Origin of the sequence: Nocardiopsis endophytica (genome assembly GCF_027706725.1) — a bacterium.
Classification (GTDB): domain Bacteria; phylum Actinomycetota; class Actinomycetes; order Streptosporangiales; family Streptosporangiaceae; genus Nocardiopsis_A; species Nocardiopsis_A endophytica.
Genome location: NZ_JAQFWQ010000003.1, coordinates 54,306 through 110,973, shown reverse-complemented (window position 1 = coordinate 110,973; position 56,668 = coordinate 54,306). Strand labels below are relative to the sequence as shown.

The following is a 56,668-nucleotide window of genomic DNA, read 5'->3' as shown; positions in this document are numbered from 1 at the left end:
GGGCAGGCGGTCGAGCACCATCGTGTCGGCGCCCTCGAACGCCCCCGGGTCCCGGTTGGCGGCGGCCATCGCGCACATCACCGTCGTCCCGGCGGGAACGGTCTCGCCGCCGATCTCGGCGTCCTCGGTGATGAAGCGGGGCAGGCCGATGCCGGAGTTGGCGTCGAAGCGCAGCGCCTCCTCCACGGCGGTGCGCACCAGGCCGCGCTCCTCCAGCAGCCGCTCCCACCGGCTCCGGTCGGACAGCAGCATCGCGACCATCTTGCCGATCATGTTGGCGGTGGTCTCGTGCCCGGCGACGAGCAGGCCCATCCCGGTGGCGACCAGCTCCATGTCGGTCAGCCGAGCGCCGTCCCCGTCCGGGCCCGTGATGAGCGCGCTGAGCAGGTCGTCGCCCGGGTCGGTGCGCCGGCGCCCGATGTGCGCGGACATGTAGGCGAAGAACTCCTTCTGGGCGGCGGAGATCTCCTCCTCGGTGTAGCGCGTGAGGTTGAGCAGGGTGTCCGACCAGTAGGAGAACCGGTCCCGGTCGGACTCGGGGACGCCGAGCAGGTCGCAGATCACCCAGACCGGCAGCGGGAAGCCCAGGTGGGCCTTGAGGTCGGCGGGCGCGCCCTCCGCCACCATGCCGTCGATGAGCCGTTCGGCCATCTCCCGGATGCCGGGGCGCAGCGCGTTCATGCGCTTGGCGGTGAACCACTTGCCGACCTCGCGGCGCCAGCGCTGGTGGCCCTCGCCGCTGTCGGGCACGGCCGAGGCCATGTCGCTGTTGAACACCCCGCCCGACTCGTTGGCGGCGATGCGGGCGGCGCCCTCGCCGGTGAGGCGGCGGGTGAAGCGCGGATCGGCGAGCACGCTCCTGACGTCCTCGTACCGGGTGACCAGCGCGGCCCCGTCCCCGGAGGGCAGGGTGACCCGGGCGACCGGGCACTCCGAGCGCAGCCGTTCCCACTCGGACGGCGGCTCCAGCGCCGAAGGGGCGGGGATCGGGTAGGCGAGCACCTGCTCGGCGTCTTTCTCCATGGCCTTCCTCACGTTCCGTGGGGGCGGGGTACGCGCCCAGTGAACCGCCGGGGCTACAGTAAGTCAAGCGACTGCTTTAAAAGTTCGCCGCACTCCGAGTACTCCGACCGCCGCCGTCACGGAAGGCCCCTCCATGTCCCAGGCCGCGCAGGCCGACGGCGCGACGTCCGCCCCCGCCGAGGCGCCCGCCGCGTCGAGACCGACCGCCGTCATCGCCGTCCTGGCGTTCGCCGGCGTCACGGTCTCGCTGATGCAGACCCTGATCGTGCCGATCGTGCCCCGGCTGCCGGAGTACCTGCACACCACCCCGGCCCAGGCCGCCTGGGCGGTCACCGCCACCCTGCTCGCCGCCGCCGTCGCCACCCCGGTGGCCGGGAGGCTGGGCGACATGTACGGCAAGCGGCGGGTGTTGCTCGGCAGCATCGGGCTGATGGTCGCCGGATCGGTGGTGGCGGCGCTCAGCGGCTCCCTCGCGCCGATGATCGTCGCCCGCACGCTCCAGGGCGCCTCGGCCGGGGTGATCCCGCTGGGCATCAGCATCATGCGGGACACGGTCCCGGCGCACCGGCTGGGCGCGGCGACCGCCGCGATGAGCGCGTCGCTGGGCGTGGGCGGCGCCCTCGGACTGCCGTCGGCGGCGCTGCTGGTGCAGAACGCCGACTGGCACGCGCTGTTCTGGACCGCCGCCGGGGTCGGCGTCCTCGGCGCCGTCCTGGTGGTCGCCGCGGTCCCGGAGTCGCCGGTGCGCAGCGGCGGCCGCTTCGACCCGGTTGGGGCGCTGGGGCTGTCGGCGGGTCTGCTGTGCCTGCTGCTGGGCGTGTCCAAGGGCGCCGACTGGGGGTGGACGAGCGGGACGGTGCTCGGGCTGTTCGCCGCCGCCGCGGTGGTGCTGGCGCTGTGGGGCGCCTGGGAGCTGCGCACGGCGCACCCGCTGGTGGACCTGCGCACGACGGTGCGCCCGCAGGTGCTGGCGACCAACGCGGCCTCGGTGGTGTTCGGCTTCGCGATGTTCGCGATGTCGCTGGTCCTGCCGCAGGTGCTGCAGCTCCCGGCGGCCACCGGCCACGGGCTGGGGCGCGACCTGCTGACGGTCGGCCTGGTGATGGCGCCGTCCGGGCTGGTGATGATGGCGATGGCGCCGGTGTCCTCGCGCATCTCGCGGGCGGCCGGGCCCAAGGTGACGCTGATGGCCGGTGCGGTCGTGGTGGCCCTGGGGTACGGGCTGGGGACCGTGCTGATGGGGTCGCTCTGGGAGCTGGTGGCCGTGTCGAGCGTGATCGGCTGCGGTATCGGGCTGGCCTACGGGGCGATGCCGGCCCTGATCATGGCGGCGGTCCCGGTGTCCCAGACGGCGGCGGCGAACAGCCTGAACACCCTGATGCGGTCGGTGGGGACGTCGGTGTCGAGCGCGGTGGCCGGTGTGGTGCTGGCGCACATGACGGTGGACTTCGCGGGCACGGCGGTGCCGTCCCAGGGGGCGTTCCAGACGGTGATGGCGATGGGCGCCGGGGCCGCGGTGGTGGCACTGCTGGTGGCCGCCCTCATCCCGGGGGCGCGTCCACGGCCGTGAGAACAGGGGAGGGGCCGACGGCCCCTCCCCCTCAAAGGCGGATCATCGTGAACTCTCCGGAAGGGGAGCCCGACCCGCGTCATCCGTCAGTCGAACAGCTCCTGGGCCGAGGAGACGGTGAAGGCGCGGTCGGCCCAGTGGTCGAGGGTGTCCAGGTCGGTGCAGGCCGTGATGCGCTCACGTGTGGTGGTGTCGGTCTCGATCCTGCGGGACCGCAGGATTTTGAGGATCATCCGTGCGGTGGCGTCGGCGCGTCCCTGCTCGACGTAGCGTTCGGTGAACGGTGACGTGAAGCCGTAGGTCTTCGCAGACACGATGTCCTCCAGTCGGTTGACGCGGTTGCTCTGCAGCGTCACTTTCGTGAAGTGGGGCAGTCGTTCGCCCGCCTCCTGCTTGACGAGTTCCACCACCAGATCCGGGTCGTTCTGGAAGAGCTCGGTGAGGAACTCGTGCTCGATCTTCGGCATGCCGCGAAAACTACCGAGGGGCACTGACAAACTACGTTGGGTGTCCATTTGGTCGGTCTCTGCCGGTCATGGGGTATTCGGGGTGCATGTCCGCAGGGTCCAAAAGCCGGGGAGGATACGACAGCTCCGGCCCCCGATGCGCCCCTCCCTGCTGTGAATACCGCCTCAAGGTGACCGTGTGACCTCCGGGTTCGGTCGCGGGTAGTGTCTCGCCGCGGGAGTTTCGTGCCGTAGTGCGAAACTCCTTCTCTTTGCTCCGGGCCGTTCGGCCCGCGTCCCGTCCCCTTGACCGATGTCCGGCCGACCGCCGCTGGCGGTCACACCGAGCTGCCCGAAAGTGAGCGGCTTATGACCACACTCAGGACGGCGTGGCGGCGGGCCACGCTCCCGCGCCTGTCGGTGCTGCGCACCGAGGCCCTGTCCGGGCTCGTCGTGGCCTTGGCCCTGATCCCGAACGCCGTCTCGTTCTCGATCATCGCCGGTGTCGATCCCAGCGTCGGCCTGTACGCGGCCACCATCCTCGCCGTCGCGCTGGCCTTCCTCGGCGGGCGCCCGGCGATGATCTCCACCGCCACCCCGGCGATGGCCCTGGTGGTGGCGCCCCTCGGGCGCGAGTACGGGGTCGACCACCTGCTCGCGGCCACCGTGCTGGCCGGGGCCTTCCAGGTGGCCCTCGGGCTGGCGGGCGCGGCCCGGCTCATGCGCTTCGTCCCCTCCAGCGTGGTCACCGGCTTCGTCAACGCGCTCGGGGTCATGATCTTCGCGGCGCAGATCCCCTACTTCGCCGGCGACGGGTGGACCGTCTACGCCATGATCGCCGCGGGGCTCGCCGTCATCGTGCTGCTGCCCCGCCTCACCCGGGCGGTGCCCGCGCCGCTCGCGGCGATCATCCTGCTCACCGCGGCCGCCTGGGCGGGCGGCCTGAACGTGCCGACCGTCGGCGACATGGGGCGCCTGCCGGACGGCCTGCCGGTGCCCTTCCTGCCGGACGTCCCCCTCAGCTGGGAGACGCTGCGCGTCATCGCCCCCACGGCGCTCACCCTGGCCCTCGTCGGCCTGATCGAGTCGCTGATCACCGCCAAGCTCGTGGACGACTACACCGAGACCGGCTCGGACAAGGCCCGCGAGGCCCGCGGCCAGGGCTGGGCCAACATCCTGTCCGGCCTCTTCGGCGGCATGCCCGGGTGCGCCACCGTCGGCCCGACCGTGATGAACGTGCGCTCCGGCGCCCGCACGCGGCTGTCCCTGCTGTTCGCCGGGGTGTTCCTGATCGCCCTGGTGACGGTGTTCGACGGCCTGGTCGCAGGTATCCCGATGGCGGCCCTGGTGGCGGTGATGGCCTACGTGGCCGCCACCACGGTGGACTGGCGCAGCCTGCACCCGCGCACCGTGCGGCGGCTCCCGTGGAGCGAGACCCTGGTCATGGCGGTCACCGCCGGGATCATCCTGGCCACCCACAACCTGGCGCTGGGCGTGGGCACCGGGGTCCTGGCCTCCATGGCGCTGTTCGCCCGGAACGCCGCCGTGGTCGCCGAGGTCACCAGCGTCCTCGACCCCGAGGGGGGCACCCGCGTGTACTCGGTGCACGGCGAGCTGTTCTTCGGCTCCCGCGAGCAGGTGCTGCACCGGTTCGACTTCGCCGAGCCCGGGGTCCGCGCGGTCACCATTGACCTGTCGGGCGCCCACGTATGGGACGCCTCCGCCGTCGCCGCCCTGGACCAGGCGGTGGAGCGGTTCCGCAAGAACGGAGTGGAGGCCGCGCTCACCGGCCTCAACGCCCCGAGCGCGGCCCTGCACAGCAATGTGAGCGGCCTGATGGTCGAGGCCAGGTAAGGCGGCACCGGGGCGGGCCCGGGGCGCCGTGTCTCAGGCGAACAGCTCCTCCGACGACGACACCCTCAGCGCCAGGTCGCCCCAGGCGTCCAGGGTGTCCACGTCGGTGCAGGACACGATGCGCTCGCGGGCCCGCTCCTCCACGGTGATCCCCCGGTGCCGGAGGATCTTCAGCAGCAGCCACGCGGACGCCTCCGCGCGGCCGCTCTCCAAGCCGCGCCCGGCCGGTGCCGGTGCGGCACCCTCGACGGTCGAAACCACGATCTGCCTCCCATCGGTGTCGGCCCGGCGCCGGTTCCGAGACCGACGCGGTACCGGCGCTCGTCGGCGCCGACAAGGTCGATGACCGCCTTGCCCACCAGCCCGTCCTCAACGGCGCGGCTCAGGCTGCTCGGGGACCCCCGCGAGCCTGCCCCAGCCGTTCTCCTCGGCCAGCTCCGCCATCTTCGGGTCGGCGCCGACCGCCACCGGGTGGCCGACGAGCCCCAGCAGCCCGGCGTCGGAGACATGGTCGCCGTAGGCGTGGCACTCGGCGGGCTCCGCCCCCGCCTGCTCCATCAGGCGGCGGGCCGCGTTCTCCTTGCCGTCCCCGATCATCGACCGCAGGACCCCGCCGGTGTACACGCCGTCCTCGGCCTCCAGCAGGGTGCCCACGGCGGTGTCGGCTCCGGCGTGCTCGGCGATCGGGTCGAGGCAGGCCGAGAACGACCCCGACAGCAGCACGGCGGTGCGCCCTTCGGCGACGTGCTCCCGCAGCGTGGCGAGCACGTCCCCGTGGAAGAGGCCGCCGCGTTCCATGTGGCCGCGGAACCAGTCGCGGCCGATCTCGGCCACCTGCTCCACCTTGTATCCGGCGAACCGCCGGTAGAAGAGCCGGTTGCCCTCCTTGCGCGGCAGGCCGGGCCGGATCAGCCCGCGCGCCTCCGCGCGCAGGCGCTCCTGCTCCTCAGGCGGGTGCCCGACCGCCTCCAGGAAGAAGTCGTAGTAGTCGAACATGCTCTTGATGGAGATCAGGGTCTCGTCGACGTCGTAGAAGGCGAAGGCCGTGCGCTGTGTCGTCATGGGTACTCCGGTCGGGTCGGCCGTGATGAGGGGAGGCGGGGCCGGCCGAGGACGGTTCGGCCGGCCGGGTCAGCCGAGGACGAGGGCGATCTCGGCGACGGTGTCGCCCTGCTGGACGGCCCGCATGCGGAAGCCGTCCGCCCCGTCCCCGCCGTCGGGCCGCGCGGACAGGTGCACGGCGTCGTCGAGCTCGGCGAACTTCTCGAAGGAGCCGTCCAGCCACAGCACCCGGCCGGGCCCGGCGGCGTCCGCGCCGCCGGACAGCAGCAGGGCGCACTGCCGGGCCGCCTCGCTGAACACCATGGCGGGCACGTGGTCGTAGGGGTGGTCGTACATGCTGCGGTTGCGGAAGGTGCGCGGGCTCAGCGCGGCCGAGACCGAGACGCCGTCGCCGTCGCCGTCGTCGAAGGCGACGCCGTCCAGCACCGCGTTGCCCGGGTCGAGCCGGCGCACGTCGGCCGGGTCCACCGGCGTCTCCGCCGGGTCGGCCCCCAGGGTGAAGGCGGTGGGCACCTCGGCGCCGCGCTGCATCCGGCGCAGCCTCAGGTACTGGTCGGTCGGGGTGCAGCCGACGTCCATGGTCAGCCGCCCCAGCGGGCGCCCGTCCAGCTCCAGCTCCATGGCGAAGTCGATCGAGCGCAGCCGCCCGGCGCGGTGCCGCCGCCCGGTCACCCGCCCGTCGATGCGCAGTCGGCCGGGGCGCTCGCCGCAGGCCAGCGCGTCGCCGTCGGAGACCGCCAGCGACCAGGCGGTGACCATGAACGTGGTCTCCCGCGGCACGTCCTCGTGCAGGTGGGCGGCGTAGGTGACGGACTGGCGGCAGGCCTCCAGCACCAGCAGCGCGTCGTGGAAGCCGGACCCGCCGGTGTGGTCGCGGTAGTAGGAGTGGGACAGGGGCAGCTGGGCGGCCGCGGCGAAGCGGCCCTCGCCCACGGCCCGCGAGTCGGTCAGGAACACCTCCGACAGCGACCAGCGGTGGACCAGGCTGCGCGGCACCGTGTGCTCGTCGCTCAGGTCCGCGGTGGCGGGTGCGGCGGTCAGTGTGGGCACGGGTCCTCCTGGTGGGTGGGTTCCGCGGGTGGGTCGGGGCCGTCGTACGGCCGGGGCCGTCGGGTCAGTCGCGGGCGCGGGAGGTGTCCGGCCCGGGGCCGTCCGGGAGGGGGCGGCGGGCGAGCAGGCACCCCACCGACCCGTCCGGACCGACGGCGGTGATCAGGGCCAGGCGCCCGGAGGCCGGGTCGGGCCCCTCCTCGCGCCACCGGGCCAGCACCGCGGCGAGCGCCAGTGCCGCACCGGCGGCGTTGGTGTCGCCGAGCCTCTCGGCGGCGTCCAGCTCCTGGGGGAGGCGCCCGCCGAACACGGCGTGCAGTGCCTTCCGCTCGACGGGGGCCTGCGCGGCGCGCGCCGTGCCGCCGGGGGCGACCAGCGCCACGTCCCCCGGCTCCGCCCCGGCCCGGGCCAGCGCGTTCCCGACGCAGGCGGCCAGGCGGCGGGCGGGCGCGTCCGACCCCTGCGCGGGGTCGGCGAACCCGATGGAGCAGGCGAGGATCCGTCCCAGCGGCTCACCGGCCCCCTCGGCCTCCGTGTGCGGCGCGCCGGGGGCATCCAGGGCGAACACCGCCGCCCCCTCGCCGAGGGCGGCCCCCGGCGCCAGCTCCCCGTGGCGCATCCACGCCGCCTGCGGGGACAGCTCCTCGGCCGCGCCCGCGAGCAGCCGGTCGGCGCGCCCGTTCAGCAGCGCGGTGCGCGCGTAGCGCAGGGCGTGCAGCGCGGCCAGCGGGCCGCCCGAGACGGTCGCGTTCAGCCCGGTCAGCCGGTTCCGGATGGCCGCCCGCCCGGCCGCCGAGTTCATCAGCGTCCCGGGGAAGTCCGACGGCGACACCAGGTAGGGCCGCTCCTGGGTGAACGTGTCGTGCAGGAACCCGAGCACGGTCTCGGCGCTGCCGACCGAGGCGCCCAGGACGATGCCGGTCCGGTCGGCCGGGGCGGTCCGCCCCGCGTCCTCCAGCGCGAGCGCGCAGGCGGACATGGCCAGCCGGTCCGTCCGGGTGAGCTTGCCGAGCCCCTTGCGGCCGAGGATCCCGGCGGGGTCGTAGGCCGCCGGATGCACGCGCACCGGCGGGTACTCCGCGGTGCCCGCGCCCTCGGCGGCCCCGTTCCCGACCGCGAAGCCGGGGCCGCCCGGAGCGGCGAGGGGCGCCAGGCCGAGCCCCACGGGCGAGACGGCCCCGCAGGCGACGATGTCCACGGGGCGCCGTGCCGCCTGTCCGGCCTCCGGGGCCCGGACCGGGGATCTCGATGCGGTCGGGTTCATGGGCGGACCTCTCCGAACAGGGTGATCGCGTTGTTGCCGCCGAAGGCGAATCCGTGGTTCTCCACCACCCGCGGGCGCCCCGGACGGGCCTGCGGCACCGGGTCCGCGCCGGGCCCCAGTTCGGGGTCGACGTCCCGCACCGTGGCGGTGGGCGGAAGGAACCCCTCGTGCAGGGCGGCGCAGGAGGCGACGGCGCCGAACGCGGCGGCGGCGCCCATGGTGTGCCCCAGCATCGACTTGATGGAGCTCATCGGCGGCGGCCGGTCGCCGAAGACGGCGCGCACCGCGGCCGTCTCGGTGGAGTCGTTGGCCCGCGTCCCGGTGCCGTGGGCGCAGATGTAGCCCACGTCCCCGGGCCGGACCCCCGCGTCAGCGTGGGCCAGGCGGACGCACTCGGCGATGGAGTCGGCGTCGGGGTTGGTCATGTGCACGGCGTCGCAGGTCATGCCGTACCCCAGGACCTCCGCGTACACCCGGGCCCCGCGGGCGAGCGCGTCCTCCAGCGGCTCCAGCAGCAGCGCCGCCCCGCCCTCGGCGGTCACGATGCCGTCCCGGCGGGCGTCGAAGGGGCGCGGTACGTCCTCGGCCAGCGCGCCCAGGCGGTGGAACCCGGCGTGCGTGGCGCGGTTGGAGGCGTCGGCGCCGCCGCACACCGCCGCGTCGGCCTCGCCGCTGCGGACCAGGTCGTACCCGTGCGCGATGGCGTAGTTCCCGGCGGCGCAGGCGGTGCCGAACACCACGGCCTCCCCGCCCAGCCCCAGCTCGGCGGAGGCCGCCGCGGCGATGCCGCCCGCATCGGCGCGTGCCGCGTGCCCGGATCCCAGGGCCGGGGCACCGCCCTCGAGGGCGCGCGCCGCCAGGTCCTCCATGATCTGCGACTCGCCGTTGGTGGTGCCGAAGCAGCTCGCCGCGTCGCGCAGCGCGGGCGCCTCGGGCGCCAGGCCTGCGTCGGCCGCGGCCATCGCCGCCGCGGCGGCGGCGAACCGGCCGCTGCGGCCCCACTCCTCGGGTGTGATGCGCTTGAGGTGCTCGTGCGGCCGGAAGTCGGCGACCTCACCGGCGAGTGTGCGCTCGAACCCCTCGGGGTCGAACTGCCGGATCGGGCCGATGCCGGAGCGCCCTTCGCGGAGGGCGGCGGTGAACGCCCGGGCGCCCATGCCCAGGCTGCTCACCGCCCCCATGCCGGTCACGGCGACCCGGCGGCCGCCCCGCTCACGCACCGGCCGGCTCCGCGGTCGCGTACCGAGCCACCAGCGCGTAGGCGGCCGGCAGGTCGTCCAGCTCGGTCAGGTCCTCCTGCGGGATCTTGATCCCCAGGTCGCGCTCGAAGCGCGAGAAGATCTCGATGACCAGGATCGAGTCGGCCTCGAAGTCCTCGGCGAAGCTGCTCTCCTCGGTGAGCTCGTCCGCCTCGACCTCCAGGACCTCGGCGACGATCGCGTGAACACGGCCGCGCAGGTCCTCGGAAAGCCCGGTGCCACTCATCTGTCTCCTCCAGAGTGCGGGGAATCGGTGAGATGGGGGCGGAACGCCGTATCCCGCGCACATGCCATTCCGTGCACGGTGGATGACGCTGCGGAATCCGTTCGTCCCCCCGTTTTTCCGCAACGCCTCCATCGAATCCGCACGGGGCCTCGGCGGCAAGATGAACAAAAGTGGCAGGCGGGTGCTCCCCGAGGGGTGGGGCGCAATTCCCGACTACTACTTCCGGCGATTCCCGTGCTCCTTTTCATGGCGTTTTGATCGGGCTTTCATCGGCCGCGCCCAGCATGGTCGCCACGACCCGTGCACACCGTGCCGCGCCGCGGACCACGCCGCGGACCGGGACGCCAGGGAGAGGAGATGTGCCGATGACGCCGAGCCCCGCCGTCGGGATCGAGGCCGCCGCCGTGCTGCTGCCCGAGCACCGGGACCGGGCGGAGGCCGCCGTCGAGGCCGGCCGCATGACGCCCCGCCAGGCCCACGAGGTGGGCCACCGGGAACTGCCCGCCTCCCGCGACCTGAGCGCGCCCGACATGGCCGCGGCCGCCGCCGACGAGGCGCTTCGCCGCGCGCGGGTGGACGGCAAGGAGCTGGACACCGTCTGCCACGCGTGGATGTATTACCAGGGCCACGACCTGTGGTCCCCCGCCCACTACATCGCCCACCGGGTCGGCGCGCACCGCGCGGTGCCGTTCGGCGTGCAGCAGGTGTGCAACGGCGGCGCCGCGGCGATCGACCTGGTGGGCGCGCGCCTGGCCGCGCGCGCCGGGGAGCGGGACCGAGAGGCGGGCGCCGGTGCCGCCGTGTGGGGCCTGTCCACCACCGGGGACCGGTTCTCCGGCCCCGGGTTCGACCGCTGGGCCAGCGACTACGGAGTCGGCTACGGCGACGGCGGCACCGCGCTGGTGCTGCGCAGCCCGGTGGGGCCGCAGACGCCGCTGGCCGTGCTGGCTATGGCCACGGTCGCCGCGCCCGAGCTTGAGGCCATGCACCGCGGGTCCGACGCCTTCGCCGAGGCCGCCCGGGACCTGCGGCCCAGAGTGGACATGCGGGCCACCAAACGCGACTACCTGCGCCGCCACGGCGGCGAGGGGTTCGCCCGGGTCAACGAGGAGAGCATCGTCGGGGTCACCGAGGAGGCCCTGCAGCGGGCGGGGCTGGAGGCCGCGGACGGGCGGATCCGCCGCGCGCTGCTGCCCCGCTTCGGCCGCAAGACGTTGGAGGGGTCCTGGATCCCGCTGCTGCGCGAGCGCCTGCGCGCCGACCTGGTCGATGTCGGGGCCGACACCGGCCACCTGGGCGCCGGGGACACGCCGGCGGGCGTCGCGGACCTGCTGGAGGGGGACCGGCTCGAACCCGGCGAGGTCGCCCTCGTGTACAGCGCGGGCGCCGGGTTCACCTGGTCGTGCCTGGTGCTCCAGGCGCCGCAGCGCTGAGCGGGGCGGCCGGGGGCGCCGCCCCCCGGACCGCCCCGTGCGCCGCCCCGCCGGGCGGCGCCGAAACCGCCGCGCGGGAGGACCGCGCGGCACCGAGCCGACCCCGGGGAAGCGGTCCCCGGGAGCAGACAGGAGGCAGTGGGATGGCGCGTTCGGTGTTCATCACCGGAGGGGGACGGGGGATCGGCCTGGCCGTCGCCCGGGCCATGGCCGCCGACGGGGACCGGGTGGCCGTCGGGGTGCGCAACGGCGCGGCCCCCGACGGGCTGCTCGGCGTGGCCTGCGAGGTCACCGACCAGGCGTCGGTCGACGCGGCCTTCGCCGAGGTCGCCGAGCGGCAGGGCCCGGTCGAGGTGCTCGTCGCCAATGCCGGGATCACCAGGGACCGGCTGCTGCCGGCCATGGACGACGCCTCCATGGAGGAGGTGCTGCGGACCAACCTGACGGGGGTGATGCGCACCGCCCGGGCGGCGGCGGGCGGCATGATCGCCGCGCGCCGGGGGCGCGTCGTCCTGCTCTCCTCGGCCCTGGGCTTCCTGGGGTCCCCGGGCCAGACCAACTACGCGGCCACCAAGACGGGCCTTCTGGGGTTCGCCCGCTCGCTCGCCTGGGAGCTGGGGTCGCGCGGCGTCACCGTGAACCTCGTCGCCCCCGGGATCATCGACACGGACATGACCCGGGGGCTGAGCGAGCGGCGGATGCGCGAGACCATGCGGATGACCCCGCTCGGCCGCACCGGCACCCCCGAGGAGGTGGCGGCGGCCGTGCGCTTCCTCGCCAGCGAGGAGGCCGGCTACATCACCGGGGCGGTGCTGCCGGTCGGCGGCGGGATCGGGATGGGCGTGTGAGCGGACCGGGCGGCCGCCACGGGCGAGCTGATCAGCCCCCGTTCGACCGCCTTGTTGGCGGCCTCCACCCGGGACCGCGCCTGCAGTTTGTCGAAGATGTTGCGCATGTGGCGCTTGACGGTCGCCTCCACGATCTCCAGGCGCCGGGCGATCTGCTGGTTGCTCATCCCGCGTGCGGCCAGCTCGATCACCTGGCGCTCGCGGGCGGACAGCACCTCGTCGCCGCCGTCGGCCGCGTGCGGTGCGGCCAGGCTCTCGGCCGAGAGCGACAGGGTGACGTGGCTGCCGGGGGCGCAGGCGTCCCGGACCGCCGCCGTGAGCGCCTGGTGGGTGACGGTCTTGTGCAGGAAGCCGCGGATGCCCAGGGGCAGCAGCGACTGCACCAGGGCGGGGCTGTCGTGCATCGACAGGATGAGCACCCGCGCGGTGGGGACGCGCTCGCGGAGGCGGCGCACGACGGCGGCCGGTTGCCCGTTGCCCGGCATCTCCAGGTCCATCAGGACGATGTGCGGGACGGTCTCCTCGGCCATGCGGATCATCTCCGAGGCGTCGGCGGCCCCGGCCACGACCTCGAAGTCCTCCTCGGACCGGAGGAGTTCGGCGAGCGCGTTGCGCAGAAGTGTGTGGTCGTCGGCTATGAGGATCCTTATCCGATTCATCTTCCTGCCCCCTGACTACTTCGACAGACGATCGGTCGGCCGTGCCGTGGCGGGCACGCCGGGATGGGGATACGGGGGAGCGGACGGCCCGCGGGGCCGGCGAGGGGGAGCACGGGGCGCGCCGGGGACGGTCGGCTGGGCCCCGTCCGGCCGGACTCAGGGGCCGGAGGGCAGGCGGGGGGAGACCCGGTCTCCGAGGACGGGCTCCGGAGCGTGACCGGGGTCCCGCATTCGGTGAGGGGTGGCCGGGGAATGTCGTTCCGGGTTAAAATAACGGACGGGGTTCGGGGTTTCACTCACGGTGGGAGAGAGCCGCTGAAGTGTGATTCCTCGTTCCTCTCGAGTGCGGACGATGCATTCACATGATCTTTAGCGGGGCGGATGCCCGTTGTCCTGCAATGGCACCGCCGAAAGCCTAGCACGGTGGCTAATCGGGCCGATGTGAACTGCGCCACTGCGCCCGCCCCGGTGCAGGTGCGCAAAGGTGCGACTTAAGTTGCAGGTGCGCTGATACTTGTGTCGACGGCGCGAAGGGGAATGCGCGCCGACCCCCTATATTCCATCCGGACGCCGCGAATGGAAATGCGAAATCCCTTCGCGAAGCAGAATCCGGGTGACCTCGGGGGGAACGGACCATGGACACACCGCGCTTCCGTACACTCGGCGGGCTCGCCGTCCGGGAGGGCGGCGCCGAGCACGCGCCGCGCGGCCCCAAGCTCGGCGCGCTCCTCGCGCTGCTGGTGCTGCGCCCCGGACGCACCGTCGGCATGGACGCCCTCGTCGACGAGCTGTGGGGGGACCACCCGCCGCGCGGTGCCGTGGCGACCGTGCGCACGCACGTCTACCACCTGCGGCGGGCACTGCGGGAGGACCTGGGGGAGGGGGCGGACCGCTTCCTGGTCACCCGCCCGCCGGGGTACGCGGCCGACATCGTCCCCGAGGAGGTCGACGCGACCCGGTTCACCCGCGCGGCCGAGCGCGCACGGCTGCTGCTCGCCGAGGGGCGCGCCGACCGGGCGTACACGGAGGCCGGGGCCGGGCTGGAGCTCTGGCGGGGGCGCCCGCTGGCCGACGTGCGCACCGGGAGGGCGCTGAGCGGCGTCGCCCAGCGCCTGGAGGAGGTGCGCCTGCAGCTGCTCACCGTCCGCATCGAGGCGCGGATGCTGCAGGGCAGGTACACCGAACTCCTCCCGGAACTGCGCGACCTGGTCGCGGCGCACCCGTTGAACGAGCCGTTCCACGCCTTCCTGATCGAGGCGCTGCACAGGAGCGGGCGCCGGGGGGACGCACTGGGGGCGTTCCACCGGCTGTCCTCGGTCCTGGACGAGGAGCTGGGCCTCGAGCCGTCAGAGCGGGCCAGGCGGCTGCGGCAGGTCATCCTCACGGACCCGGTGCCGGGCCGAGCGGGCACGGTGGATCCGGCCGGAGCCGTCGGCACAGCGGAAACGGTAGGCGCGGTGGGAGCAGCGGGCGCAAGGTGAGGCGGTCCCACCGGCGGCGGGTGTCCGGCCGGCGGGGTACCTCCTCATCCGTCGGCGCCCGCCGCCGGTGGCTGCGCATGCCACCAGGCGCGGGCGGGCCCCCCCCGCGGGCGCCGCTCCCCCCCCCGCGCCTGGTGGCCGTCGGCCGGGGCCCGAACCCGGGTCCAGGGTGGCGGGAGGGCCCGAATCCTCCGAGACTCAGTACCGGCCGCCCTCCGCCTGCGGAACTCCGTCCAGCAGCTCCAGATCCTCCCTGCTCAGCCGCACCTCGGCCGCGCCCGCGTTCTCCTTCAGGTAATCCAGGCGCTTGGTGCCCGGGATCGGCACGATGTGGTCGCCCTGGGCGAGCACCCAGGCGACGGCCACCTGCGCCGGGGTCGCCCCGTGCCGGTCGGCCACCTGCCGGACGGTGTCCACGATCCGCAGGTTCGCCTCCCGCACGGAGGCCTGGAAGCGCGGGTTGACCGACCGGAAGTCCCCGGCCTCGAAGGTGGTGTCCGCGGTGACGGCGCCGGTGAGGAACCCCCGGCCCAGCGGCGCGAACGGCACGAACGCCGCCCCGTTGCGGGCGCACCAGGCCACCACGTCCCCGGAGGGCCCCTCCAGGCCGCCCCCGCCCCGGCCCCCGTATCCGCCGGGGGAGGCGGCGGCGTCACCGCGCGCGGCGGTCCACCACAGGGAGAACTCGGACTGCACGGCGGCCACCGGGTGCACCCGGTGCGCCCGCTCCGCCTCCTCCACCGACACCTCGGACAGCCCCAGGTGCCGGATCCTGCCCTCCCCCACCATCTCGGCCAGCGCGCCCCAGGTCTCCTCCAGCGGGACGGCCGGATCCACCCGGTGCAGGTAGTACAGGTCGATCACGTCGGTGCCGAGCCGGCGCAGGCTCGCCTCCACCGCACGGCGCATGTGCGCGGGCGAGGCGTCCCGGTGCATGGTCTTGGTGGGCAGGTCGTCGACGACCAGGCCGCCCTTGGTGGCCAGGAACGCCTCGTCGCGGCGCCCGGCCAGCGCCTTGCCGACGATGCCCTCGTTGTGGCCGTCGCCGTAGACGTCGGCGGTGTCGACCATGCCCACGCCCAGGTCAAGGGCGGTGCGCACCACCTCCGCGGCGCGGTCGTCGTCGCGCTGGGACTCGGCGTAGGCCCAGCTCATGCCCATGCAGCCGAGTCCGACGGCCCCCAGGGGCCCAATCGTCGTACCGTGCGCGCGCTGCTCCATCCGGTCTCCTCCGTGGGTCGCGTGGGTGTCAGGCGCCGACCGGGTCCGGTCGGCGCAGGGCGGACCGCAGCAGGCCCTCCAGCTCGGCGGCCCGGTCGGCGCCGAGCACGTCGATGACGTGGCCGTCGGGGCGCACCAGCGCCACCGCGGGGCGTGGGCCCAGCGCCTCGGCGAGCCCGGTCTCGCGGCCCGGGGCGGCCTCGGCGACCGCGAACGCGGGACCGGCCATGCGGCGGACGCGCCGGGCGACCGGGGCCCAGCGCGGGTCGGGGCGGCGCCCCGGCCACAGCACGGCGGTGGGCCTGCGCGCGTCGACCTGCAGCCACTCGCGCCCGTCCGCGGCGACGGTGCGGGCGCCGTCGCCGCCGTCCAGCGGCGCGGGCAGCACGGGCAGCCGGTCGCCGGGGCGTACGCGCCGGGTCGGGCGGGCGGTGGTGCGCAGCGGGTCGGGCGTGCCCTCCCCGGGGCGGTAGGTCGTCCCGGTCTGGGCGACCAGCGGGGACAGTGAGCGCTGCAGCAGCCCGGTGGCGTCGGCGGCGCGCAGGGCGGCGTCGCGCACGGCGATCCGGCGCGGGTCGCGCAGCAGCCCCCAGTGCGTCTGCAGCGCCGTGGTGCGGGCCACCGCGTGCGCGGCCCGGCGCCGCTCGGCGTCGTACCCGGCCAGCGCCTCCTCGGGAAGGCGGCCCTCCAGGACACCGCCCAGGCGCCAGCCGATGTTGACCGCGTCCTGCAGGCCGGTGTTCATGCCCTGGGCGCCCGCCGGGCTCATGATGTGCGCGGCGTCGCCGATGAGCAGGCAGCGCCCCAGGCGGAAGGTGCCCGCGGTGCGGGCGTGCACCCGGAACGTGGTGCTGAAGCGCAGCTCGCCCAGGCGGTTCCGGCCGGGGCCGCGCTCGTCCATGAGGCGCTGGAAGAACTCGCGCGAGGGCGGGGTGTCGTCCACGGCGTGCGGGACGCTGACCGCCACCCGGGTGACGTCGTGCCCGAGTGGGCCCAGCGCCAGGCTGCCCTCGGGGGTGTAGCAGTAGCTGACCACGTCCATCGGCGCGTCGCCGGTGACCTCGGCGTCGGTCACCGAGAAGCTGACGTCGAACTGCGCCCCCTCGTAGGGCACGCCCAGGAGCTTGCGCAGCGTGCTGTGGGCGCCGTCGGCGCCGATCAGCCAGGAGGCCTCGACCTCCTCGGTGCCGCCCTCCGGACCCTCCAGCACGACCCGGACGGCTGGGCCCCCGGGGGCGCCGACCGAGGTGAGGCGCACGCCCCGCTCGATCTTGCCGCCCAGCTCGGCCAGCCGTGCCTCCAGCAGGCGCTCGGTCTCGCTCTGGGCGATGGCGACGGCGAACGGGTAGGGGGTGTCGGGCAGCCGGTCCATCCACGCGGTGGCCTGGCGGCGCCCGCTGGAGAAGTAGGCCACCCCGGCGATGCGGTGGCCGTGGTCCACGATGCGGTCGGTCAGCCCGGTGCGGCGCATCAGTTCCAGCAGCCGGGGCCACACGATGGTGGCGCGGGAGTGGGCCGAGTGCTCGCGGGAGGCGTCGACCAGCCGCACCGCGGCGCCCTGCTGCAGCAGCTCGCACGCGGCCAGCATGCCGACCGGGCCGGCGCCGACGATGATCACCTGCTCGTCCATGGCTCGCACCTCTCTTCCGTCGCGGGGACGGGTCGCCTTGGCGGGGTGGGGCGGAGGCGGGGCCGGGGTCGCGGGCGGCCGGGCCTCCCGGCGCCGATCGGCGCCGTTGGCACGCTAACGACCGGTCGGCCCGCGGAGCGGCCTTCCGCTACGGAAGAGGGGCGGCACTGCTCCTAAAGCGCCAATGCCCGCCCGTCACCCTCCACCGCCCTCAACCGTCGCGGCTCCGCCGCGCAGTACCCGCTCGTCACCCTCCACCGCCCTCAGCCGTCGCGGCCCCGCCGCGCAGTACCCGCCCGGCTCACTCCTCCTGCAGGGCGCGGATCCCGCGGTCGAGCAGCTCGCGCAGGAGGGCCACCTCGTCCTCGGTGTAGACGTCGGACAGGCGCGCCTCCACGGCCAGCGCGCGGGCGTCGGCCTCGTCGAGCAGTTCCTTGCCCTTGGGGGTGAGCGTGGCGAGCAGGACTTGGGCGTGGACTTCGGCGGGGGCGCGCGTGACGAGCCCCTTGGACTCCATGGTGGACAGCAGCGAGGCCATCGACTGGGGGGTGACGCAGCACACCCTGGCGAGCTGCGAGCCGGAGAGCGACGCGAAGGACAGCGCGTGCAGCGCGGCGTACTGCGGCACCGTCAGCCCCAGCGGGCGCAGGGCCTTGTTCTTGGCCGCCATCAGGGACTGCTCGGCCCTCTTGACGTAGGTGCCGAGCCGCTCCAAGAGGGCGTCGTTGATGCGCTGTTCCGCGTTCATGGGGCCTGCCTCCCGTCGATCCTGCACCGTCAAAGTATCAGGATTGACAGTCAACCCCTAGTCCTGACTTGACACAGAAGGCTGATTCCTGTTCCGTACTTGATTGAGTATCAGGGTTCTGATGCTCCATCGCGTCCGTAACCACAGGAGAGAGTTTCATGTCGGCCGACTCCCCGGCGCCCCCCGACCGGCGCGCCAAGCCCGCACTCACGCTGGTGCTGATCTGTGCGGCCATCGTCCTCGTCCCGGTCACCGCCACCGGGTCGTCGGTGGCCGTGCCCGGCATCAGCCAGGACCTGAGCATCGGCCTGGCGGCCGCGCAGTGGGTCGTGAACGGCTTCTTCCTGACCTTCGGCGGCTTCATGGCCATCACCGGCTCGCTCGCCGACCTCACCGGGCGGCGGCGGATGTTCGCCGGCGGCGTCGCCCTGTTCTGCGCCTCGATGGTGCTCGCCTCCTTCGCCCCGAACATCGGCCTGCTCATCGCCGCGCGCGCGGCGGCCGGGCTGGGCGCGGCGGCCGCCACCACCGGCGGCAGCGCCGTGCTGGCCCAGACCTTCTCCGGGGTCGCCCGCACCAAGGCCTTCGGCGTCTTCGGCACCGCGATCGGCCTGGGGCTGGCCTTCGGCCCGCTGGTGGCCGGGTTCCTCGTCACCTCGCTGGGCGGATGGCGCACCTTCTACCTGGTGGCGGCGCTGGTGCTGCTGCCGATCCTGCTGATGGCCCCGCTGCTGAAGGAGTCCCGCGAGACCACCTCCGGCGGGATCGACTGGGGCGGGGCCGTCACCTTCACCGCGGGCCTGATCCTGTTCGTCTTCGGCCTGGTCGAGGGGCCCGAGCGCGGCTGGACCGACCCGGTGGTCATCGGCGCCCTGGCCGCGTTCGCCGTGCTCATGGTGGTGTTCACCGCCGTGGAGCGGCGCCGGGACGAGCCGATGTTCGACGTCTCGCTCTTCGCTCGGCCCCGGTTCCTGGCCATCTGCGCCATGCCGGTCCTGCTGGCCTTCGGGTTCGTGGCGCTGCTCATCGTGCTGCCGCCCTACTTCATGGCCGTCGACGGGGTCAGCGCCCAGTACGCGGGCCTGCTCCTGGTGCTGCTGACCGGCCCCACGCTGGTGGTGCCGCCGGTGGTGAACTCGCTGGCGGGCAAGGTGTCCCAGCGGCTGCTGCTGGTGGTGACCATGGTGCTGGTCGCGGTCGGGAGCGCCTGGCTGACCGTCATCGGCCCCGGGACGAGCGTGTTCGTCCTGGCCGGTCCGCTGATCTGCATCGGCACCGGCTTCGGCATCTCCCTGGCCATCCTGGACGGGGCGGCGGTCAACTCCGTCGAGCCCGGCCGGGCGGGCATGGCCGCGGGCATCTTCAACACCATGCGGCTGGCCGGGGAGACCATCTCGATCGCCGTGCTCAGCGCGATCCTCGCCGGGGTCACCCGCAGCCGGCTCGCCGAGGCGGTCGACGGGGAGACCGCGGCGGCGGCCACCGCCCGCCTGCTCCAGGGCGACATGGACGGGGCGACCGGCGCGGCCTCGGGGGCGCAGGCCTCCGGCTTCCTGGAGGTCGCCCAGGCCGGGTACACCGACGCCATGCACACGGCGCTGTGGACCATCGCGGTCCTGTCGGTGCTCGGCGCCCTGGCCGTCGGCCTGATGATGAGCGAGCGCGCGCCCGAGGCCCAGGCCGAGGGGGAGCCCGAGGGCGACGGCGCCGAGAAGCCGTCCCCGGTCGGCTGACCCCGCACCGTACGCACCCCTGCCCACGGGGGCACCGCAGCCCCCGCCCTCCGCTCCGCCGGGCCTCCCTGCCCCGGGCCCGGCGGAGCGCCGGGCAGGGGTGTTTCGCGGTGCCCGGACCCGCCCCCCGCAGGCGCCGCGGCGAAATTCCATGGCCGGGTCCGGACTCCCGGAAAATCCTTTCCCGTCGGTCCTCACCGATATGATCAGGTAATCATGTCAAGCGTGTCTTGAATGTCGAGATGCAGGGCGAATTGCGGGTCGGGATTCCGTTGTGACGCTCATGACCAGCGGCTTCCGTATGACCGGCTCCCCCTTGCCCCAGCACCGCCGGTGTCCCGCCCGCGTTCCGGGAACACAGCGACCCCGTTCCGGAAAAACGGGGAAGGCGGCCCGATCCGGCCGCATCGAAAAATGTGTGTCCCACGACACGGTGAGAGGTCGTGCAATTCCGCGCCTCCGCTCCACCGCCCTCGGCCGATACATCGAAGGACGAATCGTGCACCGTGCCACCACAGTCACCGCCGAGCCTGCGACGGCGCGCCCGCCGGAGCCCGCGTCCGCCGCACCGGGGCCGCACCGGACGCCCGGGGCCGCCGACGGCACACCCACCGCACCCGGGGAGGCGCCCGCCCCGGCCCACATGATCGGATCCCTGCTGTCCGGCTCCGCGACCAAGGGGGAGGAGGCCGCCCCGGGCGGGGGCGGTCCCGAGCCGCCCGTCGGGCTGCACCCCGGCGAGGCCGACGCCGTCCTGCGCCGCTTCGAGCTGGCCCTGCCCCTGTCCCCGGGCACCGACGACCCCGCGGCGCCGTCGCGGGACGACCTCATCGACTACGCGCGGCGCATCCTGGCGGGAGCCGGGTCCGCCGACGCGCGTCGGCCCGCACAGGCGCGAGTGCGGGGCGGCGCCGCGGCGCACGCGGTGGCCCTCCTCCAGGAGTGCGCCCTGCAGCAGGTCCTCGGACAGGGCACGGTCGGCGACACCGGGCCCGGCCTGCGGCGCGCGGTCGAGGTCGTGCGGCTGATCGGCGACTCGGTCCGCAGGGACGCCGAACGGCCCGCCGCCGCTGAGCGGGCGCCGGGGAGGCGCAAGGAGCGCACCCTGGCCCGGGAGCTCCACGACGAGCTGGGCAGTTCGCTCACCACGGCGCTGCGGCGCATCGAGGTGAGCGAGCGGACGGCCGACCCCCGCCACATCTCCGCGGCGCGGCAGGCGGTGTGCCACGCCCTCGACCACACCCGCTACCTCATCAAGGGGCTGCGGCTGCAGACCCCCTTCTCCTCCCTGGACGAGGCGCTGGAGTCGTTCCTGGCCCGCATGGCGCCCGACGGGGTCGCCGTGGACGTCCGGTTCACGGGCGGGGAGGAGTCGGCGCCGCTGTCGTTGCGGCGCGAGCTGTTCATGGTGGTGCGGGAGAGCCTGCGCAACGCCTTCGCCCACTCGGGCGCGGGGCGGGTGACGGTGTGCGTCCGGACCAACCCGTGGTGGATCTCGGCGAGCGTGGCCGACGACGGGATCGGGTTCGACACCGGGGCGGCGCACTCCGAGCGCTGTTCCTACGGCCTGGCGTCGATGAAGGAGCGGGTGGAGGAGATGGGCGGATGGCTGACCGTCGACTCCGCCCCGACGATGGGCACCGTGGTCCACGTGCGGCTGCCCGTGCGCACCCCCTGAACGGAGGAACCGAGTGCCGGTCGACGAGTCCTTCACGGGGCGGAGCTACCCGCCCAGCGCGCCGTACGAGGTCGGGCGGGAGAAGATCCGGGAGTTCGCCCGGGCGATCGGCGACCCCCACCCCGCCTACACCGACCCGGAGGAGGCCCGGAGGCGGGGGCACCCCGACGTGGTCGCGCCGCCGACGTTCGTCTTCGCCGTCGCCTTCGAGGCGGCCGGTGCGGTGATCCACGACCCGGACCTGGGCCTGGACTACTCCCGGGTGGTCCACGGGGGCCAGCGGTTCGCCTACACCCGCCCGGTGCGGGCGGGCGACGTCCTGACGGTGACGTCGACGATCGAGACGGCGGGCACGGCGCGCGGCAACGACATCCTGGAGGTGCGCGGAGAGGTCCACGACGCATCCGGCGCCCACGTGGTGACCGCCTGGACCACACTCATCTCCCGCGCTCCGGACGACGGCTGAGGCGGACGCCGTCCGGGAGCGGGCGCGCGGGGCGTTCTCCACCGGGGCGGAGGCCTGGGCCCCGCCCCGGCGGGGCCATGACCCCCCTTGACGGCGGGGGAGGGGTCCCCATACTGGTGGCCGATGTCCGTGTGGGCGTGCACCCCGAATTGTTAGCGCTAACAACGGACTTTCAACTCAATATCCCCCCTGGGAAGGGATGGAACATGCCCGGCAGACGACCGCCCCGCCGATCGGCTCTGGCCGTGGCGGGCCTCCTGGCCGCCCCCCTCGTCCTGACCGCGCCCGGTGCCGCCTCCGCGGCGCCGGACGAGCCCTCCCGCGGCGCCGCCGGCGCCGGGTACCTGTTCGCCTACATGACCGGCGAGCGCTTCGCCGACGGGGAACAGGTCCGCTTCGCCCTCAGCTCCGGCAACGACCCCCTGCACTGGCGCGAGCTCAATGGCGGCGACCCCGTGCTCACCTCGGACGTCGGCGAGGAGGGCGTCCGCGACCCCTTCCTCGTCCGCTCGCCCGAGGACGGCACCTACTACCTCATCGCCACCGACCTCAAGATGTACGGCGGGGGCGACTGGGACGAGGTCCAGCGCCACGGCAGCCGCGCCCTCATCGTCTGGGAGTCCGACGACCTCGTGAACTGGTCCGAGGAGCGCCGCGTCGAGGTCTCGCCCCCGGAGGCGGGCAACACCTGGGCCCCGGAGGCCCACTGGGACGCCGAGCGCGGCCGGTTCGCCGTCTACTGGGCCTCCAAGCTCTACGCCGAGGACGACCCCGACCACACCGGCGACCAGCACCAGCGGATGATGGTCGCCACCACGGAGGACTTCGAGGAGTTCTCCGGGGCCGAGGTCTGGCACGACCCGGGCCACGCAGTCATCGACTCCACCATCGTCGAGCACGAGGGCGTCTACCACCGCTTCACCAAGGACGAGCGCGGTTCGTCCCCCGAGGAGTGCGGGAAGTTCATCACCGCCGAGCGCTCCACCGACCTGCTCGACCGGTCGTGGGACTTCGTCGCCGACTGCATCGGCCGGGGGAGCGAGGGGGCGCCCGGCATCGAACGCGGTGAAGGCCCGACCGTCTTCGCTTCCAACACCGAGGACAAGTGGTACCTCTTCATCGACGAGTACACCGGCCGGGGCTACGTCCCCTTCGAGACCACCGACCTGGACTCCGGGGAGTGGACGATGGCGGACGACTACGCACTGCCCGAAGGCGCCCGCCACGGATCGGTGGTGCCCGTGAGCGCACAGGAGTACAGCCGCCTGCAGTCCGCGTGGGGCCCCGGAGGCGGGCAGCGGTAGAAGGGCGGCGCCAGACGGGCGGCGGTAGGCGGACAACCGTCGGCCCGAGCCGGGCGTCATGGCTTCGTGCCTACTGAACCTTCGAAGCCCTCGCTCTCCCCGTCAGGAAGAAGCGGCGCCCGCCTCGCGGCCGTGGCCGCCTCGGCCGTGCTCCTGCTGGCCGGCTGCACGACGGGGTCCGGACCGGACACCGGCCCGGACCCCGGCGCCGACGACTGGTGGACGCCCGCCCCCGGCGAGGTCTCCTCCTGGGAATGGCAGCTCGAAGAGCCCTACGACCTGGACGTCGAGGCGCAGATGTACGACCTGGACCTGTTCGAGGTCGCCCCGGAAGGCTCCGAGCTGCACTACCCGGGCGGCGAGGTCGTCGAGGTGCCCGCCGGGCCGCTCGCGGGGGCCGTCGACGAGCTGCATGCGCGCGAGCCGCGCCCGGTCGTCATCTGCTACATCGACACCGGCGCCTATGAGCACTACCGGCCCGACGCCCACATGTTCCCCGGCTACGAGGAGGACCTGGAGGACGTGCCGGACCGCCCGGCCGAGCCGGAGGAGGGCTCGGCGCTGGGCTGGAGCTCGGGCTGGGAGGAGGAGCGCTGGATGGACATCCGCGCCTCCGAGCGCGACGCGTGGACCGACGTGATCTGGGCGCGCTTCGACCTGGCCGAGGAGCTGGGCTGCGACGGCGTCGAGCCCGACCAGAACAACCCGCTCGGCAACGACCCCGGGTTCCCGATCACCCTGGAGGACCAGCACTCCTGGTACGTCGAACTGGCGGAGCAGGCGCACGCGCGCGGCCTGTCGGTCGGCATGAAGAACGGCCACGACCAGCCCGGTTCGGCCGCCGAGCTGGCCGAGCACTTCGACTGGGCGCTGCCGGAGGAGTGCGTGCAGTTCGACGAGTGCGATGAGCTCACGCCCTTCATCGACCAGGGCAAGGCCGTGTTCGCGGTCGACTATCAGGGCGCGGTGGACGAGGACGGGGCCTGCCGTGAACACGCGGACCTGGGCTTCGACGGCATGATCAAGGACCTGCCCCCGACCGCGGCCTACCGGAGGACCTGCACCTGACGCCGGCGCCGCCGTCGCCTGGGGCGCCGGCGGCTCTTCCCTCCCGCTCTTGAAAACAAAATTCCAATCTGTTTTTATGGATGCAGAGCGGGGCGCCGCCCCGACCGACCGGGAGGAGACCCGTCATGGACCTGATCGCCGACTTCCTCAGCTGGGCCTGGCCGCGGCACCTCAACCCGCTCAGCTGGTACATCCGCCCGCTGTTCTTCCTGCCCATCGCCTACTTCTGCTGGACGCAGCGGCCGGTGGGGCTGGCCGTGGCCATCGTGGCGATGCTGTCGAGCTTCTTCTGGTTCCCCGCCCCGCCGCCGGGGCGCGTCGACCCCAGGATCGAGGGCGTCCTGGAGATGGAGAAGCAGCTGTTCGCGGACCCCTCCTGGGTCACCTGGCTGACGCTGCCGCTCATCCCGGCGATGCTCGGCGGGCTGTGCGCCGCCTTCTGGTTCCGGTCGCTCGGCTGGGGGCTGGTCGTCATCAACGGCGGCCTCGGCCTCAAGATCGCCTGGACCATCGCCAACTCCGGCGCCGACGGTCTGGCCACCGTCCTGCCGCTGGGGCTGGGCGCGGCCGTGATGACGGCGGTCATCGCCGTCGTCGCCCGCCGGCGGGGGATGCGGCTCTCCCTGCGCGGCTGACGGTATGCTCATCTGAAACCATATGAACGATCTGGTCGCACAGGGGGACAGGATGCCGCCCGCGTTCACCGCCGAGGAGAAGGCCCGCATCACCGGCGTGCTGCTGGAGACCGGTGAACGGCTGTTCACCGGCCAGGGCATGCGCAAGACCAGCCTGGAGGAGCTGATGGCCCCCACCGGCGTGGCCAAGAGCAGCTTCTACGTCTTCTTCGACTCCAAGGAGGACCTGTACCTGGAGCTGATGGTGCGCCAGGCGGCCCAGGTCAAGGACCGGGTCATCGACAAGGCCCTGCTGACCTCCCCCGACGTGCGCGAGGGCCTGCGCCGGTTCCTGCACGCCGCTCTGGAGGAGCTGTCGTCCAACCCGCTGTGGCGCCGGCTGACCACCCACCCCGAGGAGATGCAGGCCGTCGCCCGCAAGCTCGACCCGGCGCGCATGGCGGCCATGGGCGACAACCCCGCGACCGCGCTGTCCGACTACCTCGGCCGCCACCGTGACGACCTGGTGGCGGCCGACCCGCAGGCGATCATCGGCGTCCTGCAGTGCGTGCTGCTGGTCCCGGTGTTCGCCGAACGCCTCGGCGACCCCGAACAGCTCCCGAAGATCCTCGACCTGCTGGTCGACATCGTCGCCACCGGCCTCACCCGGACCGGCGGGGCGGCTCCGGGTGCGGACGGCTGACCCGCCCGCGCCCCCCGCCGCCCGCCCGCCGTCTACAGGTTGCAGCACTCACAGCACTTGCAGCACTCACAGCACTCGCAGAGGTTGCACCAGGCGTCCCGGGACTTGCCCGACCAGGGGCCGGGGTGGGGGTCGCGGCAGCAGAGCTGGCACGTGCAGAACATGAAGACCGCGACCGCGCAGCCGCTGAACAGGCCCCGCCGGTAGGGCTGGTTCAGCGGAGGCGTGTCCCCGCAGCTGAGGCAGGTCTCGCAGCAGTTCCCTCCGTCCTTGTCCCCGCCGCCGTCGGAGGAGTCGGACGAGCCGCCGGTCGTGGCGTAGTGGTCGCCGTAGGAGTGGCCGCTGTCGGCCCGCCGGTGCGGGTGCTGCCCGTGCTGCCGGTGCCGGGGGTCGTGGTGCGGATGCCCGTACCCGTGTCCGTGCCGGTTCGGGTCCTGCGGGTACCCGGCCTCGGTGAACGTGCGGTCGACCGCACGGCCCAGCTCGTGCACCAGCAGCGCGTGGACCAGGCGGTCATCGGCGAACTCGGCCTCCTCCAGGGCCAGCCGGACCCCCAGCACCGCGCCGTCGCACAGCTCGCGCGCCCGCTCGGGCTCCGTGCCGGTCGCGGTCAGCGGGTTCCACGCCCCCTGCTCACGGTCCCGCTCACGGTCCTCCACCGCGTCCAGCAGGTGCGCGATCCGCCCGAACAGGCGGCCCGCCTCGCGCAGCGGCTCGGCGTTGCCCGGCCGCCCGGCCAGCTGCGCCGTGTGGGCGAACGCCTCGCCCGTCGCCTCCTCGGTCGGCCACGTCACCGCCAGCACGTCCGTGCCGGGACCGGCCTCCTCCTCGGCCCGCTTCTGCCGGTCGAGCACGGCGAGTAGGCCCTCCCCGTCGAAGCCGAGGACGTCGCCCGACTCCTGCGCCCCCCGGCGCCACCGCTCGGCCACCCGCCCCGCGAGCGCGCGCACCCCGCGCCGGGCGTACACGCCGTCGCCGTCGGCGATGTGGTCGGAGATCTTCGCCGAAGCCAGCATGAGCGACACCGAGGCCGCCAGCCGCGCCCCCGACCCGTCGGCCACGTCCGCGCCGCGCATCCCGCGCAGCGGGCACGCCCCGGCGCGGCGGGTGCCCGCGCACTCCTCCGCCTGGGCGGCGGTCAGCACCGACACGACGAGCCCGTCGTAGTTGGTCGCGATCCGTGAGGCCTGGCCGTGGTCGTCCCTCAGAGCGAGACACAGCCCGCACATGTGGGACATCCACTCCTCGGCGAGTCCACCGGGAAGGGAGTGCCGACATGGGCGCAGGATTCCGAACACGAGACCACGACCTCATCCGTTGTCACCACGGCCCCGGCCCGCATGGGGCCGCACGTTGGGCAACGGTGTTGGACGCCGGGACCCGGCCGGGGGTTCCGAGCGTGCCGAGTCGTTACCGAGGCGTCTCCCGGAAGCCGGAGGCCGCCCTGCCCTGCGGGGTCCCTCCTCAGGGCCGGCCCTCTCACCCTTGGGAGCGAGATTCCGGGCGTCCTCTCGTCCGGCCGCCACCACCGGCTCTACGCTGTCGGCGTGCACGCTCCGTGCCCGCGCCGACGGGAGCGTGCCGACGGTGCGGGCGGGCGCTCCCGCACCATGCCACCTGTCGGCGGCGATCCGTGACCGCGTCGGGGACGCCCCCACGGGACCGCCGGTGCGCCGACTCGGCCCCGATCCCGGAAGGACACGGATGGACCTGCTCGGCCTCGTCATGCTCGTCCTGTTCACGGTGGTGACCAGCGCGCTCGCACGCAGGACGCTCGGTGTCCCGATCGGCTGGCCGCGGACGGCCCTGGTCGCCCTCACCGTGCTCACCTTCGCCTACGGGGCGGCGATCGTCCTGGTGCGGGCGTCCGGCCTGCCGTTCACCGTCGAGGCGGTCCAGGCGTCCCCGGCCCCCTACATGCTGCTGGCCGGGCTGGCCGTCGTCTGGGTCTTCCTGTTCGGCCTCATCGCGCTGGTGCTGCTGGAGCTGTTCCTGCCGACCGGCACCCTGCCCCCGGCGCTGGCGCTGGTGACCGGGTGGAAGGCGCGCCGCCGGCGGGCCCGGAGGTACGCGCGGATCACCGCCATCGCGGTCAAGCACGGCCTCGGCGGCTACCTGCGCGGCCGCCGCCGCACCGCCCCGGTCCAGGGCATGGCCAAGACGGCGCGCTCGCTCACCGCAGCGCTCAACGAGGCGGGCGTCGCGTTCATCAAGTTCGGCCAGATGCTCTCCACCCGCCCCGACCTGGTCCCGGAGGTGTTCACCCGGGAGCTGTCGGCGCTGCAGACCCGCGCCGAGCCCGAGCCGTGGCCGCGCATCGAGCGCGCGGTCGCCGACGCCCTCGGGCGGCCGGTCGGGGAGGTCTTCGCGTCGGTCGACCCCGAACCGCTGGCCGCCGCCTCGGTCGCCCAGGTGCACGCCGCCGAGCTGCACGACGGCACCCGCGTGGTGCTGAAGGTGCAGCGGCCCGGCGCGCAGCGGCAGGTCGAGGCGGACATGGACATCCTGCTGCGGCTGGGCCGCAGGCTGGAGCGCTCGACGGCCTGGGGCGCGGCGCTGGGGGTGCACCGGCTCACCGAGGGGTTCGCGGACTCCCTGGAGGAGGAGCTGGACTACCGCGTGGAGCTGGACAACATGCGGGCGGTCGCCGCGGAGGTCGACGGGGACCGCGTGCGCGTCCCGGCCGTGTACCCCGAGTACTCCTCGCGCACCCTGCTGGTGATGGAGCGGGTCGGGGGCGTCCCGGTGGGGGACGCCGGGCCGGTGCTGGACGCCTTCACCGCCGACGAGCGCCGGGAGATCGCCGAACGCCTGGTCGGCGAGGTGCTGCGGCAGATCTCGGTGAGCGGCGTCTTCCACGCCGACCTGCACATGGGCAACATCCTGGTCGCCCGGGACGGGGCGCTGTCCCTGCTCGACTTCGGGTCGGTGGGGCGGTTGGACAGCGGCGCCCGCACCACGCTGGGGCTGCTGCTCGCGGCGGTGGACCGGGACGACGCCATCGGCGCGACCGACGCCCTGGTGGACCTGCTGGGCCGCCCCGAGGGGCTGGACGAGCGGCGCCTGGAGCGGGAGGTGGGCCAGCTCGTGCTGCGCTTCCGGCCGGGTCTGGGCGGCCGGGGGAGCGCGGAGGTGTTCGCCGAGCTGTTCCCGGTGGTCCTGGGACACGGCTTCTCGGTCCCGCCGCAGATCGCCGCCGCCTTCCGGGCGCTGACGGCGCTGCAGGGCACGGCGGCCGCGATCAGCCCCGACCTCGACCTCATCCAGGCGGCCCGGAGGCAGGGCCGCCTGATCGCCGAGGAGGCCATGTCGGGCGCCGCCCTGCGGGAGTCGCTGGAGGCGCGGCTGATGTCGCTGCTGCCGACCCTGCAGCGGCTGCCCCGCCGGGTCGACAGGATCACCCAGGACCTGGAGGAGGGCCGGTTCACCGTCACCGTCCGCCCGTTCGCCGACCCGGAGGGCCAGCGGTTCCTGACCGGGCTGGTGCGCCAAGTGGTGCTGGCGGCGATGGCGGCGACCGCCGTGCTGGGGTCGATCCTGCTGATCACCAGCGACCGGGGCCCGATGATGGCGCCGAACGTGCCGCTGTACACCTTCGTCGGCGGGGTCCTGCTGTTCGTCGGCTGCGTCCTGGCACTGAGGGCACTGGTCCTGGTCTTCCGCGACGACCGCCCGTGACGCCGCCTCCGCCCCGGTGCCCGTCCGGTGCGGGGGCGGTCCGGTGCGGGGGCGGTCCGGGGCGGGAGCGGTCCGGGCGTCAGGAGGTCGACTCGCGCCGGACGACCTCGACGACGGGGTCCGCCGGGACGGGGCGGGGGCGCCGCATTCCGACCGCGTCGGCGACGGCGGCCGCCACCCTCCTCATGTGCGCCCCGGCATTGAACCGGACCGAGGAGACCGTGGGCCGGACGACCTCGGTCACCGGGTCGTCGTCCACACCGATGACCAGCACGTCCTGCGGGACGCGGATGCCCGCCGCGGCCGCCTCGGTCACCGCGGCGACGGCGAGTGAATCGTTGTAAGCGCAGATTCCGAGGCGGCCTCCTCCTCGGCGGGCCAGCAGGCCGCGGATCGGGGCGAGCGCCGGCGCCCCGAACGCCGGGACGGTCACGGCCTCCACCTCGCCGCCCCCGTGCGCGCGGGACGCCTCGCGGGCGCCCCGGAGCCGGTCCAGGGGCACAGCGGGTTCGCGCACCCCGGCCGGATGGACGTAGGCGAGCCGGTCCGCGCCGCGTTCGAGCAGGTGGAGTGCCTGGCTCCGGCCGACCTCGGACTGGACGTCCTCGTGTGCGGCGCGGTCGCCGTAGCTGTGCAGGAACACCTCGATGAGGGGGACGCCCATCCGCTCCAGCCGCGTCCGGACCGCGGGGGAGGGGTCGAACAGCGAGACGACCGCCGCGGGCGACACCGTGCGCCAGACCAGCTCCAGGTCGTCCGGGTCCTCAGCGGACCGGGCGACGAGGGTGGCGTGGCTCAGGCTCCGCAGCTCCCGGGTCAGCTCCGACAGGGCGGTGTCCGTCACCGCCGCCGGCTCCCAGTCGGGCGCCAGGACCAGGACGAGCCTGCTGACACCCCCCGAGCGCAGGGCGCTGGCCGCCGCCGAGGGGACGTACCCGAGTTCGCGCGCGGCCCGGAGCACGGCCTGTCGGGTCGCCTCCGGGATGCTCTGCCCGGACGCACCGTTCAGGACGAAGCTCACCGTCGTCCGGGACACTCCCGCCGCCTTCGCGACATCATGGCTGGTGACACGTTGTCTCAACGCTTCTCCCACCTCCTTCGGTCAAGGATCCCACGTTCGGCCGCTCCGCTCTTGAAACGATTTATTAACACGTGTTAGCGTCGCCACCCATCGACGTGGTGCAGCTCACGCACGCGGCGGCCTCAGGGAGGATCATGAAGATCGGCAGCGACGGTCTCACCGTGCGGCAGGCATGGGGGGTCACATGGATCCTCGGGACGGCCTCGTACCTGGACGCGTCGGCGATCGCCGGCACCGGGACGGCCCTGGTCCTCTTCCAGGACGGGCTCTCCCTCACCGGCACCGACATCGGGCGGCTCTCCGCCCTGCTCACCGTGTGCATCGCGATCGGGGCGCTGTTCGGCGGCCGCCTGGGCGACCGGTTCGGCCGCCGCCGCGTGTTCACGGTCACGATGGTGGTGTTCGCGGCGGCCGCCCTGCTGCTCACGGCCTCCACCGGGATCGTTCCGCTCTACATCGGGCTCGCGCTGCTGGGCCTGGCGTCCGGAGCGGACCTGCCCGTCTCGCTGAGCATGATCGGCGAGGCCGCCCCGGACGACAAGCGCGGACGGATGATCGGCCTGTCCCAGGGGCTGTGGGTCGTCGGGATCGTCGCCGCCATCCTCATCGGCATGCTCTTCGGCGACCTCGGCGCGGTCGCCGGGCGCATCATGTACGGCCACCTCTTCGCGGTCTCGGCCCTGGTCCTGGTCGCCCGGCTGTGGATCCCCGAGTCGTCGAAGTGGAGGGCGGCCGAGGACACGCGCTCGGCCGGCATCGCCGACCCGGACGGCGGGACCGACATCGGTGCCCTGCGCAAGCTGTTCACCTCGCGGTTCGTCCTGCCCCTGGTCGCCCTGGGCCTCTTCTTCGGCATCGCCAACATCTCCGCGAACACCAACGGGCAGTTCCAGACCTACCTGTACGTGAACGTCGCCGGGACCGACGTGCCCACCGCGTCCGCCTTCGGGCTCGTCTCCATCGGCCTGGGCTTCTCCTCCATGCTGCTGTTCATGAAGCTGGTCGACGACGCCCGCATGCGCACGGCCATGCTCTGGGCCGCCGCGGTGATGGCCGTGGCCGCCTTCGCCCTCCCCGCGGTCGCCGGGGTGCACGTGTGGACGCTCGTCACCAGCACCGTCCTGTACTCGCTCGGCGGCGGCATCATCGGCGAGCCGATGTACAAGGTGTGGAGCCAGGAGATCATCCCCACGCTGTTCCGCAGCAGCGTCCAGGGCATCACCATCGCCTTCACCCGCCTGGTCGCCGCCGGCGTCGCGCTGGTCACCCCGGCGATCATCGCGACCGGCCCCACCAACCTCTACTACTTCCTCGTCGCCACCACCCTGGTCTCCGTGGCCATCGGGCTCTTCTGGCTCCCGCGGTTCCCCCGGGCCAACGAGGAGGCGGGGATCGGCGGCGCCCCCTCCGCCGCACCGGCGGGGGACGTGCCCTCCGCATGAGCCCCGCGGCCCGCACCTTCGACCGGAACGGACGTGAACCCATGGCACCCCGCCCCTCCGCGCCCTCCTTCGAGCACCACGCTCCGGGGCGCCTCGGCACCGGCGAGCCCGCCCCGCGGGTGAGCTGGACCGTCCCCGCCGCGGATCCGGACTACCGGCAGCGCGCAGCGCGGCTCGAGGTCGTCCTGACCTCCCCGGACGGCACCGAGGAGGTCACGACGCACGAGCTCGGCGGCGCGGAGCAGGTCCTGGTCCCCTGGCCCGCGCGACCGCTGCGGTCGCGGGAGCGGGCCTCGGTCCGGGTCCGGGTGCGCGACCGCGACTGGGGGCCGTGGAGCGAGCCCGGCCGCATCGAGGCCGGGCTCCTGGACCCGGCCGACTGGCGGGCCGAGCTCATCGGGCCCGCCTGGGAGGAGGAGGCCGCAGCGCTGCGGCGCCCCGCCCGGCTCCGCCGCGAGTTCACCCTGCCCGTCGGCGTCGTGCGGGCGCGGCTCTACCTGACGGGCCACGGCCTGGCCGAAGCGGAGGTCAACGGGCGCCGCGCGGGCGACGAGGAGCTCACCCCGGGATGGACGAGCTACCGGCACCGGCTCCGCTACGCCGCGTTCGACGTCACGGAGCACGTGCGCCCGGGCCGCAACGCGATCGGCATCTGGCTCGGTGACGGGTGGTGGCGGGGCCGACTGGGGTTCGGCGGCGGCACGCTCGACGTGTACGGCGACCGCCTGGCGGCGCTCGCGCAGCTGGAGGCGGTCACGGCGGACGGCGGGGTCGTCACCGTCGCCACCGACGGGTCATGGACCGCCGGGTACGGGCCGATCCTGTCCAGCGGGCTCTACGACGGCGAGCGGTTCGACGCCCGCCTGCACGACCCCGACTGGTCCCGCCCCGGCCACGACGGCGGGTCCTGGTCGCCGGTGCGCGTCGAGGGGCCGCCCGGCGTCCCCCTCGTCGCGCCGCAGGGACCGCCCGTGAGGTGCGTCGAGGAGCTGCGGCCCGTCGGCATCGTCGACAAGGGCGAGGGCCGGTTCATCATCGACTTCGGGCAGAACCACTCGGGGCGGCTGCGGGTCCGGGCCCGTGGGCCCCGCGGCGCCGTCGTCCGGATGCGGCACGCCGAGATCCTCGTCGACGGCGAGCCCGCCACCGGGCCGCTGCGCGAGGCACGTGCGACGGACGAGCTCGTCCTGTCCGGCGAGCCGATCGAATGGGAACCGCGCTTCACCGTCCACGGCTACCGCTATGCCGAGGTCAGCGGCTGGGAAGGCGGCCTCGGCCCGGACGACGTCGTCTCGCGCGTCCTCCACACGGACATGCGCAGGACGGGGTGGTTCGAGTGCTCCGACGGGCTGGTGAACCGCCTGCACGAGAACGTCGTCTGGAGCCTGCGGTCCAACTTCGTGGACATCCCCACCGACTGCCCCCAGCGGGACGAGCGCCTCGGGTGGACGGGCGACATCCAGGTGTTCGCGCCGACCGCGGCCTTCCTCTACGACACGGCGGGGATGCTGTCGTCCTGGCTGCGGGACCTCGCCGCCGAACAGGCCGAACAGGACTGGGTCCCGCCCTGGGTGCCCTACTTCCCGCTGGAGCCGTTCCGCAGCATGCCGAAGGACCCGTACGCCGTGTGGAGCGACGCGGCCGTCCTCACCCCGGACGTCCTCCATGAGCGCACGGGCGACCGCGGGGTGCTGCACGCCCAGTACGACAGCGCCCGCGCCCACCTGGAGCACGTCGCGCGGGCGGCCGGCGGCGACCGGATCTGCCGGGGCACCGAACAGCTCGGCGACTGGCTCGACCCGAACGCGCCGCCTGAGAACCCGTTCGAGGCCACGACCGACAAGTACCTGGTGGCCACCGCCTACTTCGCGCACACGGCGCGGAGGACGGCCGCGATCGCCGACGCCGTCGGGGAGCACGCGGACGCCGCCCGCTACCGTGCCCTCGGCGACGAGGTCGCCGCGGCGTACGCACGCGAGTTCCTCCCCGACGGCCGCCCCAAGGACGACACGCAGACCGCCTACGCGCTCACCACGGTGTTCGGCCTGTGGCCCGATGACGGCGCCCGGCGGGCGGGGACCGCCCGCCTGGCCGAGCTCGTGCGCGAGGCGGGCGGCAGGATCTCCACCGGGTTCGCCGGGACCCCCGCCGTCGCCGACGCGCTCTCGATGGGCGGGCACACCGAGGAGGCGTACCTGCTCCTGCAGTGCACCGAGTGCCCGTCGTGGCTGTACACGGTGCTCGCGGGCGGCACGACTGTCTGGGAGCGGTGGGACAGCCTCCGGCCCGACGGGGCGCTCAACACGAGCAGCATGACGTCGTTCAACCACTACGCACTGGGATCGGTGGCCGACTGGCTGCACCGGGTCGTCGCGGGGATCGCCCCCGCCGGACCGGGCTATCGGCGCATCCGGTTCCGGCCTGAGCCCGGCGGATCGCTCACCTGGGCCGAAGCCCACCACGACACCCCGTACGGCAGGGCCTCGGCCGCCTGGCGGCTGAGCGGCGGGGAGCTGGAGACGACCGTCACCGTTCCCGTCGGTGCGGAAGGCGACGTGGTCCTGCCCGACGGGACCTCCCGGCGGGTGCGCCACGGGACCCACCGCTTCACGTGCGGATTCGCCCCGGGGCGGCCCGGGTCGGCCGCCGACGGCGGAGACGGCGACACGGCCGGGGACACGGGCGGGGACACGGACGGGGCCGCGAATGCCTGATCAGTGCCACGCCGAGGTGGACACGCATGCTCCGGGGCCGCACGGCGAGGTGCCCGTCCGGGTCTACCTCCCGGAAAAGCCCTGGGGCATCGGGCTCGTCTGGCTCCACGGGGGCGCGTTCCGCATGGGCGACCTCGACGTCCCCGAGGCGCACCGGGTCGCGGGCGCCCTCGCGGACGACGGGATCACGGTCGTGTCCGTGGACTACCGGCTCGCGGTCGACGGGGTCCACTTCCCGGTCCCGAGCGATGACGCCCTGGCCGCGTGGAAGTGGGCCGTCGGCGACGGCGGCCTCGGCGTGCCCCCGCGGTGCTGGCACATCGGCGGGGGCAGCGCGGGAGGGAACCTCGCCGCGTCCGTGGCGCTTCAGGCGCGCGACGGCGCCGCGCCGCTCCCGGCGAGCAGCGTCCTGGTCTACCCGGTGCTCCACGAGGAGGTCCCCGCGCCCTCCGAGGAGCTCGCCGCGAAGCTGTCCCGGGCGCCGGCCGAGCGGCGGTTCTCCCATGAGCGGTCGCAGGAGCTCAACCTCGGATACGTCGGACGCCCGGAGCTCCTGCGCCACCCCTACGCGTTCCCCGCGTACGGAACCGTGGAGGGGCTTCCCCCCACCCTCATCGTCAACGCGGAGATCGACGACCTGAGGCCGTCCGGGGAGGCCTACGCCGCGCAGCTGGCGGCGGGAGGTGTAGGCGTGGCGGTCGTCCTTGAGCCCGGTGCGCTGCACGGCCACCTCAATGAGCCGGAGTCCCCGCAGGCGCGTCGGACCGTGCGCCGCATCCGGGCCTGGCTCTCGGGGGAGGGCGCGGTGCTCGGCGGACCACGTGAGGAGGCCGCCGAGGAGGAGAGCCCCGAGGAGGCGGCCCACATGTGCGGCTCCTGAGGCGGGGGCCGCACCGGGGCGCTGACCGGGGGTCAGAGGTGCCGGGGCGTGTCCGCGGCGACGGTGCGGAAGCCGGCGTTGCCCATGGAGGAGTCGGGGGTGTTGGAGGACCGCGCGGAGTTGCGGTAGCGGTTGCAGTACGAGATGTGGCACAGGTAGCTGCCGCCCCGGAGGACGCGCGCCGCCCCTCCGGCCGGCCCCTGCGGGTCCACCGTGGGGGAGTGCCGGTAGTAGCCGGGGTCGAACCGGTCCCGGCACCACTCCCAGACGTTGCCGACGCACTGCCACAGCCCGTACCCGTTGGGGGCGAAGGTGCGCACGGGGGCGGTGCCGGCCCAGCCGTCCTCGGCGGTGTCGCGGTACGGGAACCTGCCCTGCCAGATGTTCGCGCGCCAGCCCCCCTCGTCGACCTCCGCATCGCCCCACGGGTACTTGGCCGCGGGGAGTCCTCCGCGCGCGGCGTACTCCCATTCGGCCTCGGTCGGCAGGCGTCGTCCGGCCCAGCGGCAGTAGGCCACCGCGTCGTTCCAGCTGATGTGGACCACCGGGTGGTCGTCCCGGCCCGCGATGTCCGACCGGGGGCCGTTCGGGTGCGCCCAATCCGCGCCGCGCACCCCGATCCACCACGGCAGGCCCTCCACCGGGCCCACAACGTCCCCGGGCCCGGCGGCCACGGCCAGGTGGAACACGGCGGAGTACCCGTGGGCCTCGGCGTCGGTGCGGTGGCCGGTCGCGGAGACGAAGCGGGCGAAGTCGGCGTTGGTGACGGCGGTGGTGTCGATGGAGAAGGCGTCCAGGGCGACCCGGTGCCGCGGCGTCTCACCGTCCCACGGGGACCCGTCCCCGGAGGAGTCGCCCATGGTGAACTCACCGGCGGGGATCCGCGCCTGCTCGATCCCGTGACGGCCGTCGCGGCCGCCGCCCGCCCCCGCCCACCGGTCGGGGCCGGAGCGCCCGTCGGTGTCGGACGTGTCGGTCGCGCCGTCCGAACGGTCCGTGCCGTCCCCGCCCGGCGGGGGCCCACCGGCCGCCGCGTGCGGCGGCAGGGCCGCCCGCCCGGGTGCGCAGCACGCCCCGCGGCCGGGGGCGGTGTCCGGGGCGCCGTGCGCGATGGGGCCGACGGGGTCGGCCCCACCCGGTGCGGTGGTCATGCGGCGGTCCTTCCCTGACGGCGCCGTGGTGGGGACGAAGGGCGGATCATTCGGCCAAGGCGGCGTCGAGCTCCCGCAGGCGTTCCGCGGTCATCGCCCCGGACGCCGCGAGGTCGTACAGGCTCAGCCCGGGCGGCAGCGCCACCCGTTCGGTCCGCAGCAGGTCGGGAGCGATGCGCTCGACCGCGTCCCGGCCGCGCGCGGTGGCGGTGACCTCGTTCAGAGGCGCGGTCAGCAGGGCGTGCGCGCGCAACCGCTCCGCACGGGGAAGCGGCTCGGCCATCGCGGCGGCCCGTTCGGCGTGGGCGCGCACGTGCAGGTGGGCGCGGGTCACCGGGCCCACCGCGGGAAGGCCGAGCCGCGCGAACTGCGCGGCCGGGGCCTCGGACCCGCGCATCGCCTCCACCAGCAGCCGGGCCATCCGCAGCTCCACTTCGTCGTCGTGCAGCGGTGCGGACTGGTGCGGGTCCTCCCGCAGGTCGAACAGCAGGGTGCCGTGCCGCCACGGGTTCAGCCACCCTCCGGCGGAGGGCACCCGCATCGTCCGCAGGCCCTTGGTGAAGCCGAAGGGCTCGGCCGGCTCCCAGTCCTTCAGCTCGTCCGGGGCGAAGCGGGAGCGCATGTGCGTCGGCATCAGCGTGTACTCGTCGAGCGGCCCGTTGCCGGGGTCGTCGCAGGCCCGCATGTACACGTAGCGTCCGTCGGTGACGTTGACGTGACCGCCGTGGATGCCGAACAGCGCCGTCGCCTCGCGCCCGGCGGGCAGGGCGAGGTCGCGGCCCTGCATGTCGGCGGTGGGCTCCAGGCCGAAGTAGCGCAGCACCGTCGGCGCGATGTCGATCGTCCGCGCCAGGTCGCCCCGGCGCTCGTCGCGCCCGCCGGTGCGCGGGTCCCACAGGAACATCGGCAGGTGCACCAGCTCGTTGAACCACGGCTGCACCGACTTGGCCCACCAGCCGTGCTCGCCGAGCAGGAACCCGTGGTCGGTGTTGACGATGAGCAGGGTGTCGTCCCACAGGCCGTGCGCGTCCATCGCGTCGAGCACCCGCCCCAGCGACCGGTCGCACATCGACACCAGCGCCGCGTACTCCCGGCGGGCGTGCTCCACCTGCTCCTCCGGCTCGGTGACCTTGTGGTAGCCGGGCCAGTCGAACGCGGGGCCGTCGTAGTCGCGGGGGTAGAGGTCCTTGTAGGGCTGATGGGTGAAGAACGGCTCGTGCGGGTCGAACAGCTCGATCTGCAGCAGCCACCGGTCGGCGTGCGCGTTGACGTCGAGGAAGTGGAGCCCGGCGTCGACGGTCCGGGTCTGGGAGTGGTCGGCCTCGGTGGGCATGTAGCCGCGGTTGACGCGGTCCTGGCGCACCATCGCGTCGCGCCACGACGCGCCCGCTCCGTCGTCGGGCACCACGCCCTTCCACGGGTCGCCCTCCTGGCCGCGGAAGAACTCCCAGGTGGAGTAGCGGGTGTGGTAGGTGGCGCCGCCGTCCTCCCAGTAGTGCGGGTGGTCGGAGGCGAGGTGGGTGTGCACGCCGGCGTCCCGCAACAGCTGCGGCATCGAGTCGTCGAACGGCTCCAGTGGGCCCCAGGAGCGGTGCAGGAAGTTGTGGCGGCCGGTGTGCAGCTCGCGCCGTGCCGGCATGCAGGGCAGGGAGCCGGCGTAGAAGGAGTCGAACGTCGCCGCCCGGTGGGCGAGCCGGGCGAAGTTGGGGGCGTCGACGAAGGTGTCGGCGTAGGGCGGGAGCAGGTGGCGGTTCAGGCTGTCGAACATCAGGATGACGGCCTTCACGAGCGCGCCTCCTCGCCCGGGCCCTCCGCGCCGTCCGCGCGGTCCGCGTCCACCGCGGGGCGGAGCGGTTCGCGGTCGGGGGCGCGGAGCAGCGAATCGCGCAGCTCCGAGACGCGGGCGATGTGGGCGTCCTTGGCGTTCGCGCCGGTCCAGTGCATCCATTCCGCCACGTACTCGGCCAGGTCCTGGTCGTAGGGGAGCACGGGCTCGGCCCCGGTGCTGCGGTCGCGGAACCGGTACCGGGCGATCTCGTTGGTCCGCGTCTCGATCTCCGCGTCCAGCAGGCGGATGACGTCGTCGCGGGACATGAACCCGGCGAAGGCCAGGCGTGCGGCCAGGTCGGGCTCCTCGAACCGGGTCGGCGGGTGGTAGGGGCCGGTCAGCCAGTCCAGGAACACCGTCGCGCCGTCGTCGGTGAGGCGGTAGCGCTTGGCGTCGGTGGCCCCGGGCCGCGGCTCGGTGGCGTGCCGGACCCAGCCGCGCCCCTCCATCTTGCCGAGCGCGCGGTACACCTGGCTCATCTGCGTGTTCGACCGCAGGAAGCGCCCGTGGGCGTCCATGTACCGCTTCAGGTCGTAGCCGGTGCTCGGCTTCAGCGCCAGGATCCCCAGGAGCAGGTGCTCCAGTTTCATCGCGTCCCCTTCCGCCGGAACCCCCTCACCGTGACACAAGTGTCATGGTCGGGACAAGCGGCACGGGGGATTGACCATCCATGTGACTTGTGTCATGGTCCCGAACGACGACCATGATACTTGTGTCATGGTCAGCACGGCGGCCCGCCCACGGCGGACACGCGACACCGGCGCGCCCGGTGTCCACCGGGACGGCCGCGCCACCCCGTGCACCACGGGACCGGGCACCCGGTCCCGGGACAGGAGACCCACGTGGCCACGCACCCCGCCCCGGACACCCCCGCCGCCCCCGGTGAACCCGCCGGACCCGCCCAAGCGCCCCCGGTCCGGCACCGCTGGCGCAACCTCGCCACCCTGACCGGCTCCACCGCGGTCGACAGCACCGAGGGCAACATCCTCGGGACGCTCTTCCCGACCGTCGCCGCCGCCCTGGGCCTGAGCAACGGCCACCTCGGCACCATCACCGCCGCCGGCAAGCTCGCCTCCGCGCCCGCCGGCCCGCTGTGGACCTGGCTGGCGGCCAGGACCTCCCGCAAGACCGTGCTCGTGGCGACGTCCCTGCTGGGCGGGGCCTTCGGGATCGCCTCGGGCCTGAGCCAGGACTTCTGGAGCCTGCTCGTCCTCAACACCCTCATGGCCGCGTCGCTCGTCGGCGGCTCCCCGGTCGCCAACGCGCTCATCATGGACTCCTTCTCCGACAGGGACCGGGGGCGCGCCATCTCCTACTTCTACGGCGCGGCGGCCGGGATCGGGTCGTTCATGGGGCCGGTGCTCGGCCTGTTCACGCTGGACGAGAACGGCTGGCGCCTCGGCCTCATGGCGATGGGGGCGGTCGCGGTCCTGGCGGGCCTGGCCCAGTGGGCGCTGGTCAGGGACCCCGGCATCGGCGCGTCCGAGCCCCAGCTCGCCGACCTCGACCGGCGCGAGCGCGGCCCGGAGAAGGCGTCCCTGCGGGCGATCCTCGGGCTGTTCCGCGTGCCCTCCTACACGGTGATGATGGTGTCCCGGCTGCTGTCCGGGCACCTGCTCATCCCGGTCTACGGGGTGACCTTCCTGGCGACCGAGCGCGGGTTCGACAACGCCACCGCCGCGGTCGTGCTCGCGCCGTTCGGCATCGGCTACATCGTCGGCACGCTCGGCGGGGGCGAACTCGTCAAGCGCCTGGACACCGCCCTGCCGGACCGCGGCCGCGTCTGGTACATCCAGGCCGCGCAGCTGCTGTTCGCCGGCTTCGCGTTCGCCGCCACCCAGGCCGACCTGGGCGGCATCGGGTTCTACGCCGCGCTGTGGGCCCTCATGGGGGCCACCCAGGGGATGAACCCGCCGGTCAACCGGCCCATCGTCTCCTCGGTCATCCCCCCGCACCTGCGGGGCCAGGCGATGGCGGTCTTCATCACCGTCTTCGAGACCATCGGCTGGGCCGCCTTCTCCCTGGGCGCCGGGCGGCTCGCGGACTCCATCGGCCTGCAGGCGGTGTTCCTGTGGGTGCTGGTGGCGCTCATGGCCGCCAACGCGGCGGTGCTGGGCATCCTGCACCTGACCTACCCCCGGGATGTGGCCCGGGTGAAGGCGGAACTGGACCGCCGCCGCGCGGAGGCCGTCGGCACGGCCCCGCACAGGGCCGAGGACGCATAGGGCGGCGGGGTGCGCCCGTCGGCCGCACGTCCGACGGGCGCACCCGTGTCGGTCCGGGGCGGTCAGGCCCTGATCTGGGCGCGGGTTCCGCCCTCGCCGACCGCGATCTTGCGCGGCTTGGCCTGCTCGGCGACGGGGATGACCACGGTCAGCACCCCGCCGTCGTAGTCCGCCCGGATCCGCTCGGTGTCGAGGGTCTCGCCCAGGAACAGCTGGCGGGAGAAGGTACCGGTCGGGCGCTCGCTCACCACGGTCTCGCGCCCCTCGGTCCGCTCAGGGGCGGGCCGCTCGGCCTTGACCGTCAGCACGTCCCGTTCGACCTGGAGATCGATGCTGTCGGCCGCCACCCCCGGCATGTCGAAGTGGATGACGAACTCCTCGCCCTCGCGGTAGGCGTCCATCGGCATGACCGCCGGACGGGCCTCGTTGAACACCCGCTGGGTGAGGCGGTCGAACTCGCGGAAAGGATCGGTGCGCATCAGCATCCCGCGTCCACCTCCTCATGGAGTCAACTACCTTGATGCGCTTACACTCATGTTATCTACCAGGAGTCGGGCAATATAAACATCCTCTTCGGGGAAGAAAACCTCCAGGAGCCGAACGAGGTCGCCCGGGCGGACGGGCGCGGCCGGCGCGGAGAGGAGGAGCATGCGGGAGGAGCGTCCCCGGAGCGATCAGGGCGTGTACACCATCTCGGTCGCGGCCGCCCTTGTCGGGCTGCCCGCCGCCACGCTGCGCCAGTACGAGGAGAAGGGGCTGGTCGAACCGGCGCGCACCGAAGGGCGGACGCGCCTCTACAGCGATGAGGACATCGCACGCCTGCGCCGGATCGCCGAGCTCAGCGCGCAAGGGGTCAACATGGTCGGCATCGGCCGGATCCTCGCGCTCCAGGAGGAGAACGCCCGCCTCCGCCGATCCGCGCGCGCCGCCGGAGACGACCCGGCGCCCCCCAAGGACACGCCCCCGTGACCGGACACGCCCTCCAGGAGTGTGCACCGAACGTGCACCGCAGGACACCGGACCTCGGTGCCGCACAGACGGCGTCGTCCCGGGGTTTATGAGCGTCGGACGCAGATCAGATAGCGCTGGGGTCGAGAGCTGGAACGCCTTAGTCCTGGCCGTACTCCATGTCGAAGGCTGCGAACTCTTCCTCTAGTTCTCGCTGATACTCCCACCAAGAAGCCCGCGCCTCGTCCACTGCGGCGGACCGCTCCCGGGTGCGTTCCTGGAAGGCCACGGCCAGCAGCAGATCGAAACCGCTTGCATCGGGGAGGACGAGGACAGAGCCGTTGGTCACCGTGAGCTGGTCGGGCAGGAGGTCGCCCTCGAAAACCTCTTGGAGAGCGGGGCCGGTGTCGTCCAGAAGGTCGAGCAGTCCCCAGGCGAGGATCGCAGACCGGACGGGGGCGGTGTCTTCGATGCAAGGCGAAGTCTGCTGTGGCCGTCTGTGGTCACGGCATGAGACCTTGATGACGACGTCGTCCCCCAGGTGGGTCTCAAGCACGATGGCAGGTGTGGAGCCGTCCGCGATCTGTGCGGTCCTCTCCTTGCGGAGAGCGCCACCGAGAAGAAGGTCGAGATCTGCTTCCCGTTCGGCCAAGAGCTCGAAGATCCCCCAGGCCATCGTCTGGGACTGCGAAGGGTTGTCGTCGAAGTCGGTGGACCCGGTCTCGCGTTGGGAGGGCCGAGCCCCTGTCGCCGCCGCGTGCAGCCACTCCTGTGCTTCGTCTGTCCACTTCTCCCACCAGCGGTCCGGATGAAGGGGCGAGGTGATGATCCGCGAGTCGACGTTCATCGGGGCGAGGAGATGCGCTGCGTAGCGGGCGGAGTCGAGCATGACCAGAGCCTGCTGCAGCCGTGGAGGGATCAGTGCACGCTTGATCGTGGGCCAGTGGCTGTCGTGGTCGAGGTCGCGGGGGTGGCTTTCGTACCCGAGGCCGGTGAGGTCCGAGTCGTCTTCCAGAGACGGCGAAGTGAGTGCGATGCGGAGAGCCGCCGCCTCGGCAAGGTTCTCGGCTCTGGGGGCCCACCCATCGTCGATGCGGGCGCCGAGTTCTTGTGAGGTCGCGAGGAGGCGCCTGTGCCACTGCGGCCGTTCGGCGACCGACATCAGGACGGCGTCGGGGAGTTCGCGTAGGACGTGTGAGTCCCAGACACTGTCGTCGTCGAGCTGGAAGGTCTCCCCGTTCATCGTGAGCTCGGTTGCGAGCAGATGGGCCTCCCGGGGCGTCAGTGGGTCGCCGCGGAATCGCTTGTTGAACAGGGGCACCCAAGAGTGGACCGGCTGCGCCGCTGCGGCGAGGACCTTGTCGATCTTCTGCCTGGTGGCGGCCCCAACCGCATTGATGTCCGCTTCCCCGCGCCGCCAAGTGGCCAGGGAGATCCCTGCGCGGCGAGCCGCCTCGGTCTGGCTCATGTTCAGCGCCTGCCTCGCCTGCCTGACGCTCCTGGTGTGCTCTGACACAGGTCCTCCAAGTGAGTACTCAGTGAGCGCTCAGTCTAGGCGACGCTCGGCGGAAATTGGCGAGGATCGGGGATCCCGTCGTAGGCGTCCCGAGTCGTCATGGTCGAGCGGTGTGGAGGTGTCCGGGGGCTCTTGGAGGTGGTCGGCGGTCTCCTCATGCATTCGAAGGATGCTCACCAGGTTGCTCACTAGGTCGGAGTGAGCAACCTGGTGAGCAACCTGGTGAGCAACCGAGGGTTCTCCCGAGTAGGGTCGGTGTGTGCACGATGACGACTTCCTCGCCTTGGTCCAGGACCTCAGGCGCTTCGGGGGAGACCTTTCCGACGTCGAGGTCAAGAGGGCGCACGAGAAGCTTCCGAAGAGCACGCATGAGACGCTGTCGGCCTTCGCGAACGCCCGGGGCGGGGTACTCATTCTCGGCTTGGACGAGAAGAGCGGCTTCCAAGCCGTCGGAGTGAGGAACGCGGGCAAGCTCGTCGCGGACCTCGGCTCCTACTGCTCGGAGTTCGAACCCCCGATCAGAGCCGTCATCAGCACCCGCACGTTCGAGTCGGTCGACCTCATCGTCGCCGAGATCCCGGAGACCCTGCCTGCGGACAAGCCCTGCCACCTCAAGTCGATGGGCGCCTACCAGGGCAGCTTCATCCGTGTCGGCGACGGCGACCGCCGCATGACCCAGTACGAGATCCTCGCGTTGATGGCGTCGAAGGGACAGCCCAAGGAAGACCTCGAACCGGTCCCCGGGACATCGGTCGATGATCTGGACGCCCAGCTGGTCGGAGCGTTCCTCGAACAGCTGCGTGCCCGTCGGCCCTATCGGTACGCCGACATGGAGGACCATGAGGCCCTCCGCAGGATGCGAGTGCTGATCAAGGACGACGACGGCCGGGAACGGCTGTCGCTGGGCGGCCTACTCGCGCTCGGCGAATACCCGCAGGAGCACTTCCCCCAGCTCATGGTGAGTTTCGTCCACTACCCGGAGTCCGGTGGCGGGTCGCTCCAGAGCGGCGAGCGCTTCTTGGACAACGTCGCCCTCGAAGGCCCCGTCCCCGTCATGGTCCGCGACGCCATGCAGGCGCTCAAGCGGAACATGAAGCGGCGGGCCGTCATTCAGGGCGTCGGTCGAACGGACGTGTGGGAGTACCCGGAGGTCGCTCTGCGAGAAGCCCTCGTCAATGCTCTCGTCCACCGTGACCTGGCCGGCCACGCGCGCGGTGCACAGGTTCAGGTATCGATGTACCCGGACCGGCTCGTCATACAGAACCCCGGGGGGCTCTTCGGCGCTGTGACGATCGACAACCTCGAGGACAATCCCCCCTCCTCGGCGCGGAACGCCGTGCTGATGGACATCCTGCAGGACGTGCCCGTCCCCGGTACGGGCCAGAGCGTCTGCGAGAAGCGCGGGTCCGGGATCCAGGACATGCTGCAGGCTCTGCGCGCGGCCCACATGGGGCCTCCGGCCTTCACGGACCGGCTGGCGTCCTTCAAGGTCGTCTTCCCCAACCACACGCTCTTGGACGGGGACACCGTCGAGTGGATCAACTCCCTGCGCGAGCACGGACTCACGAACAGCCAGTGCATAGGCCTGGCCCTGCTCCGGTCGGGAGAGTCGCTGACCAATCCTCGTTACCGAGCCGCCACGGGCGTGGACTCTCGCGTGGCTACGAGCGAGCTTCAGGATCTGGTCGCCCGCGAGCTCGCCGTGCAAGAGGGGGCACGTCGTTCGTCGCGCTACAGGTTGCATCCCGCGCTCGATGCTGCAGCGGCCCGGGCTTCCGCCCCCGCGGAGTCCAAGCCCCAACGCCGCAAGGACCGAACGGAAGAGATCCTCGCTGCTCTGGGGGACCGGACCCTCAGCCGCGTCCAGATCGAGGCCGCCACGGGCCTGCCCAGGCCGACGGTCCTGCGGTGGCTGGACAGATTGAAGAGGCAGGGCCTGGTGGAGAGTGTGGGCCAGAGCCGGAACGACATCCGCTACCGCCGGACGGGCCAGCAGCGCTTGGACGAACCGATCTGAGGTCGCTCGAAACGTTGCTCAAGCACGAGTGCCGTGGCTGATCAGAGGGCGATTCGGTTGGTCTCACCAGGCGTCGGCTCTTTCGGCCGCCGGACATGGGCAAGACGCGTCGACACCTTGGCGCTGTGCGAGTCTCGCCGTTGATCAGAGGGTGAGTCCGTTGACATGCACCGAGCACCGAGATGCCAGGAGGGCCGTCCCCCCCCGGAACAAAGCGAAGGGTCCTGGCCTGCTCTCGCTGGCCAGGACCCTTCGGCTCCTGCGCACTCGGGAGGATTCGAACCCCCAACCTTCTGATCCGTAGTCAGATGCTCTATCCATTGAGCTACGAGTGCCGGTCTTCTCTTGTGTTCGCCCTGGTGGAGGCTGTCCTCCCGGGCGACGTCTAAGACTCTACCACGGGCCGTGGAGCGCTTTGACCGATTATTCGCGGGCCGGGAGGGCGCCGCCCCGCCCGGAGGGGAGCGGGGCGGCGGGGCGCGGTGCCCGGGTCCAGCGGAGGGGCCCAGACCCGGGCACCGCCCATGGACGGGCTACTGGGCCTGCGGCCCGGCGCCCTCGGAGACCAGGGACGGGACGTCCTCGGCCGCGTCGAGCGTGTAGTCGTACGGCGGGTCCTCGACGGAGCCCTCGGTGGCCGGCTCCCCCGAGTCGTCGTAGACGTTGTCGCGCTCCACCAGCTCACCCGGGCCGGAGCTGCCGTAGCCGACCTCGGTCGGGGTGTCCACGCCCTGGAAGTAGTTGCCCTCCACCAGGACCTGGGCGCCCATCGTGGACGCCACCCCGTACTCGGCGTTGTCCACGTAGTAGTTGTTGAACACGTGGGCGCTGGCCGAGAAGCGCACCCGCGGGTGGCGGGTGTCCGTGCCGTCGAAGAAGTTGTGGTGGTAGGTCACCCGCAGGTGGCCCTCGTCCTCGGTGTGGTCGTCGCTGTGGCCGAGCAGCATCGTCTTGGAATGGTCGGTGAACCGGTTCCACGACACCGTGACGAAGTCCGACTCGCGCTTGACGTCGACCGCGCCGTCGTAGCCGTTGCTGAAGGAGTTGTGGTCGACCCAGACGTTGGTCGACCCCTCCTGCACGTTGATCGCGTCGTCGTCCCAGCCGTTGAAGTTCAGGTTGCGGATGACGACGTTCTCGACGCCGCTCAGGTCGAAACCGCCGCCGGTGATGGTCGCGGACCCGTCGCCGACGATGGTGGTGTTCGACCCGACGTCGTTCATGCCCGACAGGTCGATGTCGCCGGTCACCTCCACCACGGTGGCCTCGTCGCCGGAGACGGCGTCGAGCAGCGCGTCGGCGTCGGAGACCTGCACGGTCTCCCCGCCCTCGCCGCCGGTGGTGCCGCCGTCCTCGGAGGCCCAGCCGACCGGGGCGTCGGCGAGCGGGGAGCCGGCGTCCTGAGCGGTGTCCTGGGCGCCGGTCGGCGCCGCCGCGTCGCCCCCGCCCGTGGGCAGGGCCAGGGCGACGGCCGCGACGGCGCCGACGCCGAGGGCGGCGGCCCCCGCGGTGGCGGCCGCCTTGGTGCGGCCGCGCCGGGACCGGGTGTGCGCGGGCTGTTCGGAATGCATCGAGGGGACTCCTCGTATTCGGGGACAGGGGCCGGGAAGCGCGTCCGGGCCTTGCCGCCGCAGTGGGGGTGCGGGGCGGCCGGAACGCCGCCGGGTCATCGGCGGATCGTCGGCCGGGGCGGGCCCAGGGAGGGAAATCGCTTTCCCGGTGCAGGGGACGCTACGGCGGCCCGAGAATCCTGTCAAGGGAGGGAAAAGTGGTCGATTTTCCCTGGTGGGAGACGTGCAGGAATAGGTTAAGCGCTTTCCCATTCCTGGCCGGAAGTCCCGATTCGGGAAGGGCGGGAGATACGGGGCGCGCCATTCGGACGCCTTTCCGGACCGGTCCGCCGGCCGTGCCGCGGGGCCGGGCCGGTCCGCCGGACCGGTCCACCCGGCCGCGCCGCGGGGCCCAGACGGCGCGAACGCACACGGCGCACCGCCCCCTGGGCCCCTCCGCCCCGCCTCCGAAGGCGTCCCGCCCGACCGGCGGGCTCCGGCGCCTCCCGAACGAAGGCCTCAGGCCGAGGCGTCGGCCAGCGCCTCCGACCAGATCGCCAGCGCCTCGTCGATCTGGTCGGCGTCGACCACCAGCGGCGGGATCATCCGCACCACGTTCCCGTGCGGCCCACAGGTCAGCAGCAGCAGACCGCGCTCGGTCGCCGCCTTGTGCGCCTTCGTCGCCGTCTCGGTGTCCGGGGACCCGTCCGGCGCCGTGAACTCGCTCGCGGCCATGAGTCCGAGCCCGCGCACGTCGCCCACGCGCGCGTGCCCCTCGGCCGCCTTGCGCAGCCCCGACAGCAGCCGTTCGCCGTTCCGGGCCGCGTTCTCCACCAGCCCTTCCTCCCGGATGACCTCCAGGGTGGCCAGCGCCGCCGCGCACGCCACGGCGTTGCCGCCGTAGGTGCCGCCCTGCGACCCGGGCCAGGCCCGCTCCATGACGCTCTCCGGAGCGGCGATCGCCGACAGCGGGAACCCGCTGGCCAGCCCCTTCGCGGTGATCACCACGTCCGGGCGGACCGCCGCGTGCTCATGCCCCCAGAACCGCCCGGTGCGCCCGAACCCGGTCTGCACCTCGTCGGCGACCAGCAGGATCCCGTGCTCGTCGGCGCGCCGCCGCAGCCCCTCCAGGAAGGCCGCGGGCACCGGCACGTACCCGCCCTCGCCCAGGACCGGCTCGATGAAGAACGCCGCGGTGTCCTTGGGGGAGGTGACCGTCGCGAACAGGTAGTCCAGCTCGGCCAGCGCGTACTCGACCGCCCGCTCCTCGCTCATCCCCAGCCGGTAGGCGTACGGGAAGGGCGCGACCGCCACGCCCGGCATGAGCGGCCCGATCCCCGCGCGGATCTTGGTGCCGGAGGTGGTGAGCGACGCGGCGCCCATCGTGCGCCCGTGGAACGACCCCTCGAACACGACCGCGTTCTGCCGCCCGGTCGCCTGGCGGGCCAGCCGCAGCGCCGCCTCGACCGCCTCGCTGCCGGAGTTGACGTAGAAGAGGCGGTCCAGGCCCTCGGGCAGGACCGTGCCCAGCTCCTCGGTGAGCCGCAGCAGCGGCCGGTGCATCACCGTGGTGTACTGCCCGTGGATGAGGGTGCCGACCTGCTTCTGCGCGGCCTCCACCACCTTGGGGTGGCAGTGGCCCGTGCTCGTGACCCCGATACCGGCGGTGAAGTCCAGGTAGCGGCGGCCGTCCTCGTCGTAGATGTGCACGCCCTCGCCGCGGGCGGCGAGGACCGGTGTGGCCTGCTTCAGGACCGGGGACAGCCGGGCCGACTGCTCGACCATGCGCGCGAACCTCATTCCGTAGGATTGTTGACAATCGACGGCGCTATGGAATCATCCGCCTGGGGCGGTGTCCAGACCGTGCTCTCCCGGGTCCCCCTACCCGCGGCCCCGTTAGCGAACCCGGTCCGCTGGGAAGGGGGCGGGCAGCGACGACGAAGAGGGAGCGGCAGACCGATGGCGCAGCGCAGCGACGAAGTGAAGGTCGTCGAGCAGGTGGACAAGCGGCTCATGGTCGGCGGCCGGTGGCGCGACGCCTCCGGGGGCGCGACCTTCGCCGTGGAGGACCCCTCGACCGGGGAGGCCCTGTGCGAGGTCGCCGACGCCTCGCGGGAGGACGCGTTCGCCGCCCTCGACGCCGCCGCCGGGGCCCAGGCCTCCTGGGCCGCCCGCGCCCCCCGGGAGCGCGGCGAGGTCCTGCGGCGCGCGTTCGAGATCCTGATGGAGCGCCAGGACGAGCTCGCGCTCCTGATGACCCTGGAGATGGGCAAGCCGCTGGCCGAGGCGCGCGGCGAGATCGCCTACGCCGCCGAGTTCCTGCGCTGGTTCTCCGAAGAGGCGGTGCGCGTCTCCGGCGGGTACGCCACCTCGCCCGACGGCAAGTCGCGCTTCCTGATCATGAAGCGCCCCGTGGGCCCGTCCATGCTGATCACGCCGTGGAACTTCCCCATGGCGATGGGGACCCGCAAGATCGGCCCGGCGGTGGCGGCCGGGTGCACCATGGTCCTCAAGCCCGCCCAGCAGACCCCGCTGTGCGCGCTCGCCCTGGCCGGGATCCTGGAGGAGGCCGGGCTGCCCGAGGGCGTGCTGAGCGTGCTGCCCACCACCGACCCGGGCGGGGTGACCGAGCCGCTGCTGAGGGACGGCCGCATCCGCAAGGTGTCGTTCACCGGCTCCACCGGGGTGGGGCGCACCCTGCTGGAGCAGAGCGCCGAGCAGGTGCTGCGCACGTCCATGGAGCTCGGCGGGAACGCCCCTTTCCTGGTGTTCGGCGACGCCGACCTGGACGCGGCGGTCGAGGGCGCCATGCAGGCCAAGATGCGCAACATCGGCGAGGCGTGCACCGCCGCCAACCGGTTCTACGTGCACGAGTCGGTGGCCGCCGAGTTCTCCCGCCGCCTGGGCGAGCGCATGGGCGCCCTGTCGGTCGGGCGCGGCACCGAGGAGGGCGTCCAGGTCGGCCCGCTGATCGACGCCCGTGCACGGGAGAAGGTGCAGCGCCTGGTGGACGACGCGGTGGGCCGCGGCGCGCGCGTGGTCGTCGGCGGCGGGGCGGCCGAGGGGCCCGGGTACTTCTACCGGCCGACCGTCCTGGAGAACGTGTCGCAGGACAGCGAGATGTACGGGACGGAGATCTTCGGCCCCGTGGCGCCGGTGAGCGTGTTCAGCACCGACGACGAGGCCCTGCGCGCGGCCAACGACACCGAGTACGGGCTGGTCAGCTACGTCTACACGAGCGACGTGACGCGCGCGCTCCGCGTCAGCGAGGCGCTGGAGACGGGGATGGTCGGCCTGAACCAGGGCATCGTGTCCAACCCGGCGGCGCCGTTCGGCGGGGTGAAGCACTCGGGCCTGGGCCGCGAGGGCGGGACCGTCGGGATCGAGGAGTTCCTCGACGTCAAGTACGTCGGCATCGGCGGGCTCGGGGCGGTGTAGGACCCCCGGGGCGATGATCTCGGCGAAAGTGCTGTCAGATCAGCCGGAATGACGGCTCGATCGTCGAGATCATCGCGGGCCGGGCGCCGTGGGACCGGGGCCGGCGGCCCTCAGTTCTCCTCGTCCGGGTCTTCGAACAGGGCGGCCTCGGGGGCCGGCGGGTCGCTCTCCTTCTTCCCCAGGCCGGTGTCGACCTCCACCCGGAACGACAGCGATTCCGCCGCGTCCTCGGGGACGAGGAAGCTCGCCACGAAGCCCCCCGTGTCGCCGGGCTTCAGCGGCTCCCCCTCGGCGTCGGAGCACCCCAGGAAACCGGGGAAGACCGCGCCGTCCGGCAAGGGGCGGTCGGTGTACTCGTTGCTCGTCTCCCAGATCCGGCCGTCGGCGCCGACGGCCTGGAAGCTGCACGTCTTCAACAGCTCTGCCGAGCGTTCGTCGCCCGGCGTCGCCCTGAATCCCACGTCGACCAGGGTGATGCCCGGCGGAGGCGGTTCGGTGTCCATGTAATCGTCGAGGACGACCCCGACCAGCTCCCAGTCGCTGCCGGAGATGCGGGCGGCGTCGCCGTCGGCGGGGACCGGGTCGGGCGGGATGGCCCCGGTCTCCTGCCACTGCTGCTTCTCCAGCATCCACGGGCCGCCGAGCGCGACGGGCAGCAGGACGACGATGCCCGCGATCCACGGAAGATGGAGCCGCTTCCACAGGGGAGGGCGGACCGCCGCACCCGCTCCGGCCGCGGCGCCGGCCTCGGCAGCGGCCCACTCCGGCGGACGGCCGCCGACGGCCGGGTCGGCGTAGTGCGCCCCGCCGTGCGCGGGGCCGGTCGGCGCGGGGCCGTCCTCAGGGCGCGCGAAGGTGGGGCGCGGCGCTGCCTGGTCGGGCGGCTCGGTCCCCATCGGGGCGGCGAAGGCGGGCGCCTGCTGGGGACCGCCGTACCCGGGGCCGCTGTGCTGAGAGCCGCCGTGCCATCCCTGGTGCGGTGGGCCCTTCGGCTCGACCAGCGGGGACGACTGCTGCGGCCCGGTGCCCTGGCCCGGGAACTGTGCCCCCTGCTGAGGGCGGTGGGGGCCGCCCTGCGCCGGGCCCGGAGCCGGGTGCTTGGGCTCCACGAAGGGCGGCGCCTGCTGCGGGCCGCTGTTCTGCGGAGCGGGGTACCGGCCGTGGGGCGGAGTGCTCTGCGGGGGCTGCTGTCCTCCCTGCGCGGTGCCCTGTACCGGGCCCTGCGCAGGGCCCACGGGGTCGATGAATGCCGACCCCTGCTGTGGTCCTTGCTGTGGATGCTGAGGGCCGGTGGGCGCGCCGTGCCGGGGACCGGACGGCGCGGCGCCCTGCTGCTGCCCCGGGGGCTGCGCCGCGTGCGGGCCGGGCGGAGGCGCGAACGACGGCGGCTCCGGCCCGCTCTGCGCGGGCCGCGGGTCCTGGTGGGACGGGAAGGACCGCTGCGGCGCCGACGGCCGCCGCTCCGGCGGGGCCGCATCCTGGCGGGGCGCCGCCTGCTGCGGCCACTGCGGCTGAGCGGGCTCCGCCGCCCCCTGGAGGCCGGGCGGGGGAGCGGGCTGCCGGACCTGCGGCGGGTAGGGCCCCTGCTGCGGGCCGGTGGGCGGCGCGCCCCGGGGGTGCTCGTGAGGCCGGTGCCGTCCCGTCCCCGGGTCGTGCTCGCGGCGGTCGTGCTGCTCGTCCTGCGGCGGCGCAGGGGCCAGTGGATCCCGGTCGTCGGGGTGCTGGGGGTCGTGACGGGCGGGCACGGGGCGTCACACCTTCTGCATCTCGGGCGCGGGCACGTCCAGGGTCTCCTCGGCGCCGTCGATCGCCTTCTTGAGCTCGTCCCCGGACAGCCCGAGCTTCACGTGGGCCTCCCCGGCGAGCCGCTGGCCGGGACCGCTGGAGATGGTCATCTGCACCACCGGGTCCTTCAGAGCCTTCTCGGGCACCTCGAACGCGGCGGCGCCCTTGATCGGGATGCCCGGCGGGAAGCCGTCGTCGACGGAACCGAAGGTGTTGTACAGCCACGACGTGGACGCGTAGACGTTCTCGTCGCCGCTGTCGAGCCGGGACTCGAACGTGGTCAGCTGCTTCTCCGTGGCGGTCACCTCCATGAACACCACCACCCACACGCCGTTGGCCTCGATGTACTCCGTCTCCGGTGCGAAGTCGGACAGTCCGGAGTCCTCGGCGCCGTCGCCGATGGCCTTCGCGAAGCGCACCTCGTCCACCTTGACGGTGAAGGACCCCGCGTCCACGGCGGCCGACGCGTCGCCGGAGGCCACCATCGGCTCGGTGACCGCGGAGTCGTTGGGGAACCGGAACGACTGGGCGAACATGAGCAGCGCCAACAGCACCAGCGAGGTGACCACGGTGGGCCAGCGCCGCCCGCGCGCGGGCTCGGGCGCGGCGGCGTGCCCCGCGGGCGGCTGCGGCTGCGGGGGCGGCGGGGGAGGGGGCGCGCTGACGGTGATCACTCCTCGATGGGCAGGTAGACGATGCCTCGCGTGTTCGTGTCGCCCCACCAGCGCTTGGTCTGGTCGGTGAAACCGGCATCGTAGCTGGCCCCGGTGACCGTCACCTTGACCTGGTCGACCTGGGCGACCTGCTCGGAGACGTCGTCCGGTTCGAGGAAGTCCTCGTCGCTGAAGACCTCCTCGGCCGACTTGGGCTTGGCGTCCGGGTCCTCGTCCTTGAGCTGCCAGGTCAGGACGGCCTCTTCGTTGACCTCCGGCTGGAGCTCGAAGACGGACCTGTCCGGCTGGCGGGTGAAGACCATGCTCATCGAGGTCGCGGCGAGGTCCTTGCGGCCGAACCGGGGATCGATCATGCCGCCGATGTTCGACACCGGGACCGGCTCGTTGAACCGCGTCTTGATGTCCGCCCGGATCTGGAGGGTGTGCGCCCCGGTGTCCGGGTCCTGGGTGAACGCCGCCTCGTGCAGCTTCAGCTCCAGCAGCGAGTTGCGGACCAGTTTGCCGGGGGCGACGTCCCGGAAGTCGGTGGACTTCGAGGCCTCGAAGCCGCCCGCGGCCCACAGGCCGGTGACGGCCACGGCGACCGCGAGCACGCTCACCGCGGCCGCGAGCAGGGTCGCTCGGGACCTCCGGGGCAGTCGGGCCAGCGGAGTGTCTTCTCCCGGATCGGGCGCATGGTGTGCCACGAGAAGGCAGTTTAGAGCGGAACGGTGACAGACGGGGGACCATGGGCCGAAAGAGGACAGGTGACAGGTGTGTGAACACGGGCCCGCCGGGAAGAAATGACCCCTCCCCGTCCCTGCTCGCCCTCCCCGGACGGGCCCGGTGGGCTCGGGCCCGCCGTGGACCCGGCGGCGCGGGACCCGCAGGCGGAAGGGTTCCGGCGGGCTGGAACCGACTCTGTAAGCGGGCTGAAAGCGCTGTAGAAGACGGCGTCTCTAGCGTGTGACGCGTTCGGCCAGACCGGGAACCGCAGGAGGACGGCCTGCGGGGTCCGGTCCGGCACGCCCACGGTGCTCGGTGCGGTGGTTCGGCCGCATCCGGGGGGTGCCCGTTCACTGATGAGATGGGATGGGATTCGATGCTGCTGACCGAGCCGAGCCGGGTCGACGAGGTGTTCTTCCAGATCGTCGAAGGCCTCGACGCTCCTTTCGTCGCCGTTGAACCGCCGGTCGCCAAGATGCGGCCTGCGAGTGATGACGACGGTGGCGACTCCCGCCAGGAGGAGATGGAGCCCTGGGAGGACGAGGACGACCTGCCCGGCGTCGACATCGAGTTGCCGTAGGCGCACCTCCAGGAGCGGGGCGCGCACCTGCGGCCTCGCGGAAAGGGAAGTGTGACATGACGGGGTGCACGACGCTGCAGGAGGAGTTCGACGCCATCACGGCCGGGCTCGGGGATGTCGTCGCGAAGACGAAGCCCTATGAGGAGCCCATCCCGGGCGGCGGACAGGAGAGGGAGCGCGAAGCCGATGGGGGCGACGCTCCGGAGGACACGGAGGAGCCGCCGGCGAAGTCGGACGGCTGACCGCCCTCTCAGCAGCTCGATCAGGGGACCGGTGGAGTCTTTCCGGCCGGGCCCGTAAATCCTCGCTCCGAGGATCGCGCCGGATCCGCAAATGGCCTTGGTACAGTGCCATTTGTGGATTTTGGCGTGCTCGGACCCATTTCGGCGTGGCGGGACGATGGTGAGCCTGTGCCCGTCGGCGGGCCGAGGCAGCGCTGTGTGCTGGGTGCCCTCCTGGTCGACGCCGGTAAAGAGGTCCCCATCGACCGGTTGATCGAGTATCTCTGGGATGACGATCCGCCCCGGACGGCACGCTCCGTGATCCAGGTACAGGTATCCCACCTCCGGCGTGCCTTTCCCGGGGTGATCGTGACTACTCCGGGTGGATATCTCGCCGATATCGATCGGCAGAAAGTGGATCTCCACCGCTTCCGGGACCTCGCCGCGCGCGGTCACGCGGCGGGCAGCACCGAGGAGGCCGTGGCCCTGTGGGAGCGCGCCCTCGAATGCTGGAAGGGGCGACCGTTCTCCGGTACCGGGAGCGACCGCCTCTGGTACGCGCTGGGCCAGCCCCTCGTCGAAGAGCAGTGGGCGACGGTCACCGCCTGGGCCGACGGGGCCTTCGCCCTCGGCCGCTACGACGACGTGGTCACCCGGCTGACCCCGCTGGTGCGCGAGGACCCGCTGCGCGAGCGCCTGCAGTACCTGCTCATCGCCGCACTCAACCGGAGCGGCCAGCGGGCCGCGGCACTCAGTGCCTACCAGGAGAACCGGCGCTACCTGGCGGAGGAGCTGGGCGTGGACCCCAGCCCGGAGCTCGTCGGCCTGCAGGAGCGAATCCTCACCGACACCGAGGGGCGCGACGCGCCGGCCGCCGACGCGGCCCCCGAGCCCGCTGCCGCGGAGTCCCCACAGGCCCCGTGGCCGACCGCGGCCACTCGCAACGACCTGCCGCGGGACCTGCCCGACTTCACCGGCCGCCAAGAGGACGTTCGCGAACTGCTGGAGGCGGCCGAGCGCGGTGAGGACGCCGCCCCGGTGTACGTGGTCACCGGCCCGGGCGGGGTCGGTAAGACCTCTCTCGTCGTGCACGCGGCGCACCTGTTGGAGCACCGCTACCCGGACGGCGCCTTCTTCATCGACCTCAACGGTTTCAGCCCCGAGCAGGCGCCCGCCTCTCCCGAGGCCGCCCTCGGGACCCTGCTGCGGGCCGTGGGCGTGGCGCCCGAGGCCATTCCGGACACCGTCGAAGAGCGGTCCGCCATGTGGAGGGCCCGCCTCGCCGGACGCCGGGTCCTCGTCGTCCTCGACAACGCCGCCGGGTACGCCCAGGTCCACCCTCTGCTCGCGGCGGCCGGGTCGTTCACCCTCATCACCTCGCGCCACGACCTGCCCGGGCTGAGCGGGGTGGGGCACCTGTCCCTCGACATGCTCGGCAGCGACGACTCCCTCCGGCTTCTGGAGATGGTCCTGGGCAAGGACCGCGTCACCGCCGAACCCGAGGACGCCGCGGAGGTCGTGCAGTTGTGCGGAGGGCTTCCTCTGGCCCTGCGCATCATCGCCGGGCGCATGCTGCACCGGAGGCGCTGGACGTTCGCGCACGTGCGCCAGCGGTTGGGGGAGGAGCGTCGGCGCTTCCTCGAACTGCGCGTCGAGGGGCAGAGCGTCGAGGCGGTCTTCGAGCTGTCCTACCGGAGCCTCACCGATGAGCAGCGGCGTATCTTCTGCCTGCTCGGGACCATGATCGGCGGCAGCATCGACCTGATGGGCGCCGCGGACCTGCTCGACGCGGACCCCCCCGACGCCGACGACCTCCTCCAGGAGCTGGTCAGTGTCTGCCTGCTGGACGAGCCGAGCGTGGACGTCTACCGCTTCCATGACCTCATCGGCGATTACGCGCGGCAGAAGGCCGCTGCGGAGCTGGAGGGCAAGGAGGCCGACGGCGCCCGGTGGCGGCTCGCGGAGCACTACCTGCAGCGGGCCAACGAGGCCGCCGGCTACCTGGGTCCCCGGGCCCACGAGTACGACCTGGTGGTGGTCCGGCGCTCCCGGTACGAGAGCGGCATCGGCAGCCGGGAGGAGGCCGTCGCCTGGTTCGAGACGCACCAGGACAACCTGGTGTCGGTGGTGGACTACTTCGCCGACCGGCAGGCGGGGGAGCACACCTGGCAGATCGCCGACGCGGTCTGGCGCTTCTACGCCGTGCACGGTCGCACGGAGCTGCTGGTGTCCACCCATGAGAAGGCGCTGGCGGCCAGCCGTCAGCAGGGAAGCGAGCGGGGAAGCGCCGTCACCCTGATCGGGCTCGGTATCGCCCAGGGGCTGGCGGGGCGGTACGCCTTGGCCCTCGACCTGCTCCAAGAGGCCAAGGAGCTGCTCACCAAGCTGGGCGACGATTTCGGGCTGATGCGCGTCGAGGCCAACATCGGTTCGGTCTATGAGCGGCTCGGCCGTTTCCGGGACGCCGCGGCGACGCTGACCTCGGTACTGGAGCACGCTCGCAGGACCGACAACCGCGCCTTGGAGTACCTGCAGCTCCTCAACCTCGGCGTCATGAAGCAGATGATCGGTGAGCACGAGGAGGCGATCGCGCTGGGCAGGACCGTGCTCGACGGTCCGGCGGATTTCGTCTTCCCGGACATGCGCGCCGTGGCGTTCCGGGTGATCGGGGACTCCTACACCGGGCTCGAGGATTACGACCAGGCCGTGCACTACCTCGAGCAGGGGGTCATCGCGGCCCAGGAGTGCGGAGACCACTCCAGTGAGGTCTTCGCACTGAACGGCATGGCCGCCGCACTCAGCGGGCGGGGGGAGGCCGAGCGGGCGGTGGAGGCCCACCTCCAGGCCCTCGAGCTGAGTAAGAAGGTCTCGTTGGGGAGTGCTGACTCTGAGATT

The 56,668-nt window shown here is 73.1% G+C and carries 47 protein-coding genes and 1 tRNA gene (2 of these 48 only partly in view); 23 read left to right on the top strand and 25 right to left on the bottom strand.

Annotation, left to right across the window (positions count from 1 at the left end; all coding sequences use genetic code 11):
• Window positions 1–1,023: the 5' portion of a cytochrome P450 gene (locus tag O4J56_RS01960; protein WP_270683296.1), read on the bottom strand. Its footprint begins 195 nt before the window's first position; 1,023 of the gene's 1,218 nt are visible here — the first part of the coding sequence; its start codon is at window positions 1,021–1,023; its stop codon lies off the left edge, out of view.
• A gap of 133 nt (window positions 1,024–1,156) precedes the next feature.
• On the opposite strand from O4J56_RS01960, the gene O4J56_RS01955 reads away from it, so the two are divergent.
• A complete protein-coding gene (locus O4J56_RS01955) occupies window positions 1,157–2,593 on the top strand; it encodes an MFS transporter (protein WP_270683295.1) in 1,437 nt (478 codons plus the stop codon).
• Window positions 2,594–2,679: 86 nt separating this feature from the next.
• Here O4J56_RS01955 and O4J56_RS01950 read toward each other — a convergent pair whose 3' ends face one another.
• On the bottom strand, window positions 2,680–3,060 hold the full coding sequence (locus O4J56_RS01950; RefSeq protein ID WP_270683294.1) for a hypothetical protein: 381 nt from the start codon (window positions 3,058–3,060) through the stop codon (window positions 2,680–2,682).
• A gap of 348 nt (window positions 3,061–3,408) precedes the next feature.
• Here O4J56_RS01950 and O4J56_RS01945 point away from each other — a divergent pair, with 348 nt between their 5' ends.
• Entirely contained in the window at window positions 3,409–4,893 is a 1,485-nt protein-coding gene (locus O4J56_RS01945) for a SulP family inorganic anion transporter (protein WP_270683293.1), read from the top strand.
• Between the two features lie 33 nt (window positions 4,894–4,926).
• Here O4J56_RS01945 and O4J56_RS01940 read toward each other — a convergent pair whose 3' ends face one another.
• From O4J56_RS01940 to O4J56_RS01915, 6 genes are all read right to left on the bottom strand, one after another.
• Window positions 4,927–5,154 carry a hypothetical protein gene (locus tag O4J56_RS01940; protein ID WP_270683292.1) on the bottom strand — a complete coding sequence of 76 codons (228 nt, stop codon included), beginning with the start codon at window positions 5,152–5,154 and terminating at the stop codon, window positions 4,927–4,929.
• 108 nt (window positions 5,155–5,262) lie between these two features.
• Window positions 5,263–5,955, bottom strand: a complete 693-nt coding sequence (locus O4J56_RS01935) for an HAD family hydrolase (protein WP_270683291.1) — start codon at window positions 5,953–5,955, stop codon at window positions 5,263–5,265.
• Between the two features lie 69 nt (window positions 5,956–6,024).
• Window positions 6,025–7,005, bottom strand: a complete 981-nt coding sequence (locus O4J56_RS01930; RefSeq protein WP_270683290.1) for an AfsA-related hotdog domain-containing protein — start codon at window positions 7,003–7,005, stop codon at window positions 6,025–6,027.
• 64 nt (window positions 7,006–7,069) lie between these two features.
• Complete coding sequence (locus O4J56_RS01925; RefSeq protein WP_270683289.1) at window positions 7,070–8,269, bottom strand: beta-ketoacyl synthase N-terminal-like domain-containing protein; 1,200 nt, start codon at window positions 8,267–8,269, stop codon at window positions 7,070–7,072.
• On the bottom strand, window positions 8,266–9,489 hold the full coding sequence (locus O4J56_RS01920) for a beta-ketoacyl-[acyl-carrier-protein] synthase family protein (RefSeq protein WP_270683288.1): 1,224 nt from the start codon (window positions 9,487–9,489) through the stop codon (window positions 8,266–8,268). The genes O4J56_RS01925 and O4J56_RS01920 overlap by 4 nt, the downstream gene beginning before the upstream one ends.
• Window positions 9,482–9,754 (bottom strand): acyl carrier protein, encoded by a 273-nt coding sequence (locus tag O4J56_RS01915; protein WP_270683287.1) that lies wholly within the window; start codon window positions 9,752–9,754, stop codon window positions 9,482–9,484. The genes O4J56_RS01920 and O4J56_RS01915 overlap by 8 nt, the downstream gene beginning before the upstream one ends.
• A 365-nt stretch (window positions 9,755–10,119) precedes the next feature.
• Here O4J56_RS01915 and O4J56_RS01910 point away from each other — a divergent pair, with 365 nt between their 5' ends.
• Both O4J56_RS01910 and fabG read left to right on the top strand, forming a co-directional pair.
• A complete protein-coding gene (locus tag O4J56_RS01910; RefSeq protein ID WP_270683286.1) occupies window positions 10,120–11,187 on the top strand; it encodes a 3-oxoacyl-[acyl-carrier-protein] synthase III C-terminal domain-containing protein in 1,068 nt (355 codons plus the stop codon).
• A gap of 143 nt (window positions 11,188–11,330) precedes the next feature.
• Window positions 11,331–12,035, top strand: a complete 705-nt coding sequence (fabG, locus tag O4J56_RS01905) for a 3-oxoacyl-ACP reductase FabG (RefSeq protein ID WP_270683285.1) — start codon at window positions 11,331–11,333, stop codon at window positions 12,033–12,035.
• Here fabG and O4J56_RS01900 read toward each other — a convergent pair.
• Window positions 11,981–12,694: a response regulator gene (locus O4J56_RS01900; RefSeq protein WP_270683284.1), complete on the bottom strand. Its 714-nt coding sequence runs from the start codon at window positions 12,692–12,694 to the stop codon at window positions 11,981–11,983. The genes fabG and O4J56_RS01900 overlap by 55 nt on opposite strands.
• Window positions 12,695–13,329: 635 nt before the next feature.
• Here O4J56_RS01900 and O4J56_RS01895 point away from each other — a divergent pair.
• A complete protein-coding gene (locus O4J56_RS01895; protein WP_270683283.1) occupies window positions 13,330–14,175 on the top strand; it encodes an AfsR/SARP family transcriptional regulator in 846 nt (281 codons plus the stop codon).
• A gap of 198 nt (window positions 14,176–14,373) precedes the next feature.
• Here the strand turns inward: O4J56_RS01895 and O4J56_RS01890 are convergent, their stop codons facing one another.
• The 3 genes from O4J56_RS01890 to O4J56_RS01880 form a co-directional block, all read right to left on the bottom strand.
• Window positions 14,374–15,396 (bottom strand): aldo/keto reductase, encoded by a 1,023-nt coding sequence (locus tag O4J56_RS01890; protein WP_270683282.1) that lies wholly within the window; start codon window positions 15,394–15,396, stop codon window positions 14,374–14,376.
• 28 nt (window positions 15,397–15,424) lie between these two features.
• Window positions 15,425–17,026, bottom strand: coding sequence for an FAD-dependent monooxygenase (locus O4J56_RS01885; protein WP_270683281.1), 1,602 nt, complete (start codon window positions 17,024–17,026; stop codon window positions 15,425–15,427).
• 301 nt (window positions 17,027–17,327) lie between these two features.
• On the bottom strand, window positions 17,328–17,774 hold the full coding sequence (locus O4J56_RS01880) for a MarR family winged helix-turn-helix transcriptional regulator (protein ID WP_270683280.1): 447 nt from the start codon (window positions 17,772–17,774) through the stop codon (window positions 17,328–17,330).
• 158 nt (window positions 17,775–17,932) lie between these two features.
• On the opposite strand from O4J56_RS01880, the gene O4J56_RS01875 reads away from it, so the two are divergent.
• The 7 genes from O4J56_RS01875 (at window position 17,933) to O4J56_RS01845 (ending at window position 25,340) form a co-directional block, all read left to right on the top strand.
• Window positions 17,933–19,507, top strand: coding sequence for an MFS transporter (locus O4J56_RS01875; RefSeq protein ID WP_270683279.1), 1,575 nt, complete (start codon window positions 17,933–17,935; stop codon window positions 19,505–19,507).
• Between the two features lie 499 nt (window positions 19,508–20,006).
• Window positions 20,007–21,185, top strand: coding sequence for an ATP-binding protein (locus tag O4J56_RS01870; RefSeq protein ID WP_270683278.1), 1,179 nt, complete (start codon window positions 20,007–20,009; stop codon window positions 21,183–21,185).
• Between the two features lie 13 nt (window positions 21,186–21,198).
• Complete coding sequence (locus O4J56_RS01865; RefSeq protein WP_270683277.1) at window positions 21,199–21,651, top strand: MaoC family dehydratase N-terminal domain-containing protein; 453 nt, start codon at window positions 21,199–21,201, stop codon at window positions 21,649–21,651.
• A 206-nt stretch (window positions 21,652–21,857) separates the two neighbouring features.
• Entirely contained in the window at window positions 21,858–22,955 is a 1,098-nt protein-coding gene (locus tag O4J56_RS01860; protein ID WP_270683276.1) for a glycoside hydrolase family 43 protein, read from the top strand.
• Window positions 22,956–23,087: 132 nt separating this feature from the next.
• A complete protein-coding gene (locus tag O4J56_RS01855; RefSeq protein WP_270683275.1) occupies window positions 23,088–24,023 on the top strand; it encodes an endo alpha-1,4 polygalactosaminidase in 936 nt (311 codons plus the stop codon).
• 125 nt (window positions 24,024–24,148) lie between these two features.
• Entirely contained in the window at window positions 24,149–24,658 is a 510-nt protein-coding gene (locus tag O4J56_RS01850; protein ID WP_270683274.1) for a hypothetical protein, read from the top strand.
• A 22-nt stretch (window positions 24,659–24,680) separates the two neighbouring features.
• Window positions 24,681–25,340, top strand: a complete 660-nt coding sequence (locus O4J56_RS01845; RefSeq protein WP_270683273.1) for a TetR/AcrR family transcriptional regulator — start codon at window positions 24,681–24,683, stop codon at window positions 25,338–25,340.
• Between the two features lie 32 nt (window positions 25,341–25,372).
• On the opposite strand, the gene O4J56_RS01840 is transcribed toward O4J56_RS01845, so the two are convergent.
• Window positions 25,373–26,638 carry a DUF5685 family protein gene (locus tag O4J56_RS01840; protein WP_270683272.1) on the bottom strand — a complete coding sequence of 422 codons (1,266 nt, stop codon included), beginning with the start codon at window positions 26,636–26,638 and terminating at the stop codon, window positions 25,373–25,375.
• 406 nt (window positions 26,639–27,044) lie between these two features.
• On the opposite strand from O4J56_RS01840, the gene O4J56_RS01835 reads away from it, so the two are divergent.
• On the top strand, window positions 27,045–29,018 hold the full coding sequence (locus O4J56_RS01835) for an ABC1 kinase family protein (RefSeq protein WP_270683271.1): 1,974 nt from the start codon (window positions 27,045–27,047) through the stop codon (window positions 29,016–29,018).
• A gap of 79 nt (window positions 29,019–29,097) precedes the next feature.
• Here O4J56_RS01835 and O4J56_RS01830 read toward each other — a convergent pair whose 3' ends face one another.
• Complete coding sequence (locus tag O4J56_RS01830) at window positions 29,098–30,111, bottom strand: LacI family DNA-binding transcriptional regulator (RefSeq protein ID WP_270683270.1); 1,014 nt, start codon at window positions 30,109–30,111, stop codon at window positions 29,098–29,100.
• A 122-nt stretch (window positions 30,112–30,233) separates the two neighbouring features.
• Here O4J56_RS01830 and O4J56_RS01825 point away from each other — a divergent pair, with 122 nt between their 5' ends.
• From O4J56_RS01825 to O4J56_RS01815, 3 genes are read left to right on the top strand one after another with little or no spacing between them, the layout of a single operon-like run.
• Window positions 30,234–31,541: an MFS transporter gene (locus tag O4J56_RS01825; protein ID WP_270683269.1), complete on the top strand. Its 1,308-nt coding sequence runs from the start codon at window positions 30,234–30,236 to the stop codon at window positions 31,539–31,541.
• 41 nt (window positions 31,542–31,582) lie between these two features.
• Window positions 31,583–34,255: a glycoside hydrolase family 78 protein gene (locus O4J56_RS01820; RefSeq protein WP_270683268.1), complete on the top strand. Its 2,673-nt coding sequence runs from the start codon at window positions 31,583–31,585 to the stop codon at window positions 34,253–34,255.
• The gene (locus O4J56_RS01815; RefSeq protein ID WP_270683267.1) at window positions 34,248–35,135 is read left to right on the top strand and encodes an alpha/beta hydrolase; all 888 of its coding nucleotides are present in this window, start codon (window positions 34,248–34,250) and stop codon (window positions 35,133–35,135) included. The genes O4J56_RS01820 and O4J56_RS01815 overlap by 8 nt, the downstream gene beginning before the upstream one ends.
• 32 nt (window positions 35,136–35,167) lie before the next feature.
• Here the strand turns inward: O4J56_RS01815 and O4J56_RS01810 are convergent, their stop codons facing one another.
• The 3 genes from O4J56_RS01810 to O4J56_RS01800 are packed head-to-tail and all read right to left on the bottom strand — an operon-like array spanning window position 35,168 to window position 38,704.
• Window positions 35,168–36,286: a formylglycine-generating enzyme family protein gene (locus O4J56_RS01810; protein ID WP_270683266.1), complete on the bottom strand. Its 1,119-nt coding sequence runs from the start codon at window positions 36,284–36,286 to the stop codon at window positions 35,168–35,170.
• 46 nt (window positions 36,287–36,332) lie between these two features.
• Window positions 36,333–38,072, bottom strand: a complete 1,740-nt coding sequence (locus O4J56_RS01805; protein WP_270683265.1) for a sulfatase — start codon at window positions 38,070–38,072, stop codon at window positions 36,333–36,335.
• Window positions 38,069–38,704: a PadR family transcriptional regulator gene (locus O4J56_RS01800; protein WP_270683264.1), complete on the bottom strand. Its 636-nt coding sequence runs from the start codon at window positions 38,702–38,704 to the stop codon at window positions 38,069–38,071. Before O4J56_RS01800 ends, O4J56_RS01805 begins: the two co-directional genes overlap by 4 nt.
• Window positions 38,705–38,956: 252 nt before the next feature.
• On the opposite strand from O4J56_RS01800, the gene O4J56_RS01795 reads away from it, so the two are divergent.
• Window positions 38,957–40,339 (top strand): MFS transporter, encoded by a 1,383-nt coding sequence (locus tag O4J56_RS01795; RefSeq protein ID WP_270683263.1) that lies wholly within the window; start codon window positions 38,957–38,959, stop codon window positions 40,337–40,339.
• Window positions 40,340–40,401: 62 nt separating this feature from the next.
• On the opposite strand, the gene O4J56_RS01790 is transcribed toward O4J56_RS01795, so the two are convergent.
• Entirely contained in the window at window positions 40,402–40,824 is a 423-nt protein-coding gene (locus O4J56_RS01790) for an Hsp20/alpha crystallin family protein (protein WP_270683262.1), read from the bottom strand.
• 163 nt (window positions 40,825–40,987) lie between these two features.
• On the opposite strand from O4J56_RS01790, the gene O4J56_RS01785 reads away from it, so the two are divergent.
• Window positions 40,988–41,308, top strand: a complete 321-nt coding sequence (locus O4J56_RS01785; protein ID WP_270683261.1) for a MerR family transcriptional regulator — start codon at window positions 40,988–40,990, stop codon at window positions 41,306–41,308.
• Between the two features lie 139 nt (window positions 41,309–41,447).
• Here O4J56_RS01785 and O4J56_RS01780 read toward each other — a convergent pair whose 3' ends face one another.
• A complete protein-coding gene (locus tag O4J56_RS01780) occupies window positions 41,448–42,755 on the bottom strand; it encodes a hypothetical protein (RefSeq protein ID WP_270683260.1) in 1,308 nt (435 codons plus the stop codon).
• A gap of 307 nt (window positions 42,756–43,062) precedes the next feature.
• Between O4J56_RS01780 and O4J56_RS01775 the strand changes: the two genes are divergently transcribed.
• Window positions 43,063–44,820: an ATP-binding protein gene (locus O4J56_RS01775; protein WP_270683259.1), complete on the top strand. Its 1,758-nt coding sequence runs from the start codon at window positions 43,063–43,065 to the stop codon at window positions 44,818–44,820.
• 262 nt (window positions 44,821–45,082) lie between these two features.
• On the opposite strand, the gene O4J56_RS01770 is transcribed toward O4J56_RS01775, so the two are convergent.
• From O4J56_RS01770 to O4J56_RS01760, 3 genes are all read right to left on the bottom strand, one after another.
• A tRNA-Arg gene (locus tag O4J56_RS01770) sits at window positions 45,083–45,155 on the bottom strand.
• 198 nt (window positions 45,156–45,353) lie between these two features.
• Window positions 45,354–46,391 carry a pectate lyase family protein gene (locus O4J56_RS01765; protein ID WP_270683258.1) on the bottom strand — a complete coding sequence of 346 codons (1,038 nt, stop codon included), beginning with the start codon at window positions 46,389–46,391 and terminating at the stop codon, window positions 45,354–45,356.
• Window positions 46,392–46,889: 498 nt separating this feature from the next.
• Window positions 46,890–48,155: an aspartate aminotransferase family protein gene (locus tag O4J56_RS01760; RefSeq protein ID WP_270683326.1), complete on the bottom strand. Its 1,266-nt coding sequence runs from the start codon at window positions 48,153–48,155 to the stop codon at window positions 46,890–46,892.
• Window positions 48,156–48,329: 174 nt separating this feature from the next.
• Here O4J56_RS01760 and O4J56_RS01755 point away from each other — a divergent pair, with 174 nt between their 5' ends.
• Window positions 48,330–49,808: an NAD-dependent succinate-semialdehyde dehydrogenase gene (locus O4J56_RS01755; protein ID WP_270683257.1), complete on the top strand. Its 1,479-nt coding sequence runs from the start codon at window positions 48,330–48,332 to the stop codon at window positions 49,806–49,808.
• Between the two features lie 110 nt (window positions 49,809–49,918).
• On the opposite strand, the gene O4J56_RS01750 is transcribed toward O4J56_RS01755, so the two are convergent.
• The 3 genes from O4J56_RS01750 to O4J56_RS01740 are packed head-to-tail and all read right to left on the bottom strand — an operon-like array spanning window position 49,919 to window position 52,953.
• Window positions 49,919–51,553 carry a hypothetical protein gene (locus O4J56_RS01750; protein WP_270683256.1) on the bottom strand — a complete coding sequence of 545 codons (1,635 nt, stop codon included), beginning with the start codon at window positions 51,551–51,553 and terminating at the stop codon, window positions 49,919–49,921.
• A gap of 6 nt (window positions 51,554–51,559) precedes the next feature.
• Complete coding sequence (locus O4J56_RS01745) at window positions 51,560–52,267, bottom strand: hypothetical protein (RefSeq protein ID WP_270683255.1); 708 nt, start codon at window positions 52,265–52,267, stop codon at window positions 51,560–51,562.
• Window positions 52,264–52,953 carry a hypothetical protein gene (locus O4J56_RS01740; protein WP_270683254.1) on the bottom strand — a complete coding sequence of 230 codons (690 nt, stop codon included), beginning with the start codon at window positions 52,951–52,953 and terminating at the stop codon, window positions 52,264–52,266. The genes O4J56_RS01745 and O4J56_RS01740 overlap by 4 nt, the downstream gene beginning before the upstream one ends.
• Before the next feature lie 380 nt (window positions 52,954–53,333).
• Between O4J56_RS01740 and O4J56_RS01735 the strand changes: the two genes are divergently transcribed.
• The 3 genes from O4J56_RS01735 to O4J56_RS01725 all read left to right on the top strand — a co-directional run.
• Window positions 53,334–53,552, top strand: coding sequence for a hypothetical protein (locus O4J56_RS01735; protein WP_270683253.1), 219 nt, complete (start codon window positions 53,334–53,336; stop codon window positions 53,550–53,552).
• Between the two features lie 56 nt (window positions 53,553–53,608).
• Complete coding sequence (locus O4J56_RS01730) at window positions 53,609–53,794, top strand: hypothetical protein (protein ID WP_270683252.1); 186 nt, start codon at window positions 53,609–53,611, stop codon at window positions 53,792–53,794.
• Between the two features lie 393 nt (window positions 53,795–54,187).
• A protein-coding gene (locus tag O4J56_RS01725; protein WP_270683251.1) for an ATP-binding protein crosses the window boundary here: on the top strand, window positions 54,188–56,668 show its 5' portion. Its footprint extends 387 nt past the window's final position; 2,481 of the gene's 2,868 nt are visible here — the first part of the coding sequence; its start codon is at window positions 54,188–54,190; the stop codon falls past the right edge of the window.

What these genes read in the sequence shown, in the direction of transcription:
- O4J56_RS01955 (WP_270683295.1), top strand. Translation starts at nt 1,157, where the DNA reads ATGTCCCAGGCCGCGCAGGCCGACGGCGCGACGTCCGCCCCCGCCGAG.
- O4J56_RS01950 (WP_270683294.1), bottom strand. Translation starts at nt 3,060, where the DNA reads ATGCCGAAGATCGAGCACGAGTTCCTCACCGAGCTCTTCCAGAACGAC.
- O4J56_RS01945 (WP_270683293.1), top strand. Translation starts at nt 3,409, where the DNA reads ATGACCACACTCAGGACGGCGTGGCGGCGGGCCACGCTCCCGCGCCTG.
- O4J56_RS01935 (WP_270683291.1), bottom strand. Translation starts at nt 5,955, where the DNA reads ATGACGACACAGCGCACGGCCTTCGCCTTCTACGACGTCGACGAGACC.
- O4J56_RS01925 (WP_270683289.1), bottom strand. Translation starts at nt 8,269, where the DNA reads ATGAACCCGACCGCATCGAGATCCCCGGTCCGGGCCCCGGAGGCCGGA.
- O4J56_RS01915 (WP_270683287.1), bottom strand. Translation starts at nt 9,754, where the DNA reads ATGAGTGGCACCGGGCTTTCCGAGGACCTGCGCGGCCGTGTTCACGCG.
- O4J56_RS01910 (WP_270683286.1), top strand. Translation starts at nt 10,120, where the DNA reads ATGACGCCGAGCCCCGCCGTCGGGATCGAGGCCGCCGCCGTGCTGCTG.
- fabG (WP_270683285.1), top strand. Translation starts at nt 11,331, where the DNA reads ATGGCGCGTTCGGTGTTCATCACCGGAGGGGGACGGGGGATCGGCCTG.
- O4J56_RS01900 (WP_270683284.1), bottom strand. Translation starts at nt 12,694, where the DNA reads ATGAATCGGATAAGGATCCTCATAGCCGACGACCACACACTTCTGCGC.
- O4J56_RS01895 (WP_270683283.1), top strand. Translation starts at nt 13,330, where the DNA reads ATGGACACACCGCGCTTCCGTACACTCGGCGGGCTCGCCGTCCGGGAG.
- O4J56_RS01890 (WP_270683282.1), bottom strand. Translation starts at nt 15,396, where the DNA reads ATGGAGCAGCGCGCGCACGGTACGACGATTGGGCCCCTGGGGGCCGTC.
- O4J56_RS01885 (WP_270683281.1), bottom strand. Translation starts at nt 17,026, where the DNA reads ATGGACGAGCAGGTGATCATCGTCGGCGCCGGCCCGGTCGGCATGCTG.
- O4J56_RS01880 (WP_270683280.1), bottom strand. Translation starts at nt 17,774, where the DNA reads ATGAACGCGGAACAGCGCATCAACGACGCCCTCTTGGAGCGGCTCGGC.
- O4J56_RS01875 (WP_270683279.1), top strand. Translation starts at nt 17,933, where the DNA reads ATGTCGGCCGACTCCCCGGCGCCCCCCGACCGGCGCGCCAAGCCCGCA.
- O4J56_RS01860 (WP_270683276.1), top strand. Translation starts at nt 21,858, where the DNA reads ATGCCCGGCAGACGACCGCCCCGCCGATCGGCTCTGGCCGTGGCGGGC.
- O4J56_RS01850 (WP_270683274.1), top strand. Translation starts at nt 24,149, where the DNA reads ATGGACCTGATCGCCGACTTCCTCAGCTGGGCCTGGCCGCGGCACCTC.
- O4J56_RS01845 (WP_270683273.1), top strand. Translation starts at nt 24,681, where the DNA reads ATGAACGATCTGGTCGCACAGGGGGACAGGATGCCGCCCGCGTTCACC.
- O4J56_RS01835 (WP_270683271.1), top strand. Translation starts at nt 27,045, where the DNA reads ATGGACCTGCTCGGCCTCGTCATGCTCGTCCTGTTCACGGTGGTGACC.
- O4J56_RS01825 (WP_270683269.1), top strand. Translation starts at nt 30,234, where the DNA reads ATGAAGATCGGCAGCGACGGTCTCACCGTGCGGCAGGCATGGGGGGTC.
- O4J56_RS01820 (WP_270683268.1), top strand. Translation starts at nt 31,583, where the DNA reads ATGGCACCCCGCCCCTCCGCGCCCTCCTTCGAGCACCACGCTCCGGGG.
- O4J56_RS01815 (WP_270683267.1), top strand. Translation starts at nt 34,248, where the DNA reads ATGCCTGATCAGTGCCACGCCGAGGTGGACACGCATGCTCCGGGGCCG.
- O4J56_RS01810 (WP_270683266.1), bottom strand. Translation starts at nt 36,286, where the DNA reads ATGACCACCGCACCGGGTGGGGCCGACCCCGTCGGCCCCATCGCGCAC.
- O4J56_RS01800 (WP_270683264.1), bottom strand. Translation starts at nt 38,704, where the DNA reads ATGAAACTGGAGCACCTGCTCCTGGGGATCCTGGCGCTGAAGCCGAGC.
- O4J56_RS01790 (WP_270683262.1), bottom strand. Translation starts at nt 40,824, where the DNA reads ATGCTGATGCGCACCGATCCTTTCCGCGAGTTCGACCGCCTCACCCAG.
- O4J56_RS01785 (WP_270683261.1), top strand. Translation starts at nt 40,988, where the DNA reads ATGCGGGAGGAGCGTCCCCGGAGCGATCAGGGCGTGTACACCATCTCG.
- O4J56_RS01780 (WP_270683260.1), bottom strand. Translation starts at nt 42,755, where the DNA reads ATGAGCCAGACCGAGGCGGCTCGCCGCGCAGGGATCTCCCTGGCCACT.
- O4J56_RS01765 (WP_270683258.1), bottom strand. Translation starts at nt 46,391, where the DNA reads ATGCATTCCGAACAGCCCGCGCACACCCGGTCCCGGCGCGGCCGCACC.
- O4J56_RS01760 (WP_270683326.1), bottom strand. Translation starts at nt 48,155, where the DNA reads ATGGTCGAGCAGTCGGCCCGGCTGTCCCCGGTCCTGAAGCAGGCCACA.
- O4J56_RS01755 (WP_270683257.1), top strand. Translation starts at nt 48,330, where the DNA reads ATGGCGCAGCGCAGCGACGAAGTGAAGGTCGTCGAGCAGGTGGACAAG.
- O4J56_RS01735 (WP_270683253.1), top strand. Translation starts at nt 53,334, where the DNA reads ATGGGATGGGATTCGATGCTGCTGACCGAGCCGAGCCGGGTCGACGAG.
- O4J56_RS01730 (WP_270683252.1), top strand. Translation starts at nt 53,609, where the DNA reads ATGACGGGGTGCACGACGCTGCAGGAGGAGTTCGACGCCATCACGGCC.